Source organism: Ignavibacteria bacterium (assembly GCA_017303675.1).
Lineage (GTDB): Bacteria > Bacteroidota > Ignavibacteria > Tepidaquicellales > OLB5 > OLB5.
This window is the reverse complement of sequence record JAFLBX010000002.1, coordinates 346,029-403,699: the sequence shown is the minus strand read 5'-3', so window position 1 is coordinate 403,699 and position 57,671 is coordinate 346,029. Positions and strand designations below refer to the sequence as shown.

At 37.7% G+C, this 57,671-nt stretch carries 57 protein-coding genes (1 of these 57 only partly in view); 16 read left to right on the top strand and 41 right to left on the bottom strand.

Features of this window, described 5'->3' with window-relative positions; all coding sequences use genetic code 11:
- The first annotated feature begins 191 nt into the window (after positions 1-191).
- Positions 192-734, top strand: coding sequence for an SRPBCC family protein (locus J0M37_11160; protein MBN8585644.1), 543 nt, complete (start codon positions 192-194; stop codon positions 732-734).
- 118 nt (positions 735-852) lie between these two features.
- The gene (locus tag J0M37_11155; protein MBN8585643.1) at positions 853-1,089 is read left to right on the top strand and encodes a hypothetical protein; all 237 of its coding nucleotides are present in this window, start codon (positions 853-855) and stop codon (positions 1,087-1,089) included.
- A 316-nt stretch (positions 1,090-1,405) separates the two neighbouring features.
- Here J0M37_11155 and J0M37_11150 read toward each other — a convergent pair whose 3' ends face one another.
- Positions 1,406-1,990 carry an SIS domain-containing protein gene (locus J0M37_11150; GenBank protein ID MBN8585642.1) on the bottom strand — a complete coding sequence of 195 codons (585 nt, stop codon included), beginning with the start codon at positions 1,988-1,990 and terminating at the stop codon, positions 1,406-1,408.
- Positions 1,991-2,021: 31 nt separating this feature from the next.
- Here J0M37_11150 and J0M37_11145 point away from each other — a divergent pair, with 31 nt between their 5' ends.
- Positions 2,022-2,264, top strand: a complete 243-nt coding sequence (locus J0M37_11145; GenBank protein MBN8585641.1) for a hypothetical protein — start codon at positions 2,022-2,024, stop codon at positions 2,262-2,264.
- A 123-nt stretch (positions 2,265-2,387) separates the two neighbouring features.
- Here the strand turns inward: J0M37_11145 and J0M37_11140 are convergent, their stop codons facing one another.
- The 7 genes from J0M37_11140 to rplM all read right to left on the bottom strand — a co-directional run bounded on the left by J0M37_11140 (position 2,388) and on the right by rplM (position 7,987).
- Positions 2,388-3,698 (bottom strand): hypothetical protein, encoded by a 1,311-nt coding sequence (locus J0M37_11140; GenBank protein MBN8585640.1) that lies wholly within the window; start codon positions 3,696-3,698, stop codon positions 2,388-2,390.
- 39 nt (positions 3,699-3,737) lie between these two features.
- Positions 3,738-4,295 (bottom strand): ribosome recycling factor, encoded by a 558-nt coding sequence (gene frr, locus J0M37_11135; protein ID MBN8585639.1) that lies wholly within the window; start codon positions 4,293-4,295, stop codon positions 3,738-3,740.
- Between the two features lie 100 nt (positions 4,296-4,395).
- Positions 4,396-5,118, bottom strand: coding sequence for a UMP kinase (locus J0M37_11130; GenBank protein ID MBN8585638.1), 723 nt, complete (start codon positions 5,116-5,118; stop codon positions 4,396-4,398).
- A gap of 57 nt (positions 5,119-5,175) precedes the next feature.
- The gene (locus J0M37_11125) at positions 5,176-6,042 is read right to left on the bottom strand and encodes an elongation factor Ts (GenBank protein MBN8585637.1); all 867 of its coding nucleotides are present in this window, start codon (positions 6,040-6,042) and stop codon (positions 5,176-5,178) included.
- Positions 6,043-6,135: 93 nt separating this feature from the next.
- A complete protein-coding gene (rpsB, locus tag J0M37_11120) occupies positions 6,136-6,912 on the bottom strand; it encodes a 30S ribosomal protein S2 (GenBank protein ID MBN8585636.1) in 777 nt (258 codons plus the stop codon).
- A gap of 216 nt (positions 6,913-7,128) precedes the next feature.
- The gene (gene rpsI, locus J0M37_11115; GenBank protein ID MBN8585635.1) at positions 7,129-7,521 is read right to left on the bottom strand and encodes a 30S ribosomal protein S9; all 393 of its coding nucleotides are present in this window, start codon (positions 7,519-7,521) and stop codon (positions 7,129-7,131) included.
- A gap of 10 nt (positions 7,522-7,531) precedes the next feature.
- A complete protein-coding gene (gene rplM / locus J0M37_11110) occupies positions 7,532-7,987 on the bottom strand; it encodes a 50S ribosomal protein L13 (GenBank protein MBN8585634.1) in 456 nt (151 codons plus the stop codon).
- Between the two features lie 149 nt (positions 7,988-8,136).
- Here rplM and J0M37_11105 point away from each other — a divergent pair, with 149 nt between their 5' ends.
- Positions 8,137-8,739 (top strand): hypothetical protein, encoded by a 603-nt coding sequence (locus J0M37_11105; GenBank protein MBN8585633.1) that lies wholly within the window; start codon positions 8,137-8,139, stop codon positions 8,737-8,739.
- Between the two features lie 3 nt (positions 8,740-8,742).
- On the opposite strand, the gene tsaA is transcribed toward J0M37_11105, so the two are convergent.
- The 6 genes from tsaA to J0M37_11075 form a co-directional block, all read right to left on the bottom strand.
- On the bottom strand, positions 8,743-9,204 hold the full coding sequence (gene tsaA, locus J0M37_11100; protein MBN8585632.1) for a tRNA (N6-threonylcarbamoyladenosine(37)-N6)-methyltransferase TrmO: 462 nt from the start codon (positions 9,202-9,204) through the stop codon (positions 8,743-8,745).
- Between the two features lie 157 nt (positions 9,205-9,361).
- Positions 9,362-9,853 (bottom strand): hypothetical protein, encoded by a 492-nt coding sequence (locus J0M37_11095; GenBank protein MBN8585631.1) that lies wholly within the window; start codon positions 9,851-9,853, stop codon positions 9,362-9,364.
- Positions 9,854-9,971: 118 nt separating this feature from the next.
- Positions 9,972-10,328 (bottom strand): VOC family protein, encoded by a 357-nt coding sequence (locus J0M37_11090; protein ID MBN8585630.1) that lies wholly within the window; start codon positions 10,326-10,328, stop codon positions 9,972-9,974.
- A gap of 11 nt (positions 10,329-10,339) precedes the next feature.
- Positions 10,340-10,849 (bottom strand): hypothetical protein, encoded by a 510-nt coding sequence (locus J0M37_11085; GenBank protein ID MBN8585629.1) that lies wholly within the window; start codon positions 10,847-10,849, stop codon positions 10,340-10,342.
- Complete coding sequence (locus tag J0M37_11080) at positions 10,849-11,913, bottom strand: type III polyketide synthase (protein ID MBN8585628.1); 1,065 nt, start codon at positions 11,911-11,913, stop codon at positions 10,849-10,851. The genes J0M37_11085 and J0M37_11080 overlap by 1 nt, the downstream gene beginning before the upstream one ends.
- 256 nt (positions 11,914-12,169) lie before the next feature.
- On the bottom strand, positions 12,170-13,387 hold the full coding sequence (locus J0M37_11075) for a hypothetical protein (GenBank protein MBN8585627.1): 1,218 nt from the start codon (positions 13,385-13,387) through the stop codon (positions 12,170-12,172).
- A gap of 375 nt (positions 13,388-13,762) precedes the next feature.
- Here J0M37_11075 and J0M37_11070 point away from each other — a divergent pair, with 375 nt between their 5' ends.
- From J0M37_11070 to J0M37_11035, 8 genes are all read left to right on the top strand, one after another.
- A complete protein-coding gene (locus J0M37_11070; GenBank protein MBN8585626.1) occupies positions 13,763-15,577 on the top strand; it encodes an ABC transporter ATP-binding protein in 1,815 nt (604 codons plus the stop codon).
- 153 nt (positions 15,578-15,730) lie between these two features.
- Complete coding sequence (locus J0M37_11065) at positions 15,731-16,474, top strand: glycosyltransferase family 2 protein (GenBank protein ID MBN8585625.1); 744 nt, start codon at positions 15,731-15,733, stop codon at positions 16,472-16,474.
- Positions 16,475-16,546: 72 nt separating this feature from the next.
- Positions 16,547-17,704 carry an O-antigen ligase family protein gene (locus J0M37_11060; GenBank protein MBN8585624.1) on the top strand — a complete coding sequence of 386 codons (1,158 nt, stop codon included), beginning with the start codon at positions 16,547-16,549 and terminating at the stop codon, positions 17,702-17,704.
- A complete protein-coding gene (locus J0M37_11055) occupies positions 17,697-18,461 on the top strand; it encodes a glycosyltransferase family 2 protein (protein ID MBN8585623.1) in 765 nt (254 codons plus the stop codon). The genes J0M37_11060 and J0M37_11055 overlap by 8 nt, the downstream gene beginning before the upstream one ends.
- A gap of 14 nt (positions 18,462-18,475) precedes the next feature.
- Complete coding sequence (locus J0M37_11050; protein ID MBN8585622.1) at positions 18,476-18,829, top strand: DUF1844 domain-containing protein; 354 nt, start codon at positions 18,476-18,478, stop codon at positions 18,827-18,829.
- Complete coding sequence (locus J0M37_11045) at positions 18,826-19,722, top strand: NAD(+)/NADH kinase (GenBank protein ID MBN8585621.1); 897 nt, start codon at positions 18,826-18,828, stop codon at positions 19,720-19,722. The genes J0M37_11050 and J0M37_11045 overlap by 4 nt, the downstream gene beginning before the upstream one ends.
- Before the next feature lie 516 nt (positions 19,723-20,238).
- Positions 20,239-21,468 carry an MFS transporter gene (locus tag J0M37_11040; GenBank protein ID MBN8585620.1) on the top strand — a complete coding sequence of 410 codons (1,230 nt, stop codon included), beginning with the start codon at positions 20,239-20,241 and terminating at the stop codon, positions 21,466-21,468.
- Between the two features lie 52 nt (positions 21,469-21,520).
- Positions 21,521-22,489, top strand: coding sequence for a tRNA-dihydrouridine synthase (locus tag J0M37_11035; protein ID MBN8585619.1), 969 nt, complete (start codon positions 21,521-21,523; stop codon positions 22,487-22,489).
- A gap of 252 nt (positions 22,490-22,741) precedes the next feature.
- Here J0M37_11035 and J0M37_11030 read toward each other — a convergent pair whose 3' ends face one another.
- The 10 genes from J0M37_11030 to era all read right to left on the bottom strand — a co-directional run bounded on the left by J0M37_11030 (position 22,742) and on the right by era (position 32,865).
- Positions 22,742-23,647, bottom strand: coding sequence for a hypothetical protein (locus J0M37_11030; GenBank protein MBN8585618.1), 906 nt, complete (start codon positions 23,645-23,647; stop codon positions 22,742-22,744).
- Positions 23,648-23,827: 180 nt separating this feature from the next.
- On the bottom strand, positions 23,828-24,613 hold the full coding sequence (locus tag J0M37_11025; GenBank protein ID MBN8585617.1) for an Omp28-related outer membrane protein: 786 nt from the start codon (positions 24,611-24,613) through the stop codon (positions 23,828-23,830).
- 9 nt (positions 24,614-24,622) lie between these two features.
- Positions 24,623-26,281 (bottom strand): hypothetical protein, encoded by a 1,659-nt coding sequence (locus tag J0M37_11020; GenBank protein MBN8585616.1) that lies wholly within the window; start codon positions 26,279-26,281, stop codon positions 24,623-24,625.
- 4 nt (positions 26,282-26,285) lie between these two features.
- Positions 26,286-26,783 (bottom strand): TlpA family protein disulfide reductase, encoded by a 498-nt coding sequence (locus J0M37_11015; GenBank protein MBN8585615.1) that lies wholly within the window; start codon positions 26,781-26,783, stop codon positions 26,286-26,288.
- Positions 26,784-26,818: 35 nt separating this feature from the next.
- Entirely contained in the window at positions 26,819-27,841 is a 1,023-nt protein-coding gene (nuoH, locus tag J0M37_11010) for an NADH-quinone oxidoreductase subunit NuoH (protein MBN8585614.1), read from the bottom strand.
- A 4-nt stretch (positions 27,842-27,845) separates the two neighbouring features.
- Entirely contained in the window at positions 27,846-28,898 is a 1,053-nt protein-coding gene (locus J0M37_11005) for a bifunctional phosphoglucose/phosphomannose isomerase (protein MBN8585613.1), read from the bottom strand.
- A 20-nt stretch (positions 28,899-28,918) separates the two neighbouring features.
- Positions 28,919-30,667: a phosphoenolpyruvate--protein phosphotransferase gene (gene ptsP / locus J0M37_11000; protein ID MBN8585612.1), complete on the bottom strand. Its 1,749-nt coding sequence runs from the start codon at positions 30,665-30,667 to the stop codon at positions 28,919-28,921.
- Positions 30,668-30,672: 5 nt separating this feature from the next.
- Entirely contained in the window at positions 30,673-30,939 is a 267-nt protein-coding gene (locus J0M37_10995) for an HPr family phosphocarrier protein (GenBank protein MBN8585611.1), read from the bottom strand.
- A complete protein-coding gene (locus tag J0M37_10990; GenBank protein MBN8585610.1) occupies positions 30,939-31,946 on the bottom strand; it encodes a polyprenyl synthetase family protein in 1,008 nt (335 codons plus the stop codon). The genes J0M37_10995 and J0M37_10990 overlap by 1 nt, the downstream gene beginning before the upstream one ends.
- Before the next feature lie 10 nt (positions 31,947-31,956).
- Positions 31,957-32,865: a GTPase Era gene (gene era, locus J0M37_10985; protein ID MBN8585609.1), complete on the bottom strand. Its 909-nt coding sequence runs from the start codon at positions 32,863-32,865 to the stop codon at positions 31,957-31,959.
- A gap of 232 nt (positions 32,866-33,097) precedes the next feature.
- Here era and J0M37_10980 point away from each other — a divergent pair, with 232 nt between their 5' ends.
- Positions 33,098-33,313 (top strand): hypothetical protein, encoded by a 216-nt coding sequence (locus J0M37_10980; protein MBN8585608.1) that lies wholly within the window; start codon positions 33,098-33,100, stop codon positions 33,311-33,313.
- Positions 33,314-33,392: 79 nt separating this feature from the next.
- Here the strand turns inward: J0M37_10980 and J0M37_10975 are convergent, their stop codons facing one another.
- Both J0M37_10975 and J0M37_10970 read right to left on the bottom strand, forming a co-directional pair.
- On the bottom strand, positions 33,393-37,565 hold the full coding sequence (locus tag J0M37_10975; GenBank protein ID MBN8585607.1) for a HAMP domain-containing protein: 4,173 nt from the start codon (positions 37,563-37,565) through the stop codon (positions 33,393-33,395).
- Between the two features lie 18 nt (positions 37,566-37,583).
- Complete coding sequence (locus J0M37_10970) at positions 37,584-38,057, bottom strand: DUF4783 domain-containing protein (GenBank protein ID MBN8585606.1); 474 nt, start codon at positions 38,055-38,057, stop codon at positions 37,584-37,586.
- Positions 38,058-38,387: 330 nt separating this feature from the next.
- On the opposite strand from J0M37_10970, the gene J0M37_10965 reads away from it, so the two are divergent.
- The 3 genes from J0M37_10965 (at position 38,388) to J0M37_10955 (ending at position 41,796) form a co-directional block, all read left to right on the top strand.
- Positions 38,388-39,521, top strand: a complete 1,134-nt coding sequence (locus J0M37_10965) for a hypothetical protein (protein ID MBN8585605.1) — start codon at positions 38,388-38,390, stop codon at positions 39,519-39,521.
- Between the two features lie 20 nt (positions 39,522-39,541).
- Entirely contained in the window at positions 39,542-40,498 is a 957-nt protein-coding gene (locus J0M37_10960; GenBank protein ID MBN8585604.1) for a branched-chain amino acid transaminase, read from the top strand.
- Positions 40,499-40,815: 317 nt separating this feature from the next.
- Positions 40,816-41,796: a septal ring lytic transglycosylase RlpA family protein gene (locus tag J0M37_10955; protein MBN8585603.1), complete on the top strand. Its 981-nt coding sequence runs from the start codon at positions 40,816-40,818 to the stop codon at positions 41,794-41,796.
- A gap of 305 nt (positions 41,797-42,101) precedes the next feature.
- Here the strand turns inward: J0M37_10955 and murA are convergent, their stop codons facing one another.
- The 15 genes from murA to gmd all read right to left on the bottom strand — a co-directional run.
- Entirely contained in the window at positions 42,102-43,424 is a 1,323-nt protein-coding gene (gene murA / locus J0M37_10950) for a UDP-N-acetylglucosamine 1-carboxyvinyltransferase (GenBank protein ID MBN8585602.1), read from the bottom strand.
- Between the two features lie 24 nt (positions 43,425-43,448).
- A complete protein-coding gene (locus tag J0M37_10945; GenBank protein MBN8585601.1) occupies positions 43,449-44,399 on the bottom strand; it encodes an acetyl-CoA carboxylase carboxyltransferase subunit alpha in 951 nt (316 codons plus the stop codon).
- On the bottom strand, positions 44,396-46,396 hold the full coding sequence (locus J0M37_10940; GenBank protein ID MBN8585600.1) for a glycosyltransferase: 2,001 nt from the start codon (positions 46,394-46,396) through the stop codon (positions 44,396-44,398). The genes J0M37_10945 and J0M37_10940 overlap by 4 nt, the downstream gene beginning before the upstream one ends.
- A gap of 16 nt (positions 46,397-46,412) precedes the next feature.
- Positions 46,413-47,132 carry a polyprenol monophosphomannose synthase gene (locus J0M37_10935; protein ID MBN8585599.1) on the bottom strand — a complete coding sequence of 240 codons (720 nt, stop codon included), beginning with the start codon at positions 47,130-47,132 and terminating at the stop codon, positions 46,413-46,415.
- Between the two features lie 9 nt (positions 47,133-47,141).
- The gene (locus tag J0M37_10930; GenBank protein MBN8585598.1) at positions 47,142-48,230 is read right to left on the bottom strand and encodes a DegT/DnrJ/EryC1/StrS family aminotransferase; all 1,089 of its coding nucleotides are present in this window, start codon (positions 48,228-48,230) and stop codon (positions 47,142-47,144) included.
- A 28-nt stretch (positions 48,231-48,258) separates the two neighbouring features.
- Positions 48,259-49,638: a sugar transferase gene (locus J0M37_10925; protein MBN8585597.1), complete on the bottom strand. Its 1,380-nt coding sequence runs from the start codon at positions 49,636-49,638 to the stop codon at positions 48,259-48,261.
- Positions 49,639-49,673: 35 nt separating this feature from the next.
- A complete protein-coding gene (locus J0M37_10920) occupies positions 49,674-50,927 on the bottom strand; it encodes a glycosyltransferase family 4 protein (protein ID MBN8585596.1) in 1,254 nt (417 codons plus the stop codon).
- Positions 50,928-51,029: 102 nt separating this feature from the next.
- On the bottom strand, positions 51,030-52,151 hold the full coding sequence (locus J0M37_10915; protein ID MBN8585595.1) for a glycosyltransferase family 4 protein: 1,122 nt from the start codon (positions 52,149-52,151) through the stop codon (positions 51,030-51,032).
- Between the two features lies 1 nt (position 52,152).
- Positions 52,153-53,349, bottom strand: coding sequence for a glycosyltransferase family 9 protein (locus tag J0M37_10910; protein MBN8585594.1), 1,197 nt, complete (start codon positions 53,347-53,349; stop codon positions 52,153-52,155).
- Positions 53,350-53,357: 8 nt separating this feature from the next.
- Positions 53,358-53,531, bottom strand: a complete 174-nt coding sequence (locus J0M37_10905) for a hypothetical protein (protein ID MBN8585593.1) — start codon at positions 53,529-53,531, stop codon at positions 53,358-53,360.
- Position 53,532: 1 nt separating this feature from the next.
- On the bottom strand, positions 53,533-54,630 hold the full coding sequence (locus J0M37_10900; GenBank protein ID MBN8585592.1) for a glycosyltransferase family 4 protein: 1,098 nt from the start codon (positions 54,628-54,630) through the stop codon (positions 53,533-53,535).
- A 39-nt stretch (positions 54,631-54,669) separates the two neighbouring features.
- Complete coding sequence (locus J0M37_10895) at positions 54,670-55,653, bottom strand: glycosyltransferase family 2 protein (GenBank protein MBN8585591.1); 984 nt, start codon at positions 55,651-55,653, stop codon at positions 54,670-54,672.
- 56 nt (positions 55,654-55,709) lie between these two features.
- The gene (locus J0M37_10890) at positions 55,710-56,669 is read right to left on the bottom strand and encodes a glycosyltransferase family 2 protein (GenBank protein MBN8585590.1); all 960 of its coding nucleotides are present in this window, start codon (positions 56,667-56,669) and stop codon (positions 55,710-55,712) included.
- Positions 56,632-57,558, bottom strand: a complete 927-nt coding sequence (locus J0M37_10885; protein ID MBN8585589.1) for a GDP-L-fucose synthase — start codon at positions 57,556-57,558, stop codon at positions 56,632-56,634. The genes J0M37_10890 and J0M37_10885 overlap by 38 nt, the downstream gene beginning before the upstream one ends.
- Positions 57,551-57,671: the end of a GDP-mannose 4,6-dehydratase gene (gene gmd, locus J0M37_10880; GenBank protein MBN8585588.1), read on the bottom strand. Its footprint extends 923 nt past the window's final position; 121 of the gene's 1,044 nt are visible here — the last part of the coding sequence; the start codon falls outside the window, past its right edge; it ends in the stop codon at positions 57,551-57,553. The genes J0M37_10885 and gmd overlap by 8 nt, the downstream gene beginning before the upstream one ends.

The window sequence follows — 57,671 nt, the reverse complement described above, 5'->3', positions numbered from 1 at the left end:
CCAGAGCTTCAGAATTATAGTTCCCCCTCTCCTTTTAGGAGAGGGGGGTCAGGGGGTGAGGTGAAAAGGATAGTCCCGGCATTGCGCAGGTATGACAAGCAACTTCTATTGATAATTCGTAAATCTCTGTTTAAATTCGGACTTCTAAAAGCTCTCCTGTTCAAATATTCCAATAACTAAATCTTTAAAACATGAAAATTTTAAAATGGCTGGTCATTACCGTTGTAATTATCATTGCAATTCCGCTGATAGCTGCTTTATTTATCAAGAAAGATTATGAGGTTGGCAGGGAGATTGTGATTAATAAACCAAAGCAGGAAGTCTATGAATACACGAAATACTTAAAGAACCAGAATGAATTCAGCAAATGGGCATCACTGGACCCGCATATGAAGAAAACATTCACAGGGACTGACGGTACGCCGGGATTTATATCCGCTTGGGAAAGTGACTCAAGTGACGTGGGTGCGGGTGAACAGGAAATAATAGCTGTTAAGGAAGGCGAGCGCATTGATTATGAGATCAGGTTCAAGAAACCGTTTGAATCAACCGGCTCTGCTTATATGACATTCGCTCCGCAAGGAACAGACCAGACAAAGGTTAAATGGGTATTTTATGGTACTATGCCCTATCCAATGAACCTGATGACCGTATTGATGAATATGGATGAAGCAGTGGGTAATGATCTTGATACCGGATTGAAAAATTTGAAGGGAATAATGGAGAAGAAGTAATTTTTCACCACTAAGTCACTAAGGACACTAAGATTTACCTACTCGTTCCCAAACTCCGGTTTGGGAACGTTTTTATTTTATATTGAATTATTCAAAAATATAACATAGATTTACCCATATGAAAAAAGCATTTATCATATTAACACTTCTGGTTGCGTTCAACTTCGCAACGCCGAATGCAAATGTGCTGAGTCAGTTGGCAAGACATAGCATTGAATTCAGGCAAGAAGATAAATCACGTGACCTGACAAATAATGAACTGCTGAAGAATAAAATGGTAAGATATTTAAGAATGCAGATGTTATTGAACAGTGTTGTTAGGATTGATAAGTATGCGGGGGTTAATTCGAGCTGAACATGTTTCTCTTTTGAGTTCACTGATTATGTCAGTGCATACATTGACACAGTCAATGCACTCCAAGAAAAGTAATTATACTAATTTTGCGAACCTGATTTATCCGGTGAAGCAATCTAGTTTCGCTATATATAGGATTGCTTCGTCGCTAAAGCTCCTCGCAAAGTATTAATATTTAATCCTGAAATCCCAAACTGGAGTTTGTTTTATCCCTACGGAAGGAATGAGAGTGGGATGCTAGTAAAGCGCTTCGACTCCGCTCAGCGCGACAAAATGAAGCACTGCACGAAAAGGCGTAGCGTTATTCAAACCGAAATCACGTAAACAGTTCCCTTTCAACGCTTTCGCAGATTATATGACCAATAGTTATATGCCCTTCCTGGATACGCTGGGTGTTGTTTGAGGGAATGATAATTTCGCAATCAGCGGTACCTTTTATTTTACCGCCTGAGCCGCCGAGGAAAGCTATTGTTTTGACTCCACTAGACTTAGCCATTTCAAATGCTTTAATAATACTGCCGGAGTTACCGCTCGTAGAAATACCTATCAATACATCACCTTTTGCACCAAGGCCTTCGACCTGTCGTGCGAACACGTTATCATAGCCAATATCATTGGCACCGGCTGTAAGCAGGCTGGAATCGGTTGTAAGCGCAATTGCACCGATTGCGGGTCGCGTGATATCATGCGAGAGTCGAATGATGAACTCAGTAGCTAAATGCTGGCTATCTGCGGCGGAGCCGCCATTGCCGCAGAACAGAATTTTTCCACCTGATTTTATGCTTTCATTCATGATATCAATTGCCTTATACACATCCTCGCGGCAATGCTTCAGGATCGCAAGCTTTGTTTCAGCGCTTTCGTTAAGTGATTCGTCGAAAAATTTTGTACGGTCGAACATATTATGTGTTTTAGTGCTTAAAATTTTTTTATTGATCGTTAATGAGTCATCCTTCGACAAGCTCAGGATGAGGAAAACCGGAATATATTCTCACCCCGAGTCTTTCGAGGGGTCATCCTTCGGCAAGCTCTGGAGGAGAAATACCGGAATATATTCTCACCCCGAGCCTGTCGAGGGGTCATCCTTCGGCAAGTTCAGGATGAGGAAAACCGGAATATATTCTCACCCCGAGCCTGTCGAGGGGTCATCCTTCGGCAAGTTCAGGATGAGGTAAACCGGAATATATTCTCACCCCGAGCCTGTCGAGGGGTCATCCTTCGGCAAGTTCAGGATGAGGTAAACCGGAATATTCCTTCCCGCTGCCAATAAGGCAATACAAAAGGAATGACAAATTGGATTAGATCCTGTTATTAATAACTTCTGCTATTTTTTTAGAAGCTTCGTTCTTGCTGTCGAAAACAGAAAGTGACTTTTTGCCAACTTCTTTTCTATAATCTTTTTTGCGAAGCAGGTTTACAAGTGATTTAAACAGCTCTTTGGAATCCTCAACAGCTATTCCCCCGCCGTTTTTTATTAGATGCTCTGCATCTTCTGAAAGCTTTTCATCACCGAACATTACGGGTATTCCGTAACCTGCGGGCTCAAGTACATTATGCATGCCGGTCTGGTAGCCGCCGCCAACAAAGGCTACGTGAGCGTATTTATACAATCCCATTAAAATACCGATACAATCGATTATAATCAGATTTTCACCGGCATATTTATTCAGCTCAGAGTACCTTATACTTTTGATATGCGGGTATTTTTCATGGATATCAAACTCAATATGCTCAAGGGTATCTTCAGTCGGTTCATGCGGCGCAAGTATTGTAACTAGCGAAAGCTCTTCTGATAGTCCGTTTGAGCTGATCTTATCTATTACAGGAAAAATAACATCATCATCTTTATCCCATGAGCTGCCAACAACAAAAACGTTCTTATCGGTAAGAACTTTGCCGTTAATAAGCGCTTTATCGCTTGAGACTTCCTTGGCTTTGCTTATGCGTTCATACTTAGTATCGCCAAACACCTCTATTTCGCGTTCAGTACCCCTGAGAAGCTTTCTGAAATGCAGCTTATCTTCCTCATCGGTAACACCAATAACATCAACATAATCATAAATGCTTTTTTTGTATGAAAGGCTTACCGGGAATTTCCATTTAAACCTGCGGATATCAAAAGCGGAATTGACGACCATGGTAAATATTCCCCTGGACTTAAGCTCTTTAAGCAGGTTCATCCATAAGTCATATTTAATAAAAATAACGGCTGCGGGATTCGTAACATCTATGAATTTATTTACAGCAGGGGGTGAATCATACGGCAGGTATGTTTTGATAATTTTTGAACGCAGCGGAGTATCTATTTTTGAATGGTTAAAACCGGATGGCGAGAAGAAAGAAATAATAAAATTATATTTACCGGTTTTATCCAGCTCATCAATTATTGGCTTTGCCTGTTCGAACTCACCCAGCGAAGCGCAATGAATTATAATATTCTTTTTGGCATTATCCAGGGTAAGTATCTTGGCATTAAGATACTTGAAGAGGTCTTTTCTGCCTTTAAACCCGGCTTTCAGCTTGTTATTAAAAAGGGAAAATACCCTAGCAGCCAGCCAGAATAACGGCAGGAAAAGGAAACTATAAACTATAGACCAAAAATATTTCATTTAATATCTGGAGCTGTTTAATTCCGTTTACCGGAGCTATCAGACTTCCATTATTTCTTTTTCTTTTTGTACTACTAAAAGGTCTATTTCTTTTATATGCTTATCAGTTAGTTTCTGGATTTCGCCTTCGGCGTGTTTTCTGTCGTCTTCTGAAAAGTGCTCGTCTTTTTCCGCTTTCTTCAGCCTTTCAATCTCATCGCGCCTGACATTCCTTATCGCAATTTTTCCGTCTTCAGCGTATTTTTTAACAAGCTTTACAAGCTCTTTTCTTCTTTCTTCGTTTAAGGTCGGGATCGGTATTCTGATCACGTTTCCGTCATTTATAGGGTTTAATCCCAGGTTTGAATTTAATATTGCTTTTTCAACTGCAGGCATAGCGGTTTTATCCCAGCACTGTACGGTAATTGTGTGTATATCGGGAGTGCTTAAATTGCCAACCTGGCTGATAGGTGTTAAAGTACCATAGTAATCTACTTTTATTCCGTCAAGCAGGTTTGTTGTAGCCTTGCCTGTTCTTATTCTGATCAGCTCATTGCGCAAATGCTCTGTGGCTTTGTGCATTTTATTATCTGTTTCTTTAATTATATCTTTGATCATAAAATTTCTGTTATAAGTTAAATATAATGATTGAAAATTGTGAAAAAATAATAAATTATTTGATAAAAAAATACAGCCCTAAACTAACTGATTTTAAGATTTAATTATGAACAAAAGTTCCTACTTTTTTACCAAGTACAATATCTTTAAAATTATCAGGTTTGTTCATATTAAAAACTATGATGGGGATATTATTTTCCCTGCATAATGCAAATGCAGTCATATCCATAACCTTCAGGTTTTTATTAAGCGCATCGCCGAAAGTAATATTTTGATACATAACAGCATCATTGTTCTTTTCAGGGTCAGCATCATAAACACCATCAACCCTTGTACCTTTAAGTATAACATCTGCACATACTTCCAGGGCTCTTAAAGCGCCGGCAGTATCAGTTGTAAAATACGGGTTTCCGGTACCTGCGCCGAAAATAACTATCCTGCGTTTTTCAAAATGGCGCATTGCCCTTCTTCTCAAAAACGGCTCGGCAATTTTATTCATATCAATTGCTGAGAGCAGCCTTGTAGGCATGCCTGCTTTTTCGAGTGAGTTTTGCAGCGCAAGTGAATTAATAATTGTAGCCAGCATACCCATATAATCGCCGGTTACAGCATCAATACCCTGTGCCTGCGCTGAAAGTCCCCGGTAAATATTACCGCCGCCAATAACTATGCCTATATCTACACCAAGCTCATAAACTTTTTTGATCTCTTCGGTAAGGTAGTTCAGGATATTTACATCAATTCCGCTGTGGGCATCACCGCTGAGTGATTCTCCGCTCAGCTTTAAAAGCACTCTTTTGTATTTAAGTTCTTTTTTTGCCAATATTTTGGGGTATAAAAAAACAGGCTTAATATTAAATTAAGCCTGTTAAAAAATAGTTTAAGCTCCTATAGTTTCACCAAGCTGGTAGCGAACCATAGTTTTTACTTTGTATTCGCTTCCTGAAAGGCCTGATACAGCTTTTATAACATCACTGACTGATTTTCCGGGTTCTTTAACGAATTCCTGTTCAACCAGGCAGTTCTCTTCATAGAATTTTTCAACTTTGTTTGTTGCAATTCTATCAGCAATATTTTCAGGCTTGCCTTCATTTATTGCCTGTATTCTGTAGATCTCTTTTTCCTTTTCGATCATTTCTTCGCTTACAGAGCTTCTGTCAATTGTTAAAGGCTTCATAGCTACAATCTGCATTGCAAGATCGCTTCCTAATGTAACGCCTTCATCAGTGACTTTGCCTGTAATTTCAATAAGCGAAGCTACTTTATTTCCTAAATGATTGTAGTCACAGAAAAATCCATCTGCTGATGAAAAATATTCAGCGCGTTTTAGCTCAACTTTTTCGCCCACGCTTGCTGTAGTTTCATCAATAACCTGCTGTATTGTGCTGCCGCTTGAAGATTTTGCGGCAAGTAAACTATTTAAGTCACCAGATTTATTTGCAAGTACTGCATCAACAGCAGTTTTTGCAAGCTCATTGAACTTATCGCTTTTTGCAACGAAGTCAGTTTCGCAGTTAACTTCAACAATAGCTGCTTCATTTCTAGCTTCATTTACCCTGGCGTAAATAAGGCCTTCTTTTGCCACCCTGTCGCTTCTTTTCTGGGAAGTTGCAGCGCCTTTTTTTCTTAAATATTCAATAGCTTTTTCGATATCACCATCAGATTCCATCAAAGCTTTTTTACAGTCAGCAATTCCTGCTCCTGTTTTCTCTCTTAACTTTTTAACTAAGTCTAAGGATATATCCACTGGTATGCTCCTTTATATGTATTATTCTTTTCTTTAAAATTATTTTGTTAATGCTTTAAAACAATGCTGTCAGAGTAAGTTCTTAAATATTAATTAAGATACTCCAACGCCTTCACTTTCATCTGCTGCTGCTATTTCTTTTTTAGTTGACTGAGCCTCTTCATCGCGCTGCATTCTTTTCATTTCAACTGTCTGTTTGGTATCAACAATTGTATCAGCAATAGAGCTTGTTATGAGCTCAATTGATTTTACAGCATCATCGTTTGCGGGAACCGGGTAATCAATAAGATCAGGATCGCAGTTAGTATCTACAATAGCGTAGATTGGAATACCAAGCTTCCTGGCTTCATCAACAGCGATATGCTCTTTTTTAACATCGATCAGGAAAATAGCTCCCGGAAGCTTATTCATGCTTACAATACCGCCAAGAACTTTTTCGAGCTTATCTTTCTCTCTTGAAAGCATGAGCCTTTCTTTTTTCTGGTAGTTATTTATTGTGCCGTCGGTTTCCATCTTTACGATGTTGTTGTACCTTTTAATGCTTTTACGGATAGTAACAAAGTTTGTTAACATACCGCCAAGCCATCTTTCGGTAACATACGGCATACCGCAGCGCGCAGCTTCCTGCTTAACAACTTCCTTAGCCTGTTTTTTGGTGCCAACAAACATAATAGTTTTGCCTTCACCAACAATTTTAGCTATGGAGTTTTGAGCTTCCTGAAGCAGCTCATGTGTTTTTTTGAGGTCGATAATATGGATCCCGTTGCGTTCCATGAAGATATACTTCTTCATTTTCGGGTTCCAGCGGCGGGTTAAATGCCCGAAGTGGGCTCCTGATAATAACAGGTCTTCGATTGATACATTTCTCATGATTTTCTCCTTTTGTTATCTGTCCGTTTATGAGTTCGGACACTTCTGCTTTCTTCATTTCCTGCCTAAACATCTCCTGTTTTAAAGAGACACGGGTCGGGCCGGATCTGAAAGCATGTTTATTGGTTTATTATTAGTAACCCGCAGAATGTTCTGTTAACAGAAAAGACTGCGGGAAAATTTCGCTGTAAAACTTTAACTGACCTGCAGGGCCTGTTAACGTTTTGAGAACTGGAAGCGTTTTCTTGCCTTAGGCTGACCGGGTTTCTTTCTTTCAACCATACGTGAATCCCTGGTTAAAAGTCCGTCTTTCTTAAGTGCAGGTTTTACGCTGGCATCGTATTTTAAGATAGCGCGCGCAACACCAAGGCGAATAGCGCCTATTTGCCCTGAAACGCCGCCGCCGTTAACATTAACTTTAACGTCAAATCTACCGACAAGATCAGCAGTGTATAACGGCTCAAGAGCTTCTTTTAATAACGATTCTTTACCAAAGAAATCTTTGCCTGTTTTAGTGTTTATCTGAACATTACCTGTGCCTTCGGTTAAAAAAACACGGGCTGTTGAGCATTTTCTTCTTCCTGTTGCTAAATGATATGTAACTGCCATTTATATTGTTTTATATATTTTTTACAATCGGGTTCTGTGCTGCATGCGGATGTGTTTCACCTGCATATACTTTGAGCTTTGTGATAAGCTTATTACCAAGCTTTGTCTTGGGCAGCATGCCTTTAACAGCTTTGGTGATAACTCTATCAGGCTGTGTAGCAATAAGCTCTTTAAAAGATTTTATTTTCTGTCCGCCCGGATATAAAGAGTGGTGTTTATATTCTTTTAAGCTCTCTCTTTTACCTGTTAAACGGACTTTTTCTGCGTTTATAACTATAACAAAATCACCGGTATCTACATTGGGTGTAAACCTGGGGTTATTTTTACCCCAAATGATCTTTGCTACTTCTGAAGCAAACCTGCCAAGAGTTTTGCCATTGGCATCAACAACATACCATTTCTTGTTTACCTCGTCATTATGTGTAAAATGCGTGGCTTTTAATGATTTTTCTATCGCTTTTTTCATTGTATTTTCCTAAAAAGAATACAAAAATAGCACTTTTTTCGATTAATGTCAATGTAGGGAGTGATGCATTTTGAATTATCAGGGAAAATTTAATATGAAACAATTAAATAAATAATAGGTTAAATTTATAGAAAGAAAATCATAATTCTATGAAAAAATATCTCTTTATCTTAATTTTAGCAGCAATTACAGCTTACTCTCAAAATAATGAGAAGAAAATTACAGCTTTAAACAATTATGCAGATAGCGTTGACCAATTGATCAAAAACTCCGGCGGCTTGCCGGGTGAACTGATGACAGTTACAGTGAATATAACAAGGAATGAACGGGCTATTGGGATGCAGAATACTAAGATCTCATATTTTTATTTCCAAAGTGAGGATTCGGTTGACGAAATAAACGGAGTTGTAAACTTTTTACCTCAATACAACGATCCTTTAGCTGTGATGGTTGAGTATAACATTGCTGCCAGCCAAACAGTGGTTGTGTACTATTATATTCAAAACAATGATATTCTGTACAGATTTATTTCCAGCGGCGGTTACGGTAATACCAGCACAGCTTACTGGATAAGCAGCCAGGAGCTGATGAAGTATGAAGAAAGAAATTCACAGGTTGGCAATAACCACATTATACAGGAAGAGAAATTTTCGAAGGAAGTTTACAGTAACGGTATTTTGGTAATTGATCATTTAAAAGAACATCTTAAATTATATTACGATATCTTTAAAGTATCGGAAATTGATAAATAATTATTACTTCCAGTAATTCTGCATTAATTCGCTCACCCATTCAGGCTGAAGAATTTCATCAGCGGGAAGGAATTCCCGTATCACAGGCTTAATATCGAGCACAGGTGTATTATCAATTGCATCCAGACCCTTCACGGTAAGTACGTTACCTTCAGCTTTAAGTATTTTTACAACAGTATGTCCCAGGTGATTGGGCCTGTCTTTTCTCCGTTGTGCGAATATTCCAACTTCCGGCCAGCTTTTATTCCCTCTTGGATGTCCTTTGCCGGAAATGATCTCACTTTTTGATGCTTTATCAAAATAAAAAATTATTTCAGCGTGAGAAAAAGTATCTATGCCTTTAAGTGAATCTTCATTGAATTCATCATTTAATACGATTTCAGAAACTACGTTTCCCCAATAGTCATCATCAATTTCTTTACGTGAATTTTTTACAAATCCGATAGGTTCAAGTTCTATTTTCATACAAAGTTTTATATAATTTGACAAAAAAATAGCCAATCAGAAAAATGAATTGGCTTAATAATGATAAAAGAGATACTTCCTGCCTGTACTGCCATTTGTTAGTTCATGGGAATTGCTTAAACGTTACGGCAGGCAGGAGCTTCGCTTAGTATTGATGTCACTTATACTGCGCGTGATCTCTGATAATAAATTTAATTTCTTTAGCTTTTACAAATGAATTTAGTTTGGCAAGCTCATAAGTATCGATATTTTTAAACGCCATACCTATTAAGCCGCCAATAACAGCGCACGGCACTGTAAATATACCAAGGACTCCGAGTGTTGCATCTTTAGGCAGGAATTTGATCTTCTTTTTGCCCCAGATCTGGTAAACCAGGAATCCGCCAACAAAACCCAAACCTGCGCCGAATGCTGCACCGGTCTTCCAGTACTTGCCGTTATCAAAACGGATACGGGCAATTTTATCTGTGTTCACAATTTTGTATGAACCTGTATCGGAAACAAGCAGAAGGTTCTGGTGAATGCCTATAAGGCGGGTTTTGGGAATACCCTGGCTGTTCTTATACACAATGCTGCACGGATCAGTTTGAGAAAAACTTACCGAGCAGAAAATAATAACAGCGGTTACCGCAAAAAGAATTTTTTTCAATATGTTTTACTTATAATTATTGTAAATATAGTTAAAACCATACAACAATTACAATAATTGCAAAGCAGTAAATTAAAATCAATTTATAAATTTATGCTTTTATAATATCGCGTTCCTGTTAATGCTCAGCGGGATTTACAAGCTGAAACCAGTTGCCGTCTGGATCTGTGAATGTAAGGCAGCGGTCAGAACCGTCAGTTCCTTTGAACATGAGTCCCCTGCTTAGTAACTCTGCACCCGTTTTATCGAGATCGGTTGTGTAAAGAACAAATCCTGTTCTTGCAGACTGGTAATTTGGAGAAGGATCGTTATCCATCCCGGGTCTTAGCAGAATAACATTATCACCCTTCTTAAGCCAGATAAATTTATCTGCCTGAATTGTGTCAAGCTCAAAGCCAAGTACATTGGTGTAGAAATCTTTTGAAGCATGCGGGTCTTTAACAAAAATCTCTATGTGTCCGAATTTTAAATCCATATTATTATGATTTATTGGTTTTTTAACTCTTCAAGAGCTTCTTCTTCAATTTCGATTCTTCTTTTGAGTAAAAAAAGATTTAAGGCAGAAAAAATTACAGCTGTATAAAAACAAGAGAACATTAGCGGTAAAACGGCAAGCTCAGTTATAACTGCCATATAATTTGGATGCCTGAAATATTTATAAGGTCCATACTTCACGAGCTTTGTGCCGGGTACTATAATTATCCTGGTATTCCACTGCGGACCCAGCGAGATAATTGCCCAATACCTTAAAACCTGCGCTGCGATAAAAAGTATCAGAAAAATTATCCAGTAGCTGTTTAGAGTTCTTTCAAAATAAAAATATTCAGTAATAAATGATATAAAAAAACATACATGCATTAAAACTATTACTGAATATCCTTTTCTGTCATACTCTTTACCTCCGTTTTTAAAGGCTGCGGTTTCATTCCTCTTAGCAAATACGAGCTCAGCAAGCCTTTGAATAATTACAAATCCAATTATTATATAGAACAGCATCAGGAGATCTTAAAAAGAATTAGTTCAGAGCTGAATCCGGGACCAAGGGATGATATCAAACCATACTCCCCTGTTTTAAAATTACCTGATCTCAGGAATTCATCAAGTACGTAAATCACGCTGGCACTTGACATGTTACCGTGTTCATTCAGTATTTTTCTTGGCAGCATGAGTGTACCGTTTTTTAATCCTAGTGATTCTTCGTAAGCGCTTATCACCTTCATTCCCCCGGGATGGGTAATATAGTGAGTAATATCTTCGATATTCAGTTCATGCTTATTCAGTATCTGGGTAATATTTGCCTTAACATTTTCTTTAACAATCTGTGGTATATCCCTGCTGAAAATAACACTGAATCCTGATTCAACAATTTCCCAGCCCATTACATCCAGTGAATTATTGTATATGGTTGAAAGCGAACTGATGAGGACCGGGGAAATTCCGGGTGTTTCTATAGACTCATCACCGCCGATAATCACGCAAGCACAGCCATCACTGAATAGTGATGAAGCAATGATATTACTTTTGGAAAGGTCATCCTTCTGAAAAGTAAGGCTGCAAAGCTCAACAGCAACAATAAGCGCTGTTTCTTCAGGGTATGCGGTTGTCAGGTCCATAGCCCTGCTTACTGCAGCAGCGCCACCGGCGCATCCCAATCCCCATAATGGCAGCCTTTTGATATTCTTATTAAACCCGAATTCATTGAACAACAACGCGTCAAGAGTAGGTGTCATTACTCCCGTGCTAGTAACATAGATGATATTATCAATATCTCCGGGTTTTAAGCTTGCTTTTACAAGGGCATCGTTTACTGCTTTTTTTGCCATTTCAAAGGCAGTAGCTGTAAAGATATTATTTCGTTCTTTAAAAGTATGTTCTTTTGAAAGCCACTCAGGCTCAACTGAAATGTTCCTTGAACTGATACCGGAATTATCAAATACACTTATAAGCCTGTCAATTTCAATCCCGCTGCCTGAAAACAGGTTAAAGATAAAATCCTTTATATCACTTTGTGAAATTTTGTACGGTGCATTTGCAGCAGCGGCAGCAATAATTTTAGACATTAGTTAAACAGTTTTTTTCAGCAAATAGTGTAGTTGTATATTAAGATAACATTCATAACGTATAATCAGTTCTGTAGATTGGTCAATTATCTAAGGATTGAGACCTCCCCTAAATCCCCTCCTTGTAGAGGAGGGGACTTATGATTATTATATATAAATTTTACTTTCACTTTCAATATTTTTGTACTGCTACCAGTAAAAACAAAGACACGCTTTTTGAGAGCGTGTCTTTGCAAAATTAATACCGGTATAATTTTTAGAAATAAAATTTAAATGTTGTCTGGAATTCATCATCTTTAAAATCAGTAGCGTTAGTCGGCTCAGGGTCGCCTTTACCGTTACGTACTAAACGGAAAATGCTTTCGACTTCAAGACCTGTGAGCGGATAAAACACTGCACCAAAGCTGTAACGCTGGCGCTCAGTTGTATTATTTTTAATGCCAAGCGCGTTATCATAATTCTCGTATTGAGCTTTAAGCTCGAGTCCTTTAGAAACACGGATATTTATTTCACCGAAAATAGTGCGCAGGTCAGAGCGCGTTGCAACTGAATCTCTGATATCAAGCCTGTTGTAAGCAAGCTCACCAATTATTGCCACCCTTTCGAATAACCCAATGGAAATGAATCCTGCAGCCATCTGGCGAAGAGCGTTTATGTTATTTGTCGGGTCATATTTGAACGGGTTGCTTAAGAAAGAACCGCCCAGACCGAATGTATATTTTGATTTTTTGCTTGCCCAGCGGAAATCACCCGAAACTGTAACCTGTTTCTGGTTATCGAAATCAAAGCTGTTGTTGCGCTGGTTATTGATATTAACGCTTGAACCGTTTGAGAATCCAGCAGTAAGCGTGAAGAAGCTTGGTGATATTCCCACTTCTATTCCTGCATCGCTGGCATAGGGAGTGTACATATCATTGAACATTCTGTTATAAGCCCTGTGCTCAGCTATTTTTACACCGAAGTTCGGAATAAATCTGCCGGCTTTAAAATATAATCCCGCTGGCAAATTTGATACCATACCGTATATTTCATATTTTGTTGGTAACGGGTTGGGTCCGTATGTATTTGGTATGTACAAACCGGGTGCAACCATTAAATTGATATATTTATTAAGCTGCGCGTTCACATAAAGATCACCCTGCATCTGGAAGAATGTATTGAAGTTGGGATTTCCTTCGCCGGTCTGGTCATCTATGAAGATCATTCTCATATCTGAACCCATTGAAATGCTTTTTGTAAGCTGCGGATCAATTTCTGTGGTCTTGTTGGCTTTTTCCCAGAATTTAAAATACAGGTTATCTTTGCTGTATTTTACACCGTACAGATTTCTCATTCCTCCGCCCGTTGGATTAACATGGCAGCTCTGGCATTTTTCACCGGTATAAGCCGCAAACTTGGGGTATGAATACAAAGCGGAAGTAAAAACGAAGAATAATACGAATACAGCTGAAGCAAAACGTATTTTTGTTTTCATTGTGTGATGTTTGTTTTTAAAATAGTTAATTAATTATCTTAATATCTTTATTTTTTTAATTAAAAACAAAGAATTTATAATTACAGAAGTGTTTATTGTTTGGCACTTCCAATGTGAGTTAAAGCTTGAGTGGCCACATAATGTTAAATTCATAATATATAGTAAAAGATTCAGTTAGATTTCTCAAAAGCAATATATTTAGATCAACGTCTGGATTCTTCATTCACTTCGTTCGTTCAGAATGACAAGAAAACTCTCAAATTATGATCCGATTAATACTCAATATATGATAAGTACTTAACAGTACATATATGCTTAATACCATTTATTATAAGTGGAATTTAGAGTATTTTTGCAGTTAACCGAACATTTTTAATGAAAGAATACTTCAAGTTAGTTAAGCTTTTAAAACCCTACAGGCACCTTCTGGTACTTTCATTTGTGCTGATAATTATCTATTCAGCATGCAATGCTGCTTCGATATATCTTTCGATTCCTCTGCTAAAATCCCTGTTTACAGGCAGTCCCGCAGATCTTTCAGTACTTCCTTCAAAGAATTTTTTTGATTCATTACGGCAAACAGTTGATAGCTGGATCTTTTCAGGCGGTGATAAATACGGTGCTTTGGTGAAGGTCTGCTTGCTGCTGTTTACAGCATACCTGCTTAAGAACATATTCGCGTTTTTACAGGGAATTCTGACCCAGTACGTGGAAAAATCATTAATCACTGACCTCAGGCGGAGGATGTTCGAAAAATTCAATTCCCTTTCACTTAAATATTTTAATGAAAGACGCTCAGGTGATATCGTTTCACGCTTTATTACTGATGTTAACACGATACAGAACACAGTATCTGTTACTTTTACTGATCTTATAAAGCAGCCAGTACTTATAATTACTTTCCTCACGATGGCATTTTTGATAAGCTGGAAGCTTACGCTTATTTCGATGATAACAGTACCTCTCAGCGTGCTGCTAATTATTTACCTTGGCAAAAAGTTGAAGAAATACAGCATCCGCGTACAGGAAAAGCTTGGTGAATTCACTTCAGTAATATCAGAAAACATATACGGCGGAAAGATAATCAGAGCCTTTGGAATGGAAGAGTTCGAAAAAAAACGCTTTGAGTTCAAGCTTAAGGATTACTTCCGCTCCTTAATGAAAAGCGCAGTGTATAACGATATGACGCGTCCTTTGACTGAAATTGTAAGTGTTGCTTTGGGGGTTTTTATTATATGGTATGCGGGCAAAGAGATCTTTGCAGGGAATTCGCTCGCACCCGAAGAGTTTATCGGCTTCCTGCTGATAATCTTTCAGCTTATGTCGCCAATTAAAGATTTCAGTTCAGTATCCAACCGCATACAGGAATCATACGCCTCAGCTAACAGGATATTTGAAATAATTGACGCTAAACCCGATATCGAAGATAAACCGAATGCCAAAGATAAGTCCGGATTTGACAGCAGCATTGAGTTTAAGAATGTGAGCTTTACTTACACCACTGCCGATAGAATGATACTTGAAGGTATCAATTTTAAGATATCTAAGAATGAAAATATTGCAATAGTAGGCTCAAGCGGCGCAGGGAAATCAACAATGGTCGATCTCCTCCCCCGCTTTTATGATGCAACAGGCGGCAGTATTCTGATTGACGGTGTTGATATAAAAGATATTAAGATAAGCTCTTTAAGGAATTTATTCGGAATAGTTACCCAGGAAATAATTCTGTTCAATGATACTATCCGTAACAACATAACTTACGGGCAGGAAGGTATTCCCGAAGGAGATATTATCAACGCTGCTAAAAGCGCTAATGCGCATGATTTTATTGTAAACACAGAAAAAGGGTATGATACAATTATCGGCGAAAGAGGCTTGCGGCTCTCAGGCGGGCAGAAGCAGCGTATTGCAATCGCACGTGCCCTTTTAAAAAATGCGCCCATAATGATACTTGATGAGGCTACTTCATCGCTGGATACTGAATCAGAGCACCTGATACAGGAAGCTATAGAAAGGCTGATGCTGAACCGAACTTCTATTGTTATTGCTCACAGGCTTTCTACAATTAAAGATGCTGACAGGATCGTTGTGGTTGACCAGGGAAAAATCTCGAGTGTTGGCACACATACTGACCTGCTGAGGGATGAAAAGAGTATTTATAAAAAGCTGTATGAAATGCAGTTTGGGTAAGTAAATTCGTTGTCATGCTGAACTTGTTTCAGCATCTGCTTTCAAACACATAGGATTTACTTTTTGAAAGATTTCAGAGTTTTTTAAAATACCCTGAAACAAGTTCAGGGTGACAAGAAAAAAAGAAACTTGAATTAACCAGCTATTTTATAATTGAAAATATCAGGGGTAGTAATAACTAAGAATGAAGAATTGAATATCAGGGAATGCCTGGATACCCTTGTATGGGCTGATGAGATCGTTATTATTGATTCAAACAGCACTGATAGAACCTGCCAGATCGCATCTGAGTTTAAGGCCAAAATTATTACAACTGATTCAGATGTATTCAGCGAAAAGCGGGCAATGGCTTTTGCACATTGCAGCAATGACTGGATACTTTTCCTGGATGCTGATGAGAGGATTACTCCCCGGCTTAAAGAAGAGATACTTTCCCTAACACCTGCCGAAGGCGTTTACGGCTACAGGCTTAACAGGCGCAATCATTACTTCGGGCAATGGCTAAAGCACTCCGGTGTGTACCCTGACAGACATATCCGGCTCTTCAATAAACAGCATGCATCTATAACGCCGAGGATAATTCACGAAGGCGTAGAAGTTAGTGGCAGAGTTGAAGAGCTGAAAAATGACTTTATTCATTATTCATTCCGTGATATGACGCATATGATGGATAAAATAAATCTGTACAGCACCCTTGAAGCTAAAGAAAAGCTGAAAAATAATAAGCACATATCAAAAGCGGGAGTATTCACTCATGCGCTTTCAGCGTTCTTAAGGGTATTCATTTCCCGGAAAGGATATAAAGACCGTTCCGGCGGATTCTTCATCAGCTTCTGTTATTCAATGGTTAGCTTTCTTTCACACTTAAAACTTTTAAAGCTTCAGGGAAAAATATAAGGCAGCGGTATTTCAACGGTAAAAGAAAATATAAATAAATACACAGATATACTGATCTATGTGTTTTTGGGATTGGCGGCATTTTCATCGCAATTTTCAATTGCAACATCATCTATAGGTATAGGCGGCCTTATACTTCTCACAATATTCAAGCTCATTATTTCAAATGAAAAGATTGAAATAAACCGCAGCCTGTTATATCTTTTCGGGGCTTTTATACTTGTACAGGTAGTTTCATCCGCTGTTTGCGGGAATCCGGCTGAGTCATTTGACCACATTTACAGGAAAATTTCTTTATACATAATATTTTTTGTCTCAATTCTATTCATTAAAAATACACAGCACTTAAAGCGGCTGTTTTTAGTTTTAATTGTATTCACAGCTTTGATTTCATTTATTGAAATAACCAGGTTTGCATTTGAGTATATACCGAATCCAAACAGGCCGCTTTCTGAATACAGGCTTGAATATTACGGCTACCCTGTAACAAACGGTGAAATTAAGATGATGATTCTGCTTATCATTATACCCTTTTTCCTAGTAAAGAAAAATTACCTGATGAATAAGCTTTACCTGGCTCTGTTAACCCTTCCGCTTATTGTTACTTTTTACCTGACAAATGCACGCAATGCAATGCTAGCGTTATTTGTATCACTGGTTATTTTAGGGCTGCTGAAGAACAGGTATTTCCTGGGCGGATTGTTAGCGGCTGTAACAATATTTTTAATATTTGCTCCGGCTCCGCTTAAGGAGCGTATCTTAAGCATTGCCGATATTAACCATCCCAGCAATCACTCCAGAATAGTTATGTGGGAAACATCGCTAAAGATAATCAACGATAACCTTTTGCTTGGCGTTGGAGATGTTGATAATAACGTAATTTACAGGATGTACAAAACTCCGCAATACCATGGCGAAGGTTCACACATGCACAGCAATATTTTTCAGATACTGGTAAATTTTGGTGTAATTGGTTTCACCGCATGGCTGGTATTAATGCTGTATATTTTCGCAAAACAGGTAACGGCATGGCTTAAAACCAGGGAGTTTGAATTCCTAAACATACTTGCACTGATTTCAGTTTGCTCTATGACAGCATTACAAATTGCAGGCTTAACTGAATGGAACTTTGGCGATGCGGAATTTGCCGCAATGTTCTGGTTCAATTTAGCACTGGCATTTCTTGCCCTGAAGTTCAAAGCTAAAGGAGATACCGGTAACGATGGCTAAGATAAGCGCAATTGTAATTACATATAACGAAGAGGCAAATATAACTGAATGCCTGAGATCACTCAATTGGTGCGATGAGATAATTGTGGTTGATTCAGGAAGCACTGATAACACTGTAAAGCTTGCCGGTGAATTCTCACAAAACATAATAGTTACCGGAAATATTCCTTACGGCCAAAAGCGTAATATGGGAATAGATACGGCAACGGGTGACTGGATATTTTGGCTGGATGCAGATGAACGCGCCACAGATGAGCTGAAAAATGAGATAACGGGAATTACCAGTGAAAGCTCCCCTTCTACCGAAGCTTTTTTGGTGAACAGGAAGAGCTTTTTTATCAATAAGTTCATAAAACACTGCGGCTGGTATCCTGATTATACTTTAAGGCTGTTCAAAAGATCAACAGGAATAAAGTTCAACACCTCATTAGTACATGAAAAAGCGGTTTATGACGGTAATACAGGCAGGCTAAAAAGTGAAATTCTGCATTATACTGACAGGGATTTTGAGCATTATATCAACAAGCTGAATATATATACTACGCTTAGCGCTGAGGAATTAAAGGCTAAAGGAAGAAAAGCGGGATTTTTTGATATAATTTTTAGACCTGCATTTACATTCTTTAAGATGTATTTTTTGAAATTGGGAATTCTGGATGGATACATGGGACTGGTTTTAAGTACACTTTCATCCATCCATGTTATGACCAAATACTCTAAACTATATTTGATGAATAAACCTAACTCTATTAATTAAAAAGCAGTTAATTTATGGATAATAAAGAAAAAAATACACAATTATTCATGTACTTAGTCGGATCATTTGAAATGTCCGCAATGATGGCAATGGGCAAGATCAAAAATCCGGTAACAGGAAAAACTGAGCGCGACCTGACCCAGGCGCAGTTTTCAATCGATATTATGGATATGCTGAAGGAAAAGACACATGGGCAGCTTTCAGAATATGAGGCTAAATTCCTTGAAAATACACTGGGACAATTGAAGCTGAATTATATTGATGAAGCCAAAAAACCCGAAGAACCGGCAAAAGAAGTTGAAAAATCAGCAGATGACGAAAAAACTGAGCCGGAAATAACAAACCAAACCGGCGAAGATACAAAATGATATTCGGTATCAGGGGAAATATAAATAAAGCAGAACTCGCGCCTATTGTACACAGGCTGGTTAAAGGCCTTGATACAGCAGGCATTGATTACATTTGCGAAAAAGAGCTTGCGGGACAGATAAGAAAAAGATTCCGCGACAGGCTTAAGAGCACATCAATTGATGATGAAAAAGAGATAGTAAAAAAATGTGATTTTATGATCTCTATCGGCGGTGACGGTACTTTTCTGGCTACCGCCAAGCTGGTTGGCAGCAGGAATATTCCGATTATCGGGGTAAACCTTGGCAAGCTGGGCTTTTTGGCTGAAACAAGTACCAGGGAAATTCTGGGATTTGTAAAGAAAGTAGTTAAGGCCGAATACAAAGTTGATGAAAGAACCGTGCTTGAAGCCAAAGCCGTTTCCAACGGCGGCTCAGCCGGAAAAACCATTTTCGGTATGAATGAAATGGTTATAAACCAGAGTGAAATTGTGAAAACGATTGAGATAGGGGTTTACTTTAATAACCAGCTTGTTAACCGCTATCATGCTGATGGAATGATAATTTCATCACCTACCGGTTCAACAGGTTATTCGCTTTCAGCAGGGGGACCCATTGTCTTCCCAAAAACTGAAGTATTTATACTTTCACCGCTCTCACCGCATACATTGACAGCCCGACCTGTAATACTTCCTGATAACGGTGTATTCAAGGTCAAGATAAATTCAAAAGTTCCGGTGAATGTGGTAGCAGACGGTAACAGTATTTTGAAGCTTAAGAGTCCCGCCATTGTTGAAATTAAAAAGGCGCCGTATAAGATAAAAATCGCAAAGAGCCTTAACAGCAATTATTTTAAGGTACTGACAGGCAAGCTTCTTTGGGGTGAAGATAAGCGGAAAAAGAGCAGGTATTGAGGTTGATGGAAAGTTGTCTCCCTGAGGCTTGGGATGAGATGTTGGGGTGATAATCCCCTCACCCTGAGCTTGTCGAAGGGTGGTAAATAAGGTGCTTCGACTTGCTTCAAATGAATGATAGATTTTATATTTAGTGAGGTTGAAGATTCATGAAATAATCAGAGATCATCGTCTGGATTCTTCACTCACTTCGTTCGTTCAGAATGACAAAAGACTTTGTTACCTGAAGCATAATGGGTGTGATTTGGTTTAATGTTGAATCTGATAAGAGCCCTGAAAGGGCTCGACTACAGGTAGTAACCATGTTGCAATGATATTTTTGGTTTTAGCTCTGTTTTCAATCAAAGCCTGTAAAGACGTGCCGCTGGCACGTCTCAATGCAGCAAGCTATGAAAGGGCTCGACTACAGAAGTTTATAATTTTACATTTTACAATATAATTTTAAAACGGGATCCTTCCTGCCTGCACTAACGTTTCGGCAGGCTGGCGTTAATATAACTTACTTGAAAGAATTACTTGGATAGAAGAATCTGGATCATATTTTTAACTGTATTTATTGACCTGCTTGGTTTCGGGATACTTATACCTATTCTGCCGACATTCGCACAGAATGAATTAATGATGAACGAGACATTAATCGGCTTAACAGTTGGTATTTTCTCATTGATGCAGTTCATTTTCAATCCATTATGGGGCAGGTTATCAGATATATACGGCAGAAAGCCGATACTGATATTCGGTTTAAGCGGTAATGTTTTTTCATATATCATTACAGGGCTTGTGCTGGGCGGAGTACTTAAATCTATACCGCTGCTGTTAATTTCAAGGGCGCTGGCGGGATTCTTTTCCGCTAATATAGGCGCAGCTATGGCTTATATAAGCGATGTAACGCCGCCAAAAGACCGCTCAAAAGGAATGGGCCTGATCGGCGCAGCTTTCGGGCTTGGATTCGTTTTCGGGCCGTTCATAGGCGGTATAATGGCAAAACGTTTCGGGTATGACTTCCCTACTTATTTTTCAGCCGTACTTTCAGCAGTAGCGCTGCTGCTGACCGTGTTTTTTGTAACTGAATCATTGCCCAAAGAATTGCGCGGTACAAAAACTATGGGCGGCTTTAATATGAAAAACGGCTGGCGAAAGCTCGTATCAGCCTTAAAGCATCCGCATGTTGGCTTTTTGATTATGCTGTATTTTATAATTGTGTTTTCAATTTCAAATATATTTTCAACTTTCCAGCTTTATGCTGAAAGCAAGGATGGCTTCAGCTTTGATATTGAACAGGTAAGCTACCTGTTCGCTTTCAGCGGACTTGTTGGTGCGATAACTCAGGGTGTGCTGATAAGACCGATACTGAAAATTTTCGATGAACGAAAAGTTTTTATAGCAGGCTGTGTTATTATGGGTGTTGGGTTGGGAACGATACCGTTTTCAAATCACATACTCGCATTGCTGCTGGTCAGCATATTTTTTATGAGCTTCGGCAACGGTCTATTGCTGAGTATCGGGCTCGGTTTAATTTCCAAATTCAGTGAGCGTGATGAACAGGGCGGTATTTTGGGTCTGACACAATCACTGGCATCGTTTGCAAGGTTTATAGGTCCAAGCTGGGGCGGACTGGTTTATCATTATATCAGCTTCGCAGCGCCGTTCTTAACCGGCGGAATTGTGATGATGGGAGCGACTGTGCTGAGTCTGAGGCTGCTTAAGGATAAATACAGGCATTCAAGCAATACGGTTGGTATGTAATTTAGATCTCATTGACTTTAAACTGCATTTTTAAATAATTATTTTTGCCCCTATGTTACCTGATTTCAAAAATAAGATAGTTTTAGCGCCAATGGAGGATGTTACCGAGCCTCCATTCCGCATGGTTTGCAAAAAGCTTGGCGCTGATGTGTTATATACGGAATTTATAAGCTCAGAGGGACTCATTCGCGACGCGCGCAAAGCACGGGAGAAACTGTTCTTCTACGAAGAAGAACGCCCGCTTGCTATACAGATATACGGCGGCAATGAGGATAGTATGGCTGAATCAGCCAGGATAAGCGAAACCGCGAACCCGGATTTTATTGATATAAACTGCGGATGCTGGGTAAAAGATGTTGCGATGCGCGGCGCAGGCGCGGGTCTTTTGCGAGACTTGCCGAAGATGCAGCGTATTGCGGAATCAGTTATGCAGAACACAACACTTCCCGTTACTTTAAAAACCCGCCTGGGCTGGGATGAAAATTCAATTGTAATTGTTGAAGTCGCAAAAATTATGGAATCAATAGGCATTAAAGCGCTTACCGTGCACTGCAGGCTTCGCAGCCAGGGCAATAAGGGCGATGCTGACTGGAGCTGGGTAAAACGCATCAAGGATGCAGGTGTAACTATTCCAATAATTCTTAACGGCAATGTTAAAACCCCGGAGGATGTAAAATTCGCCTTTGATACCTATGAGCCCGATGCGGTTATGATTGGACAGGGCGCGATACAAAACCAGTGGATATTCCGCCAGTCAAAGGAGTATATAACTACAGGTAAATATACAGAACCTGCAATAGATGAGAAGGTTGAAATTTGTATAGAACACTTAAAGCTTAACTGCGCCGCAAAAGGCGAAGAAAGAGGTGTTCTGGAGATAAGGAAATTTTATTCCGGTTATTTAAAAGGACTGCCGAACATTTCAGGATTCAGAATGGAGCTGATGGCAATCAAGGAGATGGAACCCGTGATTGAAAAGTTAATTGAAATTAGGGATCATTATTTACAACTGGCAGGGTGAAATAAAAAAGATAAGATTTTGTGTTTTTCTATTAAGGATTGAGACTGCTTCGCCGCTTCGCTCCTCGCAGAATTAAATAGATTGGCTGAGTTTTTATTCAATAAATTGAATAGCAGGTATTTGAGTGCTTCGACTCCGCTCAGCACGACAAGATTTGTGAATAACTCCCTAAACTTATAGGGGTGTATAAATGTGCTCTAATATAATCCTAATTACTAATTACTAATTACTAATTACTCATTACTCATTATATCAATATCCGTCCCCATCTTTGATCAATTCGTTCTCATCTGTATTATATAATAACACAGATGCTCTGATTGCAAATTCAAGTATACCCCAGAGCGGCTTGGTTGTCCAAGGCACACAATCCTGCCTGTAATACCACCAGAAATAACCGCCAATGAATTTAGGGGTGGTGATATACATATTATAATAACGGTTGATATATTCTTCCTTGCGGTTAGCCAGATTAGTACCGCATTCCCCTATTCCCAAGTTTGAATTCGGGAAGATCACATGAAGGCTATCAAACACCTGCTGCCAGTTTGGCTGGAGATTGTTGCAGTCATCTTCATAGTATGAAACAAAAACGTAATCGAGATTCTGTTTCATATCAGTTGAAATATGGTTATTCACCCAGCGGAACATTTCATTCTGCGGATTTTCCCAGCAGTTCTTATTATAATACAAAGTCAAAGCGGTGCGGTATTGCAGTGATCTCGCTTTATTATATGCATAATTAATTTTGGCTTTAACAGAATCAGCCGGACCGAGCCACTCCCCGTTCACTTCATTACCGACTTCCCAAATATCCACTTTGCTGCCTAAAGTGTTCATATATTCATCAGCGCGAAGCTTATATTGAGCAACTGAATAATCTTTCACATAATAGCTGTCAAGAAGCTCACCCATTATTACAGTAACGCTGTCAAGTTTATTCACAGCCGTGGCATAAGTTGAAGCGGGTACCCATTCATCAAACACGATACGGGTTGTCATTCTGTACCTGTGATTGCCGATAGCAGTTACAATATTGTTAATATTATTAATGCCGTCAATTGTTATTCCGTACATTTTACGGTTTGATTGTGAATGAGAGATCAGCGTAAAGGCAAAAATGATCAGCAGAATTTTATGTAATTTTATCCGTATCATAATTAACAGTATTAATTACATCAAATCTAACTTAAAATACATAAATAAAAATCACCTTTTTAGCTATAATTAAATTATTATTATACATTTAAAACTACCGTAATGGGTATATAAATTCCATAATAAATAAAAAAAGCACCTGCTTAGCAGATGCTTTAAAATTAAATTTATTCAGATATATTAATTTAAAACCTTAATTCTTTCAACTCCATATACCTGTTTAGTATCTGGGTTTTGAATGAATACAACAATATAACATTCTTCAGGAACCCATCTGCTGTTCAATCCGTAATTCATAGATACAGAATTATTTGCGCCGATTGTAATTGCCTGACCGCCGGTACCTGTTATCATGTATCTCATAACATCATCCGGTTGTGTAATGCCGTTTGGAGCGGTAGGATAAAACACATTGTTTTCCATTATTACCATGTGAATCACAGTATTTGATGAAGGCAATGCATTTGCAAGCTGAATATTTGCAGTAACCGTTCCGGTATCGAGATTCACATCATAAACATTATCCAATGTGATATTGAGATAATTGGTGGTTTTAAATTCAGCATTTATCTGGGCTGACCATGTTGATGAAGAATACTGCCCCATGCTGATGCCGTTAAGCCTTCCCTGTGGAGTGTTGTTGACACCGTAGTAATCGCTTCTCCCCTGGTTTTGGGGAATATTTGCCCTGTAGAGTGAGTCAAGAATGTACGGATATTTGGTATGATAGCTTAAAATTATCACACTGGTATCATTTATAGTAGCACCTGAATTCAGGTTTATCTCATCCAGATATCCATGAGCTGCAATACAGGGGTTGCATCCTGCATTCGTGAAAAATTCCACTAGCACTTTTTTGTTCACAGGCTGCGGGATGTAAACAGAGTTTGTTGTTGTATCATTGCTTTCACACCCGTGTATGAGGAGTGCAGCAATTACAAAATAAAAAATTCTCAGATATTTCATTTAACCTTATTAATTAAAGTTATTCATTATTGTCAGCCTGAAACCGTTGAACGGGCTTACATAGCGGCAGATGCCGCTTGAACACTGAATACCGCCGCGTTCGCTTCCGTATGATACTATTACAGTATTGGCAGACGTGAATTTATAAACCAGCTCTCCTTTTATCCAGTATTTCTTTCCGGAAGGATCTTCTTCATCATTGGTGAACTCAGCAGTTCCGGATACAATAATATTCGGCGAGCGTGAAATGCTTAATGTGCTTAGCTGGCTCCAGAAATGCGTATCACCGGAGCGCAGGCTGTTGTAAGCCTGCTGGAATTCAGCATTGAGCTTTACCCCGTAGATCTTGCCGAAAGTATACTGCACTTCAAGCGGAACAGTGAATGTTCTTATAATATCACTGGCAGCCGGATTTATGATGCTGTAAAGAATATTGGTCTTACGTGATACGCCCAGCTTGGTTTTCAGGTTCTTGTTCACGTAATATTCAGCTTCAAAAAACAGCTCCCAATAAGGAGAGAATTCATTTTTAGTTGAAGGCAAAAATGCGCTTCTGTCAATTCTTTCGTATCTTGTCAATGTTGTGGTATCAACATCAACATAGTCATAATGCCTGCTGGTTAATGATGCATTTGCATTAAGAGTAAGCTTGGGTGTTGGTGAATAAAATACATCCACCTGCCAGCCAACTTCATCATTAAAATCAACATTATGCGGAAACCTTGAAAGCAGTGTTGTTGAGTATACTTTTATTGCCGAAGGCGCGTTCTGGAACGGCAATGACTTGAACGGGTCTGTTGCGCTCCTTTGGTCAGGTGTTGTTACATTGAACCTGTAATTCTTATAATCAACGGTAATACCAAATCCTTCGCGAGTATATGAAAGTGACCCGTATGCTCCATCGCCCCTTGGCGCTTTTGACTGAGTGAAAATTGAATTAGGCTGATTTATTGTAACTTTGTTTGCATAAGAAAACAAAAGATTGAATCCTTTATAATTCAGTCCTAAATTTCCTTCAAAGATCTCAGCGGTAATATCTGTATTAATAGTACCGGTTGGAATTTTACCTTCAGTATAAAGATAAGAACCACCGAGAGAAATATACTTGACCGGTGAAATACTGAAATTAGCTGCGCGAATGCTGTAAGTTTCAGTTCTTGCGGTATCATTAATATCGGTGTAATCAAGTCCGCCGGCAACTATTGTTCCGTTGAACTTAACATTACCTTTTTTACCGAAAGAACGCTTATAGTTCACTTTACCGCCGTCAAACATTGTATTCCACCCAATCGGGCGGCTTTCAAATGAATTTAAAGTTAGCCCGCTTGCGAAAACTTCATAGAAGTTTCCTGCGCGCACTGTAAAATCTTCTTTTTTGAATTCTAGGAATCTCTGCGAAATTCCTTTAACAGATTTACCGAACTCGATCGGGTCGTCATATTCATACCTAACGCCTGCCATAAATTCATTAACAAACAGCCTGGCATCAAGTAATTCTTCAAAATATTTTTTATTTACATCACCGGTTAAGCTGTTTTCAACACCGGTACCATAGCGAAGCAGGTTGCTGGCTGATACCCTGACATTCAGCTTGGGCTGAGCAGCAACTGAAGCTGATATTAAAAATAAAGCAACAAAAAATAAAACTGCCCCCGTATTTTTTCGCATTGTTCTACTTCTTCCCTATTGCTAAAGCTTCTTTAATTTCCTTATCAAGCTTTGCATCATCTCCCTGCATATAGCCTGAGTACGTTTTGAATATACTTCCGTTCCTGTCAACAAAGACTGAAAACGGCGGGTCCTGCCCGCCAAAGCTTGAAAATACATTTTTATCTGTATCATACAGAACCGGGAATTTATAGCTCTTGGACTCAATATACGGCTTAACCTTGCTTAATGATTTCTGGTCATCAATGCTTATAGCCACGAATACAAAACCGGAATCCTTATATTTATTCCAAAGCTCATTTAATACCTTCATTTCTTCTTTGCAGGGTACACACCATGTTGCCCAGAACTGAACAAAAACAGGTCCTGTTTTTGTTAGCTCTGAAAGCTTTACACTGTTGCCGTCAAGATCGTTGAGATCAAAATCATACCCTTGAGAATATGTTTGAGCTGTAAAGGCGAAAGCTAAAACAAAAATTGTAAAAATTATGGTCTTTTTCATTTTTTATGCAAAAAATTAATTATTTAATACCTTTTTTACTTTAACAAAGAAACTACTATTGCAGTTACAATAATATTAAGGATAGAAAGCGGAAGCATTACCTTCCAGCCAAGGTTCATAAGCTGATCGTACCTGAAACGCGGCAATGACCAGCGCACCCAGATAAAGAAAAATACAAGGAATGCTACCTTACCGCAGAACACAAGAACCTGCAAAATTGCAGTAACCAATGGCGGCAGGCCGAATGTCTGTAAGTACGGGAATTGCCATCCACCGAGATACAATGTTGCAATTACAGTAGAAGCTACGATCATGTTTGCGTATTCAGCAAGGAAGAACAATGCGAATTTCATACTAGAATATTCTGTATGATAACCGCCAACGAGCTCAGGTTCAGCTTCGGGAAGATCGAAAGGCGTCCTGTTTGTTTCGGCAAAGGAAGCTACAAGGAATATAATAAAGCCAAGAGGCTGAAGTATTATATTCCATTTCCAGCCGTATTGATGAAGGACAATATCCTGCAGGCTAAGTGAGCCGGTAATAAGAACGATACCTACAACTGATAGTCCCATTGAAAGCTCATAACTGATCATCTGCGCACTGGAACGGATACCTCCGAACAATGAATATTTATTATTTGAAGACCACCCGCTTAGCGTAATACCGTAAACTCCAAGTGAAGTTAATGCCAGAATATACAGAATACCCACATTGACATCTGTTATCTGAAGTGAAATCACTCTGCCGAAAAGCTCGATCTGATGACCGAACGGTACAACAGCGATAGTAGTTAATGCAACAAAGATCGAGATCATAGGCGCAAGCGTATGAATGGTCTTGTTTGCTTTTGCAGGAACAATATCCTCTTTAAAAACCAGCTTAATAACATCAGCAAATGACTGCAGAAGTCCTTCATATCCAACCCTGTTGGGTCCGTACCTGTTCTGCATGAAAGCCGAAACCCTTCTTTCAGCATATACTGCATAAGCAACAGAAACCAGCAGCACATTTATAACAAGTCCTATCTTAATAACCGAAATAAGCAATTCAATCCACACGGATTTAACTCTCCATTAATTTATTTTTCAAGATATTAATTTTTTCTATCGGCGAAGGGTCAGTTTTATTTATTACTGCAAGATAAAAACTGATCCAGTCACCAAGGTAAACCAAATCAAAGATCCTTTCAAGCTTTGAGTTACCTTCTGATTCCACTTCAATATCAATTCCCCTGTACGGGGTCAGGATATCCTTAGTAATTTTCTGCCTTTTAATGATCCTGGGATTATCTTCCCTATCGAGCAGATATATTAATGCAAAATTACGCAAAAATTCTGAATTTTCCTGCCACCCAACTATTTCATTGTGGTTTAATTCCGGGAAATAATTGCCAAAAGCCAGTGTTTTGGAATTTTCGGCGAACTGTCCGCGCCACCTTAAATTCACCACATCAAGCAGGTCATTTGAAGAATATATCACCGGAATTTTGCCCTGCAGATGTTCTGCGATGTTTATTGCAGTATTATTCTGAGATAAGAAATCTGCATATTTAGCAGATCTTTCCTTCATCAGCGCTATCAGACCGTTTATCTGTTCATCTCTTGGCTTTATTATATTAAGCTTAATAAACAGCATAAGCATTGTAATAAAAGAAAAAGCAAGAGCACACCTTGGCTGGTAGCCGCGCGGAACTTTAACAACGTAATTACCGTAATTTTCAGCCATTACAGTCAGCTTGCCGCCGGATGAAATGCAAGCTATTCTGCATCCTTTACTTTTGGCATCATTATATGCAGAAATTGTTTCTTCAGTATCTCCGGAGTAGCTTGAACAAATCACCAAAGTATTCTTTCCTGCATATGCCGGTAAATAATAATTCCTGTTCACCTGGATGGGCAGGTTGATCTCATACTGCAGGTAGCTTCTCAAGAGGTCGCCGCCGATTGCTGAACCACCAAGGCCGGTAATGATAATATTCTGAATCCCGGTCACATCAAGCTTTATATCAATACCGTTTCCAATATCAAAAGCCTGTTTCAGCTGTGAATGGAATCCTTCTATCACAGCAAACATTTTCCCGCTGTCATGCAGATCAATTTCTGTTCTTGTTATCATAATTTATACTTCAATTCTTGTTATAACTTCTCACCAATATTATTATTAAAACATTCTTCGATATAATTTTTTACTTCATTTATTGAGCTCATTTGCAAAACATTTTCTGCAACATCGCAGGCATTTTTATAATCAACCATTCTTATAAGCCTTTTGATCTGAAGATATGCTGTTGAAACAACGCTAAGCTCATTTACTCCCATACCGATCAATAGTAAGCTTGCATACGGGTCTGAAGCCATTTCCCCGCAAACACTGACAGGTATGTTATGCTTTTGAGCGCTTTTCACAGTCATATTAATCAGCCTTAACACTGCCGGATGAAATTTTTCATACATATCAGAAACCAGGCTGCTGTCACGGTCAACAGCAAGCGCATACTGCACAAGGTCATTGGTACCGATACTGAAAAAATCAACCATTTCAGCCATCTCATCGGCAAGCAATACAGCAGATGGAATTTCTATCATCACACCTACTTTGATCTTCTCATCGAACCTGATATTTTTTTCGCGAAGCTGAGATTTTGCTTCATCCAGGAACTGGTAAGTTTTTTTAATTTCTTCTATACCAGATACCATTGGCAGCATGATGTGAATATTCCCTGAAGAAGATGCCCTCAATATTGCCCTAAGCTGCGCCATGAAGGTCTCTTTTTTATCCAGGCAAATCCTGATCCCGCGCCAGCCAAGGAAGGGGTTTACTTCCTTTTGTGAATCAGGAAGTATTTTATCTCCGCCAATATCAAAAGTTCTGATAGTAACAGTTTTTGGATAAATATGTTCAGCAAGGAATTTATACTGCTTATACTGCTCTTCTTCCGAAGGAAAATCACCAAGCTCCATAAATAAATGCTCTGTTCTGTATAAGCCAACATCACAGCCAAAATGAGTTACAACATAATCCACTTCATTATTGAACTCAAGATTTGTTGAAAGCCTGACGCTCTTTCCGTCCTTGGTCTCACTTGGAAGCTTTTCCAGCTCTTCGAGCTTACGTTCAAGTACCTTGTTGTTTTCTATCTGGTGCCTGTAAGAATTAATTGTTTCTTCAGTTGGGTTTTTAATTACCAGCCCCTTATAGCCGTCAATTATTAGATTATCATCTGAAGAAATATTCACAGAAATATCCTGCATTCCTACAACAGCTGGTATCTTTAAAGATCGTGAAATGAGAGCAACGTGAGAGTTTATGCCGCCAAGATCTGTGGCGATGCCAAGCAGGTTCCTGTTACTGAAAAGGATAGTATCGGCTGGAGTTAAATTTCGGGCTATTACAATAGAATTTTCAGTGATCTTCGATATCAACCTGCCTTTTAGAAGGTTACGAAGCACCCTGTTCTTCATATCTTCGATATCATTTACCCTGTCCCTGATATACTCATCTGATGAAGATACTATGGCATTTTCGAGTATCTGGATCTCTTCTTTATAAACTGAATAAGCCTGTTTTTTTTCTGAGCGGATGCGCTCTTTTACCTTGGTATGAAAGAAATCATCGTATAAAAAGCTGAGCTGGGCTTCGAAGATCTGCAGGTTCTTATCATCAAGCTTTTCTTTTGCAAGAGTGAAAATTTTATTCAGCTCTTTAATTGATTGTGATACTGCGCTTTCATAATCCGATATCTCTGTATCGGGAGAAACTAAAACTGCAGGCGAGTAATCAACCTTATAACTTGGAACTTCTGCCCTGTACACAAAAGGTTTCCCTATCGAAATCCCTTTCGATGCGGCAATACCTTTATATATCTGTTCAGTTTTATTAACCAATACTGTTATAGTTCCCCGAAACCATCCTCAAAAAATTTCTGCAATTCATCAGCAGCTTTAATTTCATCTTCACCTTCCAGCCTCAGTGTTAGCTTAGAACCCTGTTCAGCTGCAAGTGTCATTACACCAATTATACTTTTTCCGTTGATACTGTAGCCGTTCTTAATAATATAAAAATCAGAGCGGTATTTTGAAGCTATCTTTACAATGTTTGATGCAGGTCTGGTATGCATTCCGGCTTTATTTACAATGGTTACATGCCTTTCTACCATTAATAGCTCCGGTTTAACAGCATATCTGAAAAATTCTCAAGCATTTTTCTTGCTGAATTATTTGAAATACATTCAAGATTCCTGTTTGCCTTTTCTGTATATGCTGCTATTTCTTCCTTAGCGGATGAAATTACACAAACTTCATTATAAAGCTCTACGATCTTCTTAATTTTTTCATCGCCAGATGAGGGCGAGTTATACAAATACATAAAATCATCCCTTTTCCTGCCATCAAGTATTTCAAGGGCTTTCAGGTAAAGAAATGTCTTTTTTCTTTCAAGTATATCTCCGCCTATCTTTTTACCGAACTCACCTTCATCAGCAATAACATCAAGCAGGTCATCCTGAATCTGAAAAGCCAGCCCGATATTTTCGGAGTAATCACTGATTGAGCGTATTCCGTTCTCATCAGCATTCCCGATTATTGCGCCCATTACTGATGATGTCCGCAAGAGCTCAGCTGTTTTTTTGCGTATCATTATCTTATAATCATCAATGGATACATCTGCGCTTACTTCAAATTCTTTATCCAGTGCCTGGCCTTCACATACTTCAATTACTCCGTCTGTGAATGCCCTCAAGACTCCCGTAATATTTTCAGTCCTGGCACGCAGTAAAGAGCGGTATGAAAGCCCTATCAGCTCATCGCCCACAAGTATTGCAGCATTTACATCCCATTTCTTGTGAATTGTTTCCTTGCCCCGGCGTGTATTTGCATTATCCATTATATCATCATGTACAAGGGTAAAGTTATGCAGGATCTCAACAGCAATTGCGGCATCGATGGCATTATTTATATCACCGCCAAAAGCCTCGCAGGAAAGCAGAACAAGGATCGGTCTGATACGCTTTCCGCCGCCTGCCATAATGTAATTCAGCGGGTCAAAAAGCGTGTACGGATACTTCTGGTTATCCTTGCAGTAGCGGGAGCGTTCAGTTTCTTCTTCAAGAAAGCTGAACAGTCTTGAATCGATTAATTCACGGTAATTTTTAAATGCTGTTTCCAATAATTAATTATTATGCAGTTGAAGTACCGAATTTATTAAAATTCTTTTTCAAAAAATCTTCATCATTCTTCCAGTCCTTGCGAACTTTCGCAAAAAGCTCTAGGTAAACCGGCCTATCCAGGAATTCTTCAATGGCTTTCCTTGATAACTCACCAAGCTTTTTGATTTTATTACCTGAATCGCCTATTATAATCGCTTTTTGGGTTTCACGCTCAACAATAACAGAAGCCCTTATAAAATCCTTGCCGGTTTCACGTTCCTTAAATTCTTCAATATCAATATGAACTGAAAACGGGATCTCATCTTTGAACTGCCTTAAAATATTCTGCCTGATTATTTCAGCCACAAAGAATTTTTCAGGCTGCGAAGTAAGGACATCGCTTTCAAAATAAAAATCACCTTCAGGCAGGTATTTAATTATGGTTTTAAGCAGCTCTTCAATATTGAATCCTTTAACAGCTGATACAGGAATAATTTCATCTATTCTGAAATTTTCAGAAATATCCTTAATTACCGGCAGTACCTGCTCTTTTCTTACAAGATCTATTTTATTGATAACACAGAAAATTTTATGATCACCATAAAGCCGGTTGTATGTGTTATAAAGCGTACTAAAGCTTTCACGGTCATATTTATTGATATCTATAACAAGTATTATAATATCAGATTCAACAACACTTGATTCAATTTCCCTGCTCATGAACTGCTGAAGCTTATATTTAGGGTCAAGCACACCCGGAGTATCAACAAAAACTATCTGAACATTCTCATTTGTATAAATTCCGGTTATCCTGTTTCGGGTAGTTTGCGGTTTTGCAGTAACAATAGATATTTTTTGTCCCAATATTGCATTGAGTAAAGTGGATTTACCTGCATTGGGAGCACCGATAATAGGGACAAAACCTGAAAATTTTTGCATAATTACTTAAAATTACGCATTTATTATGGTAATTTCAATTTATGAATTTGTTCATTATTATAATTTATATTTTTTCACTGAAGCCGGGAATGTTTAAAAATATAATTTAAAAGGGTTAACTTCTTAATAACTTTTTCTTCAAGTAGATATCACGTACAAACGTTATATTACTCAAATTTTCCTTGTCATTAAAAAATAGTATGTATATATTTATGCAATTAATTTATACTGAATGCTGGAAAGAAAGACCATATACGTAGGCGAATATAAACCAAGTAAAATTGCAAGAACAACTTTATTTGAGCTGAGTACCTGCAGTGATTTCGGCAGACACCCGAAGATCACAAAGGCTCCCGGAAAGTTTATTGTATTCAAAGTACTGATAAGGAAACACTATGGTATGGAGTTTTTTTACGAGGATGATAATTACTGGTACTTCAAAAGGTAACTGAATATTTAAAATTTTTGAATAAAAGGCATCTCATTTGAGATGCCTTTTTTAGTTAATATAACTCGAAATATAAAAATTAAAGTTTTCCTTCAGATATTTTATCAGAAATTTTGAAATTGATCTCTACTTCTGTTCCTTTGGAAGGACTGCTTTGAACAATGATCTTTGCTTTCATATCATCAAGAATTTTTTTTGTGATAACGAGCCCTAAGCCCATACCGCTTGATTTGGTTGAAAAATACGGCTCAAACAGCTTTTGCTGGGTATCATCATCCATTCCGATACCGTTATCTTTAATTTTTACTGAATAATACCCGTTCATCCTGATACCTTCGATATTCACATGACCTTTTAAACTGTTATCTTCAATTTCATCAACTGCCTGGACAGCATTCTTAATAATATTTATCAATGCGCGTTTAACTTCATCCTTATCACCCATAACAAGCTCATTATTCAAAGCCGGATCCAGCTTAAGCGTGATATTTCCTTTTGTATCCATAAGCCTTACTACATCATCCAGGATCTCATTCATATTCAGCAATTCATAATTCCTGCTGGGAAGCTTTGCGAAATTTGAAAATTCCGTAGCTATCCTGTTAAGGGTTTCGACCTGGTCTATTATCAGCTTATTTGTTGTTTGAATGATAGATTTAAAATCATTAGAACCGTGAGTATACGCATAATACAAATGCTGCATCGCCAGCTTCATTGGCGTAAGCGGATTTTTAATTTCATGCGCAACCTGCCGTGCAATATCTCGCCATGCGCCTTCGCGCTCAGCTTTTTGCAGCTCTGCCCGGGATCGTTTAAGCTCCCGAATCATTCGGTTAAATGATTTAACAAGCTCCCCTATTTCATCTTTGCTGTTGGATTTAACCTGAACATCAATGTTACCGAGCGAAAGCTGTTCAGTAGCCTTTTGAAGCTTTAAGATCGGGTTTGATATCCTGTATGAGAGGAAGTTTACAATAAATATAAGCAGTATTACTGCAGCAAAATAGGGTCCGAGTATATATACCAGACTTTCTGTGAGCTCCTGGTTAATTTCACTCTGCTTAAATACAGTTTGTGTTGAAATTATCCCGGTTAAATTATTAAAATTATCGTAAATCGGTTTGTATCCCACAATGAACGTAAAATCACCGATCTGCTGATTTTCAGAAAAATAATCTTTTTTTAATATTGCAAGGTTATACAAAGCATTCCCGCTTAACCGGGTATCAAGCAGGTCTGATTTATAAAGCTGTTCGCTTGTTGTAGCTACCAGCTTATTTTTAATATAAAAATTGAAATTTTTATCAGTTTCAGAAAAACTCCGGTCAAAAAGGTTAGTAAATCCTGTTGTATTTTCACGGGTTGTACGTTTTTCTTTGTCAAGCTTAACAGCATCAAGTATTATCCTGCTCCTTACATACTGGTCAACTATTCTGAGATCGCTTATAAGCTGGTTTTTGTAGAAGTATTCATTTTTATCGTTTACAAAAGCCCTGGTATATATAGCAAGTATAACTATTGGTATAACGGAAGCCAGCAAAAAAGAAGCAAAAAGCTTTTCTCTGAAGCCAAATTTAATGAACCGGACGGATTCCGTATCAAGCAGGTATGAAAATCCTTTATAAACTATATAAACAAATAAGAATATCAGGTAAATGAGCACCAAAAAAAGCAGGTACCTGAAAAAGAAAAATGTACTCAGGCTGAAATCGTTAACTTTTACGCTTACAACATATATTTTTGGGCTTGAAATGTTGCCTGACTGCTTATTTTCAGAAAGAACATAAAATGATTTATATATCTCGTTTTCAAACTCATCATATCTAAGGGCAGATTTATCGATCTTATCCTTAACGCTTTCCCTGAATGCTTCCAGCGATTTCATAAGTGATTTGGAAACATCCTTATTTGAGGAACCTACAAGCTCATCTTCGGAAAATTCAGATATAACCGGAGTGGAAGTAAGCTTATTCAGTATATTATCGCGGGCAAAGCTGCGGAAGATACCCAGATTAGTCTGTGTAAGGAAATTTTTGGCATCATAACCTGCGGCAACAATAACATAGCCTATTGTTTTATTAAACCTGCTGTTCTTAAGGTCAGATTTTCCTATTGGTATAAGCGCTGAGAAGAATTTCATATCTTCATTTCTGAATATTTCGCCTTCATCCGCAATCATAGAATTCATTACGGCGTTAATATCCAGAGTTTCAGGTTCCTCTTCAGTCACTTCTTCTGCGGCAGAAATTTCTGTGTTATCCGGCTGTTTTTTATTTTTGGCAGAGCTCAGCGTAAAGCTTAAAACACTGTCAGAAATCAGCTCAACTGGATTTATGTTAAAATCACTAATAAGCTTTTTTGAAGTATCCAGAACATAAACCGCTGAATTAAGGTCCTCTTCAAAAAACTTGCTCTTTGCCCAAATATTAAAAGCAAGCTTGCCTGATTTATTTTTATTCCTGATATCAGCTTCTATCGATGCATCTTCACTGATATCATCAACTGTGGCAGATATTAAAAATGCAATCTTATCGCTTGACTGTTGCGATATATCCTTTGCTGATTTTTCAAGATATTTGTTTTCTAGAGATGTAATTTTATTCAGCAACACAGCCGGTATAAATACAGCGCATACAAGGAGCAGAAGCGAAAGATTGATGAGGTTTATAAATTTGTATTCCCTGGTTACAGCAAGCTGCCGCTGGATATACAAGCTGAAGATTGCAGCCAGAGCAATTATGATGAGCCTTAAATTCAGCTTAAGCGAAGCTTCTATGAATTGGTCAGGAAATATTGAAATTATCAGGTTAACCAAAAGGAGCGATACAAAAAATATCAATACTGAATTTTTTCGAAGCAGCTTATTGAATCCAATTGCCGGGTTAAAGTACCTGGCAGTAATAAGTGAACATGCAAGGAGTATCATTACCATTGAGACTGAAAGGAAAAGGATGATAAGGCTTACGACTATCATTTCTGGCTGGTTGAAGGAAAAAAGGTCAGATTTATCTATGAACTTGACTGATGAATCAAATATAAGGCTTTGAACTATTACTCCGAAATAATTCATTATTACAATTGAAACTATAACAGCAAGCAGTGTAACTGCTGCAGCGGCATATTTATTTACAGGCTTAAGCTCTGATTTATAAAATTTTATAACATTAATCAGAATAAAAACCGAAATAACAGAAAACATTATAGCTGTTACAGATAGCTCACCCAGTGATTTAGCCATTCCAAAACCGATTCCCGATGCATAATGCACCGGTGAGAAGATATCAGAACCGAAAAGAACAAAGAACTCACCCGGGAAATCCATGTACAGCCACAGGTACCTTGAAAGGATAAATCCGGCAGATACCAAAGATATCTTCACAAAGTAAGAATCGGCTTTTCCTGATGCCAGTATAAGCCAGTATAACAATACAGCATTAAGTATGAATATTATGAACCCGATAATATTACCGAACTTGCCCATTACGCTCAGCAGGTATGATGACTGGTCCAGTCCGGGAATGAACATTTTACCAATAATGCTGTTGTTTATTCCTTTAAGCTGCAGCATGGTAAGAGAGCCTGATGAAGTATCTATAACTGCTGAAGTATTTGCCGGTGAATTGAATTCAAACTGTACATCAAGGTGAAACCTGTCGTAAATATCCTTTTTGATGCCTGAGCTGTTAAGGAATGAAGACTGTGCGCCTGTATTAACATCCAGTATCTTTGAAACCACCATTACACCTTCAATAGCGCCGCTTTCGCTCTTTAACGGGTCCAGAACGACTATCATGGTATAAATACCTGTTTCTTTAACTATTGAGTATCTTTCACCTGCTAATGCCTTTTTAAGCTCTAATATATCTGGGAAGATCTGCCTGCCTGAATATATAAAAAGCTCAAGGCGAGAATTATATATCTCAATGTTATACTCGCCGGGGTTTTCCAATTCATACAGCGCATCGTATGACTTCCTGGTATTAAAGGAAGTAACTGCCGAGATCAGCTTTTTATTCATCAAAAGCTGGTATGAAAACTGCGAGGTCTGATTTTGGTAATTATAAAATATGTTAAGGCAATCTGCGTGAATTTCTTTTTTCTTTTCAGCTGAAATGGAATCCCAGTTATTGATAATTGACTGGGAAAAATAATATCTTACACCGAAAATAAAAAGTATTACAAATATAAGGATCAAAGAAAGCATCCCAAGGACCTTGAAACGGAATATGTCTTTTTTTTCGAATTGAAACATATAACAGCCCTTAAAGTGCTAGTTTACAATAACCTGGTCAACCATCCAAAGATCATTGATATATTTTAATGATACTGAAATTGTGAACGTACTGATAAAGCCGCCCTTTTTGTATTTATATTTTCCCAAAGCAAATGCAAAACGCTCTGAACGGCTTGAGTTCTTCCACTTAAAAGAAGAAACCGGGTATGTTGAAAAGAAATTTTCAATAATGTAGCCTGATTGCTCCCTGTTATAATACCCCTTTTCACTGTTTTGAAGGCTCAGGTAAATTTCATTCTGAAAAAAGGGGCTGATATATGTGACATTGGAATACATTAATCCGTCTGCAATGCTGAGGAATACAGCTTTACAGTTATCGAATTTCCTTTGTTTCTCTTCTGACTTATACTTCTTATCTTTCCACCAGCTATCCTGCGAGTATATGCTTTGCGCAGAAAATATACTCACAAAAAACAAAATCAAAATTATATAAAGTAGTCGTAGTTTCAATAGAAATTTCAATTTAATTAAAATAATCAAAAATATTATGAATTTCAGTTCAATTTTGCTAATATTTTGAAGCATACAACAAATGAAACATGGAATGAATTTAATATATCACTTTAATAAATCTATGTAACTGTATTATATTAAAGCAAATATATTATGCAATTTTAATGCTTGCAGCGGTACATAATACTCTATTAATTCTATTTTTACCAATAGAGTTCTACCCCTGTGCCCCCCTTTTTTGATTGTATCTTTTAACAAAAACAGGTATATTTAGGGACACAAAAATTTGATTCGGGATCAAAATTTATCTCAAATCAGGGACTGAAGATCAGGTTGATAAAGATACGAAAAGTTGAAAATGAAAAAGACAGAATGGAGTTCATTAAGTTCCCATGGGATATATACAAGGGAGACCCATACTGGGTTCCGCCATTAATCTTTGATGTAAGAAAAAACCTTGACCCGAACAAAAATCCGTTCTTTAAACATGCTGAAGTACAGCTTTTCCTCGCGGAAAAAGACGGCAAGCTTGCTGGCAGAATAGCCGCTATCAAAAATGACAATCACACGGATTTTCATAAAGATAAGGCAGGATTCTTCGGGTTCTTTGAAACCATAGACGACGAAGATGTATCCGATCTGCTGCTTGATACCGCCTGTGAATGGGTAAAAAGCAAAGGCTTAAATGAAATACTGGGACCGGTAAATCCTTCAACAAATGATGAATGCGGTTTACTGATAGATGGGTTTGACTCATCTCCCGTATTTTTAATGACTTACAATCCAAAACACTATATTAATAAAATAGAGAATTTTGGATTTGAAAAAGCCAAAGACCTGTATGCTTACTACATTCCCGCTGAGGTTATAAATGATGCAAAAGTAATGGCTAAGCTTGAACGCATGAGCGAACTTATCAAAAAGCGCTCTGATGTGACAACCCACAAGCTTAATATGAAGGACCTTAACAACGAAGTAAGAAAGATAGAAGAGATTTACAACAGCGCATGGGAAAGTAACTGGGGTTTTGTCCCGATTACCACCGCAGAATTTGACTACCTGGCTGATTCGCTCAAAATGGTGGTTGATCCTGACCTTGTGATGTTCGCTGAAGTGGCAGGCAAGCCTGCAGGCTTCACACTTTCTCTTCCTGATTTCAACCAGGTCTTGAAGAAAATGAACGGAAGGCTGCTTCCCTTCGGCTTTTTGAAGATCCTGACAGGCAAAAAGAAGATAGATTTTCTGAGAGTTATAATTATGGGTGTAAAGCCTGAATACCAGAAGAAAGCGATCGATTCAGTATTCTACCTTGAGACCATTAAAAATGGCAACAAGAATGGGTACACCGGCGCTGAGATTTCCTGGGTTCTGGAAGATAATATGCCGATGAGAATGACAGCCGAAAAATTAGGTGCGCATATATATAAGACTTACAGGATTTACAAAAAAAGTCTCATTTAAAAACTTAAAATTTATGAGTTATGCCGGTAAAAAAAGTTGAAAAAATATGGATGAATGGGAAGCACATCAACTGGGATGATGCTAAGGTTCACGTACTCTCACATGTTTTACATTACGGTTCATCGTTCTTTGAAGGTATAAGATGCTATAAAACAAAACAGGGTCCTGCTGTATTCAGGCTGAGCGAACACGTTACAAGGCTTATTCACTCCGCCAGGGTATTCAGGGCTGAAATACCATACACACACGACGAGATATTTGAAGCGATAGTTGATACTATCAAAATAAATGAGCTTGAAAACTGTTATATCCGCCCGATAGCATACAGGGGCTATGAAGACCTGAATGTAAACCCGCTTAAGAATCCCGTTGAGCTTACAATTGCAGCCTACGAATGGGGCTCATACTTAGGCCAGGGCGCTCACGAAAGCGGTATAGACGTATGTGTATCTTCCTGGAGGAGAAGCACCCCTGATACGACTCCTACTATGGCTAAAATAGGCGGCGCTTATATGAACAGCCAGCTTATTAAGATGGAAGCCATTGTAAACGGCTTCAGCGAAGGAATCGCGCTGGATGTGAACGGTTATATCGGCGAAGGTTCAGGCGAGAACCTGTTCATAGTGCAGGATGGTATCTTATACACACCGGGTATCCATAACGGCATACTCAGCGGTATTACAAGGAAATCCATAATGACACTTGCCAAGGATCTGGGATTTGAGGTAAAAGAAGGCAGCTTAATGAGAGAAATGCTCTACATGGCAGATGAGATATTCTTCTGCGGAACCGCTGCTGAAATTACACCGATCCGTTCAGTTGATAAGATGATAGTCGGCAACGGAATGCCCGGCAAGATAACAAAACAGATGCAGGAAGCATTCTTTGACGTGGTAAAAGAAGGCAATGATAAATACGGATGGCTTACTTTTCTTGACGGCAAGGAAAGAATTTTGAATATGAAGCAGGTTAAGTAGGTCACAGGCTGCAGGTTACAGGTTGCAGGTGTTAAGATTCACAAATTAGACGGTTCATCTGAGATAATCAGATAAAAATTATATAAATAAGTTTTATGCCTCCCCTGCTTTAAAAGCGGCTAGGCATATTGAATTTTTGTTCTTTTAATATAAAGAGTGTGGCATAATTACATGCCATAGTTAAAAAAAGAGACGCTCCAAGACGTATTGCAATAGACAATACTGAACGAGCAAGACTGTCCGCGTGATGATGAAATAATATGCTATGTTAGCTATTGGACAGTCAATTTATTAACAAAAAACTGAAAGGAGATGCATTGTTTAAAACAAGAATCTTGTGGTTAATCTCTTTTTTAACTGTACAACTCGTGCTTACGGGTGCAATATCAGAAAGTGCTTACTCAAACGGAGATCCTACCGGCTCCAGCTTTGTGGAAACCGGCGAGGCTTCGTGGTACGGTCCTGGATTCCATGGTAGAAAAACAGCCAACGGCGAACGTTTTGATACCTATGAATTCACGGCGGCTCACAAAACCTTGCCCTTCGGTACCCTGCTGAAGGTCACAAATCTTGAGAATAATCTCTATACCGTAGTAAGAATAAACGATAGGGGTCCATACATACGCGGAAGGATAATAGATCTTTCCAAGGCTTCCAAAGAAGCTATCGGTATGGGCGGTACGGCACAGGTAAAGATCGAGCAGATAACTGAAGAAGAAGCTGAAATGCTTCGCCAGGGTATCGATCCGGATGAACACATTGATATCACAGAAATAGATACCAATGAGTTCAAAACAACAGAGCTTATAAACGGCAATGTTGATGCTGAATCAAAGGTGTTCGTTGAATTTGAAGGCGAAGACGGTACTTCAAGTGACTTTGAATTGAATAAGAACCTGAAACAAAAAGGCAACTTAAAGATCAAGGTTGTAACACCGAAAACAGAAGAGGAAAAACAGAAAGAATCAAACCTCTATCAGCAGATAAATGACATAGATTCACTTATCCGGTTTTACGATATATCAAACCAACTGGCAGTAGTTAAAGGTCTCTCACTGGAAGTGGGGATATATACTGACAAGTCGCTTGCCGACAGAAGAATCGGCAGGTTAGAACGCGACGGTTTCACTAAGATCTTTCTTGAAGAAATAGCGGTTACAGATCCCAATACAAATACAAAAACAGTGACCTATAAGGTACTGGTGGGATTGTATGACAAAGAAAAATCCGCCAAGAAAGACGTGAAGTCTTTAACTAAGTTAAAATACCAGCCTAAGCTCGTGAAAATAGGCGAATAAACTCAGAAACGAAGCAGAATAACAGCACATATAAAGCACAAAGCTGTTATACATGATAAAAAAAGCACAGATACATTAAGCACAAATCGTACAGTTATAAAAAACAAGAAACCCCCCGGGAAGGTCCCGAGGGGTTTTTTGTTTGTATTAAATTTTTACAGGCAGAAATAATAAAAGCACTAAACACAAATTACACTATTCATTTTGTTGTTGGTGACAACACCAACAACGGGGGAAATCTATCAAAATACAAACAAAAAAGGCAGGCTTCTTTAAGCCTGCCATTAATTTACTCTCAATAAAAATTAGACCCTTCTTATCTTCACGCCAAGCTTGCGCAGCTTTTTATCTATGTTCTCGTATCCCCTGTCAATGTAATGGATTCCGTGAACAAGGGTTTCACCCTTGGCAAGAATTGCCGCAACAAGGTATGAAAATCCCGCGCGTATATCAGGTACATTTATTTCAGCGCTGCGCAGGGGGGTTTTGCCTTTTATGACCGCACTGTGATAGTAGTTTGTTCCGTTAAAGCGGCAGGGAGTGCCGAGGCAATCATTGGTAAGCTCTATAGCCGCGCCCATTTTGTTCAATTCTTTAATGTAACCAAAACGGTTTTCGTAAACGGTTTCATGCAGTGTGCTTATGCCGTTAGCCTGGGTCAACAAAATGGTCATAGGCGGCTGCCAGTCTGTCATAAAGCCGGGATGCACATCCGTTTCAATGCTTATTGGCTTTAGATCACCTTTGTAATAGAACCTGATACCGTCTTTCAGCACTTCATATTCAGCCCCAATGAGTCTAATGGTGTTCAGGAATGTTATCATATCGGCATGGCGCGCGTCATGGATGGTAATATCCCCTTTTGAAGCTATCGCCGCGCATGCAAATGAAGCTGCCTCAAGCCTGTCCGGAATGACGCGGTGCTCAGCGCTGCAGAGCTTATCTACACCTGTTATAACAATTGTCCTGTCAGTCTTTACATCAATAACAGCGCCCATTTTCTGCAGAAGCATGATAAGATCCATTATTTCAGGTTCAATTGCCGCATTGTGGATAGTAGTTTTGCCTATGGCAAGTGAAGCGGTTATGATAATATTTTCTGTTGCTCCAACTGAAGGGAACGGCAGGGTTATATCAGTACCTATAAGTCTTTTAGCCTTAAGCAGGTAAAAATCCTTATGCTCTTTTACAGTTGCGCCAAGCTTTATCAGCGCATCGAGATGGAAGTTGATGGGTCTAGCGCCGATCTGGTCGCCGCCGGGTTTTGGTATTTTTGCTTCGCCAGATCTCAGCAACAGGGGTCCGGCTGTAAGTACACCTATCCTGTTTATAAGTCCAAGTGATGCGGAGAAAGATATATCATGTATCTTTTTGGTCTGTACAACCAGCTCATCATTTGTGAACTTAGTGAATTTCGCTCCGAGAGATTCAATTATCCTTCTTGTGACTTTAATTTCACTTATACTTACAGGTACATTTATAAGCTTAACGGGTTCATCTGTAAGCAGCGATGCAATAATAAGCTTTGAAGCAGCATTTTTAGCGCCGCTTATGCGAATTGAGCCATGCAAAGGCTTCGCCCCTTTTACAAGGAACTTAGCCTGTTTATCAACAATATCAGTATTCATTTTTTTGGTAATGGATTTAAATTATTAACCTTCCCAGTAACCCATTGCGCTGTATTTTTTAGTGCGCTGGTCAAGGAATTTATCGGGGTCAGCTTTTTCAAGCTGTTTAAGCTCGTCCAGTATAGCCTCTTTAAGAAGCTCAGCAGCTTCTTTGTGATTGCGGTGAGCGCCGCCTTCCGGTTCTTTTACAATTCTGTCAACAATCTTATGTTTTACAAGGTCATTTGCAGTAAGCTGCAGAGCTTCTGCTGCCTGTTCCTTGTATTCCCATGAGCGGAATAAAATGCTTGAGCATGATTCCGGTGAAATAACAGAATACCAGCAGTATTCAAGCATAAGGATCCTGTCACCAACGCCAATACCAAACGCTCCGCCTGAGGCACCTTCACCAATGATACAAACAATGATAGGCACTTTAAGCCTGCTCATTTCCATAATATTCCTTGCGATAGCTTCAGCCTGCCCGCGTTCTTCTGCTTCAATACCCGGGTTCGCGCCGGGTGTATCAATTAGTGTAATTACCGGACGGTTGAATTTTTCGGCAAGCTTCATAAGCCTTAAGGCTTTGCGGTAGCCATCGGGATTCATCATTCCGAAGTTGCGGTATATATTTGATTTTGTATCCCTGCCCTTTTGCTGCCCTATTATCATAACAGGCTTGCCATCCAGCATGGCAAATCCGCCAACAACAGCTTTATCATCGCCATAGGCTCTATCGCCGTGCATTTCTATAAAGTTCTCTGTCATTAAATAAATATAATCAAGGCTGTATGGTCTTTCAGGGTGGCGGGCTATCTGTACTATCTGCCAGCGTGTGAGATTTTTATAAACTGAAGTTCTGAGTTCATTTACCTTTTTTTCAAGCTTGCCAATTTCATTGGATATATCAAGGCTATCTGATAAAGCGCGCATTTCTTCTATCTTGTGCTCAAGCTCAATGATAGGTTTTTCAAATTCCAATACATTCTTGCTCATAAGTTTGGTACGTTCTTTCTAAATAAAAATAAAGATAATGTCTTTAAAAGTATTTCAATATCCAGTGCAAGTGACTGGTTCTTGGCATAGTAAAAATTAAAATATTCAATTTCATCACCGCTCAGGTTCCTGTGCAGGTTAATCTGAACTAACCCTGTTAAGCCGTTCTTCCCAAGGTACTGCATCCCCTGCTGAGGCTTATCCCATGTAGCCCTGCCAACAAAGCTGTATTTTCCTGTGATAACAAACGGAATAAGCAGCAGCTTTTTAAAGAACTTTTCATGTTTTTTATAATAAGCCGGCATTTTAGAAACAATAAGCGCAACCGGGTAAACAGTGAAAAGTGAAAATATTCCCAAAAAAATATCAAAAATCCGTTTTACAAATATATTGAATTTCTTATTGATATTATATTCAATCTGCATTAGATAAATATCATCGATTTTATCCAAAGCAGATTTACCCAGAATAATATCGCTGTCTCCGGCTAATATCTTAAAGCTGATATTCTGGTCTTTTAAAGACCACATCATATCAAGTATCTGCTGGTTTGAAAGCTCATTTTTTGCAAAAACAATATTTCTTATTTTTGCTGATATTACAATATCCTTAAGGTTATTTAAATTGCCTATAAAGCCTTCAGTGTGGCTGGTATTAGGTGAAATATATCCTATGAATTCATATTCGCTGTCAACCCTCGTTTTAAGCTTTGCAATAAAACTTTCGGTTTCATCATTTTTTCCGATAATAAGAGTATTTACGGTTTTAAAAATACTCCTGCTTTTAGAATATTTAACAATTTTGGCCACCAGTCTCCATGCAGCTATAAAGAGATATGCATTCACTACTGTGCGCAGCACTACCGCTCTTGAAAAAGCGTATTCATTGAAAAAATATGTGAATGATGAGTTTACGAAAAATCCGATAAGGATACCGTTCAAAGGCTTGACCAGTGAAAATTTTTCGATTTTGCTGTATGAACCGCTGAGCGCAAGTGTAACCAGCCATACAAATGTATAAACGAATATCACAAGTGTGTAAGCTTCCAACGGGAAGAACTCAAAACGCTGGTAAATGGCAAGTATCATACCGCTCACAATAAACAAAAGGTCAAGCAGTATCGGGTAATTGTTTTTAACCAGCCTTGTAAAATATGATATTGAAGCCCTGTAAATAATAGATATCCTTATAAGCAGGTTCATAAGCCAGAAGCTTGTGTTAAGGTTCTTCTTAACAAATACCTGCATAGCGCCGTAAAAATTATTTACATATGAAATGCTGCTTTTTTTGGTGCTTTCACCTTTGTAATGAATAATCGAAGTATCAGGGTAATAATATATTTTATAACCGGCTTTTTTTATTCTGAAACAAAGATCAAGATCTTCTCCGTACATGAAGTAATCTTCATCAAATCCTTTTACTTTTTCATATACATCCCTTTTAATAAGCATAAACGCGCCTACAATAGCATCAACTTCATAAGTACTGTTCTCATCTAGAAATGTAAGATTATACTTGCCGAATTTTCGGCTTTTAGGAAACAGCCGGCTTAGCCCCATTATCCTGTAAACTGCAACTGAGGGCGTGGGGAAGCTTCTGCGGCAGGCAAGATCAAGCTTTCCGTTAGGAAGTATAAGCTTGCAAGTCATTGCACCGATACCGGGGGTCTCTTTATAAAATTTCAGTGAGCTTGTCAATGTATCTTCCTGAAGAATAGTATCAGGATTCAGTATTAACAGGTATTCTCCCCTGGATTCCTTTACTCCAAGGTTATTGGCTTTTGCAAAACCCAGGTTTATTGGACTTTCGATAAGCTTAATGGAAGGATGAGACGGGAATTTATTTTTCAGATATTCTATGCTTCCGTCAAAAGAATTGTTATCTACAACAATTATTTCTACTTTCAGGCCGTCAGAAGCTTTAAGGATAGAATTGATACACTGTTCTAACAGTTCCTTTACATTATAATTAACTATTATTACAGATATATCTATCAAATATCAGATGATTTATTTATAATTTATTAAAAATTGATTTCAGCTTTAGTTTCCATACCATATACATAGCTTCATATACTATCTTTCTCGACATCTTGGAAACCCCTGCTCTTCTATCAATGAATACGATAGGTATCTCTGTTATCTTAAATCCTTTTTTCCACATACGGAATTTCATTTCGATCTGGAAAGAATACCCGTTGGAATGCACTTTATTAAAATCGATCTGTTTTAAAGAGCCAACCCTGTATGCCATAAATCCCGCAGTAACATCTTTCACCGGCAGAAATGTTATCATACGGGTATAATAACTTGCGCCAATACTTATCATTAAGCGGCTAAGCGGCCAGTTCACCACAGCAATACCTTCTATATACCTGGAGCCTATTACCAGGTCATACTCTTTAAGCTTATCAAGAAATCCCGGAATAGCTTCAGGGTCGTGTGAGAAATCAGCATCCATTTCGAAAACATAATCATAATTGTTTTCAATGGCATAGCCAAAACCTTTAATATAAGCTGTTCCTAAACCCATTTTTCCGGGTCTTTCGATAATATGTACACGCTGGTGAGCCAGGTTTTTAACAAGCATTGCTGTTCCATCGGTTGAATTATCATCTACTACAAGGATCTCAATTATCACATCAGGATAATTTATGGCTACAAGTTCATTGATAATATTAACAATATTTTCAGCTTCGTTATATGTGGGTATTATTATTAATGCTCTTTTCAATATTCCGTTTTATTGAAGTGAATTAAATTCTATTACTTTAGATGAAATAAAATCAATTTGCTCATCGGTTAATTCTGTATGCATCGGCAAAGAAATGATATCCTTTGCAATTTCTTCTGAAACCGGATAGTCTCCTGGTTTATAGTCATATTTATAGGCTTCCTGCATATGCAGCGGTACGGGATAATATATCATTGAAGGTATTCCGTGTGATCTCAGGAATTCCATCATTTTATCCCTGTTCTTGACTCTGATAGAATACTGGTGAAAAATATGTTTTGAACTGGGCATAATATAAGGAGTTTCAAATATGCCTTTGAATTTTTCGTTATATTTCATAGCAGCATTATATCTTGCATCGCAGTATTCATCCAGGTATTTCAGCTTTATATCAAGTATTGCAGCCTGAATGGAATCAAGCCTGCTGTTAACGCCAAGTGTTTCGTGGTAATATTTCTTTTTAGAACCGTGCGAGATTATCATTCGTATCTTTTCAGCCAGTGCATCATCATTTGTGGTTATCATGCCGCCATCGCCAAAAGCTCCGAGATTTTTACTTGGGTAAAAGCTTATACAGCCTATGTCGCCGATCGTGCAGATCATTTTATCTTTATACTTCGCCCCCATTGCCTGCGCAGCATCTTCTATAACATATAAATTGTGCTTTTTGGCAATTTCCATTATCGGGTCCATATCACATGGCTGGCCGTATAAATGAACAGGCATGATCGCTTTGGTCTTTGGGGTAATTTTGGCTTCAATTTTTGTTACATCAATATTGTATGTTTCAGGATCAATATCTACATATACCGGTATTGCTCCAAGTATCGCAATAGTTTCTGTGGTAGCAACAAACGTGAATGGTGTTGTTAATATCTCATCGCCGGGCTGAACATTCAAAGCCATCATTGCTATCTGGAGAGCATCAGTTCCTGATGCACACCCGATAGCATGTTTAGCATTAAGATATTTTGCTGCATTTTCTTCAAATTTTTTTACAGCAGGTCCCTGGATGAACTGCGTACTATCAATTACATCATGGATCGCTTTATCTACTTCAGCTTTGATCTTTTGATACTGTGATTTAGTATCCACCATCTGGATATTTTTAATACTCATTTTATAATTAGTGACCTTTCATAAAAATTACTACTAAAAAAGTGTTTATCATTATTTTAAAATCCAATTTTAAAGACATATTTTCTATGTAATAGAAATCATACTTAAGTTTTTCTTTTACGTCATCAAGCGAAGAATCATATTTATGTTTTATCTGTGCCCAGCCTGTTATTCCGGGTTTAACGCTTAAACGTTTATAGTAATACGGAATCTCCCGGCTTAGCTTATCTACAAAATACGGCCTTTCCGGCCTTGGGCCAACAATGCTCATTTCATTTTTCAGCACATTTAAAAGCTGCGGAATTTCATCAAGATAAATCTTTCTTATAAGCCTTCCGACTCCGGTTATCCTTGGGTCATTTTCACCCGCCCATTCAGGTCCATATTCTTCAGCATCCTTAACCATTGACCTGAACTTGTACATGTTGTATGGTTTTGAATTTCTTCCGACTCTGACCTGTGTATAAAAAATCGGTCCTTTAGAGCTAAGCTTAATAGCCAGGATAATGATCAGCAGAAGCGGTGAAAGTACTATCAACAGGAAAGAAGAAATTATTATATCCAGAACCCGCTTAAAAAGCTTAGAGCCATAAGGCATAATTTCCGGCATAACTTCTATGAAAGGAACGCCGTAAAGCTGGTTTGTTTTAGCCAACCCGCTCACAATCTCATAAGTATCCGGCATAATTTTCAGGTTTACCTCCGTTTCCTGGCAATACCTGATAATTTCGAAGAGCTTATCTTTTTCCGATTCTTCAAGAGCTATCAATACCTCTGAAATTTTATTCTTATCGATGATATTTTTCAGAGCTAAAATATCACCCAAAATATTATCATTTGGTTTAACTTTATGAACTGAAATAAATCCTGAAAACTTGTATCCAAGCTGAGGGAATTTATTCACCAGGTTTTGGAGCTCACTTCCGCGTTTTCCTGTTCCGACAATAACTGAATTCCTGAGGCCAATGCCCTTTTGAAGCATTGTCATCTGGAAGCTGCGGATAAGAATTCTGCCTGAGCCTACAGAGAATATCATTAAACCCCAATATATCAGGATCAGAAATCTTGAAATTGCTTTGGAATCGCTGATAGCATCATCAAGAAATATTAGAAAGAACAGGATAAAACATCCAAATGAAATGGTTTTTAAAACTGATGCAAACTCATCAAACCTGGATCTTACAAACCAGTGCTGGTATAAACCGGAAAAAGAAAAAATTACTATCCAGTAAAAATATACAGCAGCCAGTGGTATCAGGAACGAAGTAGGCGCTGTATTAGGTATCCAGCCTGATTCAACCCTGACAAGATAATAAAGTATCCATGCCGCGTTTATTGTCACAAAGTCTGATACGATTAATAATATTTTTTCTGATCTTTTTGACAATATTGTATAGCTGCAAAGTTATTTTAGAAAGTAAATCAGCTGAAATCTTTGATCAGCTTATAATAGCTTTTTGCCGCAGAGCCAAGTGTCAAATTCCGGTTAAGATAGTTGAATGCATTTCTGCCTTTTTCATTCAATATACCCGGGTTATTAAGACACATATTTAATACATCAACAGCTGAAGCTGTATCTCCGTTTCTTATTACAAAACCCATATCATGATCCCTTATCATTTTTGCCATATCACTTTCAGGTGAGCATATTGCAAGCACCGCTCTACCCGCTGACATAATTCCCAAAAGCTTGGAAGGATAACACACTCTTTCCTGCGCCGGCAGCTGAGCAATTACACCAAGATCTGCCATCGCAAGTGAATCCTGCAGCTTTTCTTTCGGAACGTATGTATTGATGTATATATTTTCCAGCTTTTTTTCATTTTTAAAGCTTACAACATTTTTCTTTTTAAATCCCTCACCAATGAATTGAAATATTATCCTGTTATCATTTGCAAAATGTTCTGTGATATTCAGAATTGACTCGATATCATGAAACCTGCCATGGTTGCCGGAATACTGCACAACAAGCTTATCGTTCATGCTCAATTCCTTAGCTGCAGCTGATTCAGATTTTGCCTTTGGCTTAATGACCCTGTCATCAGACCAAACGTGAATTATATGAGTTTTGTTTCTGCATTCCTCTTCATATTTAGTACCGTTCAGGTTCGCATTTTCTATTGCTCCCTGCAGCATATCTTTGCTTAATACAACTGCATAAGAAGAACGTATATACCAAAGTTTATTGATCTTCCTCCATAACCTGGAAAGCAATCCCCCGGGCTTAACCATGTTAAGCAGCTCTGCCTGTTCAGGCATAATATCGAATAAAAGAACACCGTATTTTGTACCGTTCAGTAGGTTATTAAACCAGCCAATTAAAGCCATATATGGCGGGTTAGTTACCAGAAGCAGCGGTACTTTTCTATCGTTGAAAAGGATATCGAATGAAGCAGTAATAAAAAAAGTTATCAGGTTTATAAATTTACCGATAAATGATAACTTGGGGAACCTGGTGGACCATGTCCTTAAAATATGAATTCCTTTATAATCAATAACTTTTGGAACAGTTTTACTGTTTTCTAAAATTGTTGGCTGTGAGGCAATAACCTTAATTTTTAGTCCATAAGATGTTAATTCTTCCGCTAATTCCGTTAAAGCCTGCCCTGAGCTTACCATTTCAGGGTAAAAAGGCTGGCTTACTATTCTTAGATCAAACCGCTTTTTATTAGACATAGATAATCGGCAAATATTAGATTATCTGCGGTTTAATACAATTCTATTATTTATCACTAATTATGGCGGTTTTAGATAAAATAAGGGTAAAATTCAGATAATTTATGCTGAATTTAATTTGTTTTTGTAATAACGGGCAGTACTTACAGCCATTGATTGAACTGAATACTTTTTAACTGTATCAAAAGCATTATTTATCAATTTTTGTCTGTAATCCTCATCAATCAACAGCAATTCAATCGCATCAGCAGTAGATACCGGATCTTCAACATTTGTAATAATTGAATCATGACCTGAGGTAAAAAAATTTGTAGCACCGCCTACATTTGATGTAATAAATGGCACCCCCAAAGCCATGGCTTCAAGGTTAACATAACCTGTTCCTTCGAACCTGGAAGTGAGTACATGTACATGATATGTCTGCATTTCTCTGTAAATATCTTTAATGTACCCTTTAAAAACAACTTTTTCAGTTAAATCATTTTTAGCAATATATTGTTTGAGCATTTCCTCATTTTCACCGCTGCCTACAATAACAAGCCTGGTGAATGGATACTTATCATTTATAATTTTGAAAGCTTCAAGTAAATATTCCTGAGCTTTTTGAAAGGTAAGCCGGCCAATATGGCCTATTATAAATTCACCGCTGTTAGAGCGCGGTTTGAGCCTGAAAAGTCCGCTGCTCCTTTTTTGCATATCATCAAAATCAATACCAAGATACAATATTGATACTTTCCCGGGCTTAATATTGAAATATTTGATCAATGTATCCTTATCATTTTCTGATGTTGCAATAAAATCATCCACAAAGAACTGTTTTGAATACTCATAAATTTTCCTTGGAATAGAAAGTGATTCAAGTTGTTTAAGAGAATAAAAGATACCGTGCCTGGTCTCTACCTTTAACTTAACCCCGGCAAACATTGCAGGTATACACGGCTGAAATTTCGCGTTTGCGTGAACGATATCAATCCTGTTCCTTTTCATAATACGGTAAAGGTTCCTTAAACCTTTGTAAGAGTAGTAGAATTTTTTACCGTTATCATAAACTTCTTCACGGATATTATTTTCTTTTAAAATATCTGAAAGCGGACCCTTCATAGGTGTAGCTACAATTACATTAAACTCATCTTTATTCAGATTTTTAGCCAGGTCAACTACGTAACGCTCGGTTCCGTTGAATTCATTATTACAAACCACATGCAGCAGGTTTATTTTTTTCATTCTAATTATTCACCTTTCCGCTGCCCCAAAGCTCTTTAACCGCATTTATTATTTCAGATGAAGAGATGCTGGCCATACATTCATAATAGGGACAGGTAAATCCTCCGTTTCGAGTGCAGTATTGCTTATCATCTGAAGCTGAACAATGCAGTTTATGGTAAATCATTTTTACATTTTTACCGGTTGGAGCTGAAAATCCGGGATTTGTGGGGCCAAATAAAGCTACTGCAGGTATATCATAAGCAGAAGCGATATGTAACGGGGCTGAATCACTTCCGATAAATAATCTTGATAATTTTATCAATTCAGAAGAGCATTTAAAATCAGCCTCAGCAAACTTATTCTTCAAATCAAATTTATTACTGAGCATTTCATCAATTTCAGCAGCTCTTTTTTTATCATTAGAATCACCAACTAAAACATAATTTATGCCTTCTGATTCCAGATATACAATTAAATCAGAAAAAGTTTTTAAAGGAAGCTCTTTAGCTGGCCAACCAGATGTTAAGTGAATAGCTGCAAAACTTTTCGATCGGAGTCCCATTTTCTCCAGTATTTTTTCCGCTTTAAGTACAGAATCCGGGTCTGAATAAATATAAGGTTTTGTTAGAACGCTTTTTCTTAATTCCTGCCATTTCAAATTATCGATATTGAGTCCAGATTTAATAACATTCAAATACTTATCTATCAAATGTCCTTTTTCTGATGCAGTGTTGGAATATACAAATTTATCATATGACCTGCCGTTATAGTCGTAATTCAAACCAATTGAATAACCCGCATCAATTTGTTTAACAGCTAAAGCTGTAGCTCTTTTACCGGTAAGATCAATTATTAAACTGTAATTTTTGATTTTTAGATCATTAATTAGATTTTTGTATCCTATTTCATCCGGAGCAGACTGATCTCTGTAATCGGTGGTTTTTAAATTATCATAAAGGATAAAATTATCAATTCTTGGATCATTCTTAAGCAAACCTGCAGATGAAGACCTTGTCAGAAGGTCTATAGAGGCATTAGAATAAAGTTTTTTTAGAATTTCAATTACTGCGGAATGGAAAAGAAGATCACCTGCAAAATACAGGGAAATTATCAGAATTTTTCGAATATCATTTGTTTCGGGCAGCTTTTTTTTAGAAAACTTTATTCCCGTTGCTTTATTCAAAAGCAGCTTAATATTTTTTTTAATATCAGGCAATCAGGAAGTTAAATAGCTTCTTCAAAATAAGTTTTTGTAGGTAAAATTCCCTTTGCAAGCAGAACTTTATTGCAAATCACAAGCCTGTCTTCGCCGGTTTTTCTTATTAGATAAAAGAAAAATGAAAGAAACAGTGTTACCGGTAGCAGGATAAGATCGATAATTAAAAATATTATTTTCATTCTAGCTGTTTATTACTTCATTATAAAAATTGTAATGTTCAATGATGCTTTTTTCCCATGTGAATTCTTTCACCCTGTTTTTACCTTTTAATATATATTGCTGTTTAATGCTTTCATCATTTAATAACAGCTGAATTTTGTTTAAAAGGTCATTTCCACTGGATGTATCATAGAACAAGGCTGAATCTGATAAAATTTCACTAACTGAGCCTCCAGGGCTGCTAAGCACAGGACAGCCGAACTCCATTGCTTCAAGTGGCGGAAATCCAAATCCTTCATAAAGCGATGTATAAATAAACATTTCTGCGTGACTGTAGAGCGCTTTTAATATTTCATCATTTCCATTTACCTGCTTTACTCTGTTTTCAAGGTGATTTTTTGCAATGAATAATTTTTCAGAATAATTGAACTCACCCCCGCCAAAGCATACCAGGTCATAATTACCATTCAGAGCTTTATCATGAGCATATACACTCAATAGCTGGTTGAAATTTTTATAACCCCATCTCTGTCCAACATATAACAAATAAGGCTTTTTTAAATTAGTTTTGCATTCCCTGTCATTTTTTAATGTTATGCCGTGATAAATAACTTTAATAATTTCAGGTGATACATTAAAAATTTTCACCAGGTCATTTTTTGTTGTTTCAGAAACACAAATTATAGCCTTTGAAGAATCAACACTTTTCCGCTTTTTTCCGGATGTACCATCATTTTTGGTAAAATATACAGGATATAATTCATGTGTCATATCATGTATAGTTGAAATTATATTTGTTTTTAGTCCCAGACCAACATCTGAGTAGTAAGTTTTATGAAAAACATCATATTTTTTTTTAGAAGAATAATTTTTGAAACCCTTTTTGTTAAACTGATTAATTATGAAGTGAAGCTTAGAGGGGTAGCTTAAATCTTTTTTTTCAATGTTTATGTTGCCGATTATTTTCGAAAAATCATATCCAGTGATATTATATCCAAGATACAGGTCTATTTCTGGCTGGAATTTCTCTGCGATCCCCGAGATAATTTCATAAAAATATCTTGAAACACCTCCGTATCTCTGCCTTGCAAATATTTCATGATCATAAATTAACTTCATTTTAAATAGATAATAATATAATAAATTTTCATTGAAATATTATTGCTGAATGAAAAGATGTAATTTTTTATCAAAATTGTACCTGTCATTCGAAATATCACTTTTGTTCTTTATTGAAAATAAGAACAGATCATAATTTGCCAGTAATTTATTCTTTGATCTTTTATTAAAAATGGATTTTATAGAAAAATAAATGATCCTTGTTATCAATGCAGCTGAAATTGAAATTCTTCGGAATAGATATGTTATTCCTTTGAATCTTTTACAATCAAATATTATCCTGCTTCTGAATTCCTGGTAGTTAACAAATAAAACACCTAATTTACCCGAAGAGCTGTGATGATTATGAAGTACTTTTGCTTCTGGAATCATATAGTTACGGTATCCGGCACTCTTGATTCTGAATTCAAGTTCAGTTTCTTCTTCATAAAGGAAAAAAGCCTCATCAAATCTGCCTGCTTCATCGAACAATTTCCTTTTAAGCATCATACAAGAGCCCATAACCCAATCCACCTGAAATGGTTTAGCAAGCTTGATATTATTATCGAGGAAATTGTAAAACCTCTGTTTCATAACAGGAGCTGTCATATACAGCCTGAACTCCTGCATTAACCGGGAATATATGCTTGGGAAAAAAGTATAATAATATTCTATTCCGCTGTTTGGCTTTACCTGTACCGGGCCAACAACACCAATCCGGTGATCTGAAACTATAAATTCATACATTTTTTCGAGTGAATTATCCGGGAAAAAAATATCCGGATTTACCAATACTATATAATCCCCTGCTGCATTTGCAGCACCGATATTATTTGCGTAGCCAAAACCTTTGTTATCACGGTTTAATATCAATTTTACCTGCGGAAAGATCTTATTAAGGTTTTCTATATCTCTGTTCGAAGAATTATTATCAACTACAATTATTTCATAACTCAGCTTACTTACATTATTATTTATGCTGGTTATGCATTCAATAACGTCATTGTAAACATTGTAATTTACTATGATTATACTTAAATCCATATGAACTGTAAAGATGTATTAAATTTAATTTATTTACAGTGATTAAATAATTGACATTATTTCAGATTATTTTGCATACCCGCATAAAGCTTTAAAGATTTTATGTAACCGTTTCTTCTTGATTTTCTTTCATTCGTGGTGTATGAAAAGTTAACAAGAAGAATTTTGAGAAATAAACCGGAAATGAAAATAAGGCGAGAAAATATTCGCTGTATAATATTGTAATTTAATTTAATATAATTCAGCCTGCCTGAATACCTCGTAAATACTAGCCTTTCATAATCTTTATTAAAGCTCTTATGATCCAAATGTATACATTTTAAAGAGGGCATATAAAATATTTCACGATCGTTTTTCAGGATTTTAAAACACAGATCTATATCTTCATAATTTAGGAAATATGATTCAGTAAATCCCCCAACAGATTCAAATATTTTTTTTTCAATGAATAAACACGCTCCGCTTACCCAGCCAACTTTATACACTTTATTTAAACCTGTAATATATTTTGTTCTTGTGAGCTTTCTGTATAGATCAACTAACATAAAAGATTCAAGAAAATCATATAATAAACCCAGTTTAGGTCCTGTGGAAGATTGAAAAGAATAATCGGGGTAAACTAAACCCGGGGCACAAATACCTGTACGCTGGTCATTTTTGAATCTGTCAATGAAATCAGGAATGAAGTTTTCAGCAATCAGGGTATCCGGATTAAGGAATAGCAGGTAATTTCCTGCAGCATTTTTAGCAGCTATATTGTTTGCTTTAGCAAAACCGTAATTTTCCTTTAAACTCAGGTATTTTACATCAGGGAATATATGGTTAACTGAATCAATATCCCGTTCAGGGGAATTATTATCTACAACTATTATTTCAAATTCAAATTCTTTAAACTTCCTGTATATACTGTTTAAGCAATTCTTAAGTATACCAAAAACATTATAATTTACTATGATTATACTTACCATCATAAAGCTGCTAAACTGTACTGAGATACCATTTATAAGTATTTTCAATTCCCTCTTTAAGAGAAAGGCTGCTTTTCCAGCCCAGAGAGTTCAGTTTAGAAACATCAAGAAGTTTCCTTGGAGTACCATCCGGTTTTGTTGTATCCCATATAATCTCTCCGTCAAAACCGACTATAGCTCTTACAAGATCAGCAAGTTCTTTTATGGTAATATCTTTTCCTGTACCAATATTAACAATATCCGGTTCATTATAATTCTGCATAAGGAAATAACATGCATCAGCAAGTTCATCTACATATAAAAATTCGCGATATGGTGAACCTGTTCCCCAAAGTTCTACAGAAGTTAAATTATTAATTTTAGCCTCATGAAACTTCCTGATCAGTGCAGGAAGTACATGAGAATTATTCAGGTCAAAATTATCATTTATCCCATACAGATTAGTAGGCATTGCAGAAATAAAGTTTATACCATATTGTCTGTGATAAGACTGGCACATTTTTATTCCAAGTATCTTGGCAATTGCATATGGCTCATTCGTAGGCTCAAGCTCACCTGTTAATAAGGATGATTCTTTTATCGGCTGTTCGGCAAATTTCGGATAAATACAGGAACTGCCTAAAAAAAGCAGCTTTTTAACTCCTGTTAAATAGGCTGAATGGATTATGTTCGATTCTATCATGACATTATCATAAATAAAATCAGCCGGATAAGTATTGTTAGCTAAAATTCCACCAACTTTAGCGGCAGCCAGAAACACGTATTCAGGTTTCTTTTCTTCAAAAAATTGTTTAGTTGCAGCCTGGTTTATAAGATCAAGTTCAGATCTGGAAAAAGTAATTAAATTACTGAAGCCTTCGGCTTCCAGTTTTCTGACAATTGCAGAGCCAACCAGTCCCTTGCTTCCGGCAACTAATATTCTGGAATCCTTAAGCATTTTTTTCTCCGGTAATATTTTCATAGTCAGCTCTAGCCATAATTTTAACAAGTTCCTTAAACTTTGTTTTTGGCTCCCAGCCCAGAATGCGTTTAGCTTTTGCAGGATCTCCG

Excerpts from the sequence above, each read along its gene's own strand:
- J0M37_11160 (MBN8585644.1), top strand. The coding sequence starts at position 192 with ATGAAAATTTTAAAATGGCTGGTCATTACCGTTGTAATTATCATTGCA.
- J0M37_11155 (MBN8585643.1), top strand. The coding sequence starts at position 853 with ATGAAAAAAGCATTTATCATATTAACACTTCTGGTTGCGTTCAACTTC.
- J0M37_11150 (MBN8585642.1), bottom strand. The coding sequence starts at position 1,990 with ATGTTCGACCGTACAAAATTTTTCGACGAATCACTTAACGAAAGCGCT.
- J0M37_11140 (MBN8585640.1), bottom strand. The coding sequence starts at position 3,698 with ATGAAATATTTTTGGTCTATAGTTTATAGTTTCCTTTTCCTGCCGTTA.
- frr (MBN8585639.1), bottom strand. The coding sequence starts at position 4,295 with ATGATCAAAGATATAATTAAAGAAACAGATAATAAAATGCACAAAGCC.
- rpsB (MBN8585636.1), bottom strand. The coding sequence starts at position 6,912 with ATGAGAAATGTATCAATCGAAGACCTGTTATTATCAGGAGCCCACTTC.
- rpsI (MBN8585635.1), bottom strand. The coding sequence starts at position 7,521 with ATGGCAGTTACATATCATTTAGCAACAGGAAGAAGAAAATGCTCAACA.
- rplM (MBN8585634.1), bottom strand. The coding sequence starts at position 7,987 with ATGAAAAAAGCGATAGAAAAATCATTAAAAGCCACGCATTTTACACAT.
- J0M37_11105 (MBN8585633.1), top strand. The coding sequence starts at position 8,137 with ATGAAAAAATATCTCTTTATCTTAATTTTAGCAGCAATTACAGCTTAC.
- tsaA (MBN8585632.1), bottom strand. The coding sequence starts at position 9,204 with ATGAAAATAGAACTTGAACCTATCGGATTTGTAAAAAATTCACGTAAA.
- J0M37_11090 (MBN8585630.1), bottom strand. The coding sequence starts at position 10,328 with ATGGATTTAAAATTCGGACACATAGAGATTTTTGTTAAAGACCCGCAT.
- J0M37_11085 (MBN8585629.1), bottom strand. The coding sequence starts at position 10,849 with ATGCTGTTCTATATAATAATTGGATTTGTAATTATTCAAAGGCTTGCT.
- J0M37_11080 (MBN8585628.1), bottom strand. The coding sequence starts at position 11,913 with ATGTCTAAAATTATTGCTGCCGCTGCTGCAAATGCACCGTACAAAATT.
- J0M37_11075 (MBN8585627.1), bottom strand. The coding sequence starts at position 13,387 with ATGAAAACAAAAATACGTTTTGCTTCAGCTGTATTCGTATTATTCTTC.
- J0M37_11070 (MBN8585626.1), top strand. The coding sequence starts at position 13,763 with ATGAAAGAATACTTCAAGTTAGTTAAGCTTTTAAAACCCTACAGGCAC.
- J0M37_11055 (MBN8585623.1), top strand. The coding sequence starts at position 17,697 with ATGGCTAAGATAAGCGCAATTGTAATTACATATAACGAAGAGGCAAAT.
- J0M37_11050 (MBN8585622.1), top strand. The coding sequence starts at position 18,476 with ATGGATAATAAAGAAAAAAATACACAATTATTCATGTACTTAGTCGGA.
- J0M37_11045 (MBN8585621.1), top strand. The coding sequence starts at position 18,826 with ATGATATTCGGTATCAGGGGAAATATAAATAAAGCAGAACTCGCGCCT.
- J0M37_11035 (MBN8585619.1), top strand. The coding sequence starts at position 21,521 with ATGTTACCTGATTTCAAAAATAAGATAGTTTTAGCGCCAATGGAGGAT.
- J0M37_11030 (MBN8585618.1), bottom strand. The coding sequence starts at position 23,647 with ATGATACGGATAAAATTACATAAAATTCTGCTGATCATTTTTGCCTTT.
- J0M37_11025 (MBN8585617.1), bottom strand. The coding sequence starts at position 24,613 with ATGAAATATCTGAGAATTTTTTATTTTGTAATTGCTGCACTCCTCATA.
- J0M37_11020 (MBN8585616.1), bottom strand. The coding sequence starts at position 26,281 with ATGCGAAAAAATACGGGGGCAGTTTTATTTTTTGTTGCTTTATTTTTA.
- J0M37_11015 (MBN8585615.1), bottom strand. The coding sequence starts at position 26,783 with ATGAAAAAGACCATAATTTTTACAATTTTTGTTTTAGCTTTCGCCTTT.
- J0M37_11005 (MBN8585613.1), bottom strand. The coding sequence starts at position 28,898 with ATGATAACAAGAACAGAAATTGATCTGCATGACAGCGGGAAAATGTTT.
- J0M37_10995 (MBN8585611.1), bottom strand. The coding sequence starts at position 30,939 with ATGGTAGAAAGGCATGTAACCATTGTAAATAAAGCCGGAATGCATACC.
- era (MBN8585609.1), bottom strand. The coding sequence starts at position 32,865 with ATGCAAAAATTTTCAGGTTTTGTCCCTATTATCGGTGCTCCCAATGCA.
- J0M37_10980 (MBN8585608.1), top strand. The coding sequence starts at position 33,098 with ATGCTGGAAAGAAAGACCATATACGTAGGCGAATATAAACCAAGTAAA.
- J0M37_10975 (MBN8585607.1), bottom strand. The coding sequence starts at position 37,565 with ATGTTTCAATTCGAAAAAAAAGACATATTCCGTTTCAAGGTCCTTGGG.
- J0M37_10960 (MBN8585604.1), top strand. The coding sequence starts at position 39,542 with ATGCCGGTAAAAAAAGTTGAAAAAATATGGATGAATGGGAAGCACATC.
- murA (MBN8585602.1), bottom strand. The coding sequence starts at position 43,424 with ATGAATACTGATATTGTTGATAAACAGGCTAAGTTCCTTGTAAAAGGG.
- J0M37_10945 (MBN8585601.1), bottom strand. The coding sequence starts at position 44,399 with ATGAGCAAGAATGTATTGGAATTTGAAAAACCTATCATTGAGCTTGAG.
- J0M37_10930 (MBN8585598.1), bottom strand. The coding sequence starts at position 48,230 with ATGGTGGATACTAAATCACAGTATCAAAAGATCAAAGCTGAAGTAGAT.
- J0M37_10920 (MBN8585596.1), bottom strand. The coding sequence starts at position 50,927 with ATGTCTAATAAAAAGCGGTTTGATCTAAGAATAGTAAGCCAGCCTTTT.
- J0M37_10915 (MBN8585595.1), bottom strand. The coding sequence starts at position 52,151 with ATGAAAAAAATAAACCTGCTGCATGTGGTTTGTAATAATGAATTCAAC.
- J0M37_10905 (MBN8585593.1), bottom strand. The coding sequence starts at position 53,531 with ATGAAAATAATATTTTTAATTATCGATCTTATCCTGCTACCGGTAACA.
- J0M37_10900 (MBN8585592.1), bottom strand. The coding sequence starts at position 54,630 with ATGAAGTTAATTTATGATCATGAAATATTTGCAAGGCAGAGATACGGA.
- J0M37_10895 (MBN8585591.1), bottom strand. The coding sequence starts at position 55,653 with ATGGATTTAAGTATAATCATAGTAAATTACAATGTTTACAATGACGTT.
- J0M37_10885 (MBN8585589.1), bottom strand. The coding sequence starts at position 57,558 with ATGCTTAAGGATTCCAGAATATTAGTTGCCGGAAGCAAGGGACTGGTT.